Below are 57,671 nucleotides of genomic sequence, written 5' to 3'. Positions count from 1 at the left end.
GGGGTGCAAGATTCGGCAGATCTGATTGACAAAATTTAATGCCTGCATAAGCTGTATAGCATGTAATGGCGATGGCTGCAACCGCCATACATGCAAAGAGTATTCTATAAAAGGCCGTTGTTGTATTGAAATGAGATTCCTGTCCCCGTGATGCCTGTATGGTGATGTAAAGCAATTCAAAAGTGAACAGAGCAATGTTTGCCCTGTTAAAAAGGAGGATGTTAAATGAAGGCAAATAGAAACAATACCAGGCCATAGTGCTGCAATAAATACCGATTGAAACAGCAAACTTGAATGGTTTGATCCAGGCATTTACTCCAGCTACCTGTGTTTGCGAAAATATGCCAAGCAGGTAAAATAGCACTGCCAAAGCAAAACAAATTGCAGAAAAATAAAACAGAGCTTCGTTTCTTGCCTTGAGTTCAAGGACGAATTGTAACATACGATGGTCGTTAAAAATTACGATGCAAACTTATATTGACTTACCCCTGCAAACGATAACAAATGTTTAGATTTTTCTGACGTCAGTTTTTTTCAAGCGGCTTAAATGCACAGCTGTAATGCCAAGATAAGAGGCTATTTGATGTTGTGGCACACGGTTATGTATATTTGGGAACACGTCGGTAATACTGTCATAACGTTGCCTGGGTGTTCTTGCATACATATTTTTTATACGTTCATCCTGGTAAATAAAATAAAATTCTGCTATAAGCCGCCCCATTTTTTGCCCCTCAGTTAAATTCTTGTATCCCCATTCAATGGCTGAACGTGGCAAAACAACCGTTTGCGTTTCTTCTACAGTTTGCAAGGTATAAAAGGAAGGTTGCTTTTGAATAAAATTAGCATAGTCGGCAATGAATTGATTTTCCAGTGCAAAATGTATTGTGTGTTCTGCCCCTGTGTTGTCTGTTATAAGAACACGGATGAGCCCCTTGTTAATAAAAAAGATTTCATTTGGAAAAGCGCCGGGCCGGCTTATGATTTCCTGCCGCTTAAATGTTTTAATAAAAGTCTGATCCAGGAACTCACTCAGTTCGGTTTCCGAAATGTTAATCATCTGTTTCATTAACTGCCTGATCTGCTCCATTTGTTTTTGTCAATATTTTAAATCTCGGCCGGTTGTAGCATTACGTAAAAAGGAAATTGAAAAAAAACGCCGAAAAAAAATACGCACAATAGAATGGTACCACAGACCATCTCCTAATAGTTTATAAGTTTAGAAAACTTAGAGCGGTTTCCAAATTTGCTTACTGTGAAAGAAACAGAAATGTAAATATCCGTCTCATCATTTTTTTTCCACTTGTACAATAAACACTTAACACGCTTATTTGTTTGAAAGGAAGCCCATCTTAAGTTATTGAAAGTCCGCAAAGAGAATGGCATGAGTTTGTGCAATTCCCAATGCCCGGCGGCCGCAGCGAAACGATTAATGTTTGTCATGAACTGTCTCAATCGTTTGAGTGCCATAATAGCATTACTATGGAGCATAAGGCTCAAGCGCAATCAACTCACCACGCGTCTTAGGCCCACCGGTGAAGGCACCTCCATCAGTAACGACATATAATGTCGTTCGATCCCCGGCAGTTTTACCGAAGACGGCATCGGTGGCACCAACGATATGCTGTGCCTCTTTGCCGATGATTGTCCGCTCTCCGCCAGGAAAGACCCTGACAATTGTGTTGTAAGGATGTGTGGTAATGAAAAGCGAGCCATCCTGGCCGATTGCAAAGTCGTCACCCGGAATACCTGCGGCTATTATTTTGGCCGGAACGAAATGACCTTTATCATCCATAGCATAGCTCAGTACTGTCGTGCGATCGGAGGCGGTCACTATCATGTCACGCCCCCGGAAATGCAGGCCGTTGGCTCCGGGAGCAAGTGAAATAAATGGACGGGCCAGCAGAGCCGGGTCACGTATCGCTTCTTCTGCCCGGCCACTGTTAGGGTCAACCCGCCAGATTACGCCAAGCTGACTATCTGGTGAATAAAGCATGCCGTCAGGACCAATATCCAGTCCATTCGGCCACGAGCCTTTCGTAAGCTGTGCCAGTTGCAGGGCTTTGCCGTTGGTATCAATATGCCAGATGTAAGACTTATCGCCGTGACTGGTTAGATAAATAGTGTTGTCATGCGCCAGCACAGGCACGCCTGAGGTAAGCCCCCTGGGTGTTTTGAAGAGAATATGCTCCGTGCCGTCTGACTTGCGCTCAATCAGTTCGCCCTGTGCATCGTGGTAATAATCGCCCCTCGAAAAGTCCAGTCCACGGTTGCCGGACAAATAAAGCGTCCCGTCTTCACCGGCAGCAATTCCTTCAAAGCACAGGCCTTCGTCGTAGGTTTTAATAACGCGGGAAAGGACTGGGACGAAGCGTAAGACATCAGCCTTTGGGAGGGCAAGCACTTTGAGACCTAAAGGCTGAGTGATAGCTACCACCACAGAAGCGACAACCAGCAGAGTTGGTAGTAACCACATCTTCAAGATCCTAAAATGAACTGCCCGAAGTACCAGCGGAATTGATGAAGCAAAAGCGATACAGCAAGCAAAAAATGCTACGAAAGGAACGGCGATACCAAGCAGCATCGCGATTAAGGCGATCCAATGGACTGTCGCCTGTATGATTCGCCTTAATCCTGACTTAGAGAATAAGGGAAACAACGGTGCAAGCCGGTCAGGACGAAAAGTGGCTATTGTTGCAGCAAGCAAAGAGCAAAGGCTGACCAGCAATTGAAATGCGACTGTAGTTATCAGGTTCATAACCGGCACCTCCTTCTCACTAATCCGATCGGATGATTATTTATATTCTGGTCATAGGTAAGTACATTTGATTCCGTTTCCGGTTTTTCTAAAAATTTGTGCATGTTCGTAATTTATTTTGCACAAAATTACCAGCAGTCATAGCTTGATTTCTTAACAAAAGATAAGAAAATCATGATACGCAAACCGGTAAAAAATTTAGAATTTAGTCTTATTTGGAGAAGGGGTGTTTTCAAGAATTCTTTTTCTGATCCTTGAAAGTGATACCGGTGTAATGCCAATGAACTGTGCAATGTATTGCACCGGAATACGTTTTACAATGTCCTTGCCTGTTTCCAGCAGATCAAGATATCTTTCCTCAGGTGTTTTCACGATAAACGACTTTAACCTGTCCTCAAAAAGTATATTGAATTTTTCTGACACTAACCTACCGAATCGCTCTACTTTACAAGATAATAAAGGATGGAGCAGCATGGCTTGCATATTTTCCTTTGAAATGCTAACAAAGAAAGTTTCTTCCAATGCTTTAATATCATAGAGACACGGTTCTCCCGTTAGATAACTTTTTATAGAGGTAACAAAACTGTTTTCGAAACAAAAATATCCGGTGATCTCAATCCCGTCAATGGAATTGCAGAAACGAACGGCACCCTTAATGATAAAAGCTAATTCTTTACAGACTTTACCCGCTTCCACAAAACATTCATTCTTCCCAAGTTTTTTGACTTTTAGAAAACTCGCAAAAGCATACCACTCTTCATCATTAAAGGTGATCAAACTTTTAATTTGTTCTCTGTATAAAGTCAGCATAATGGTTGTGTCCATTGCAACGTCATTTAATCGAATGAAATAATTACCAACTTTCCCGGTAAAAAATACCTTGTATTTTTTACAATTTAACTGTCTGCCACATCCTATCCATTAATTTGAAGGCAATTCCAGCATAGTCTTTATTTACCACAATCACTGCAAAGCCATAGATACCTAATTGTAGTGGAATAGGAATTATTTTTAAATTCATTATCCTGAATGTAGGATGGCTATATAAATGACCATACCGGTAATTCTGTGACAAACTTCGCTATATAACAAATATACTTACAATGTGCATATACTGAAGGATATATGATCGTTGGGCAGCATTCAATGTATACAAGGATAAACGATCAAACATACTTACCACCTGGCGATCACATAGGAAACCAGCTCTCAAATAATCGTAATTGTATTCAGCGGTTATTATTACTTCGTTCGTATGAAGCGTAGCTTACTGCTAACTAAGATCCGCTGGAATTTAAGCTAATAAAATTCTACTCCTTTTTGATTAAAAATTTTCTTTCTTGTACTTTGATTCGCTTAACATTCAAGCCTGAATAATTTGCGAAAGCATGAGCGTCATTGCAGCAAAAAGTAACCTTGAACGGCTTGAATTTACAACTTCGGTATGTAATTGAAAACTATGCAGCCGTAGACTAAAATCTGGCAGCCAGGCCAATGTAAAAACTTCGCCCTATTGCTGCTATTATTCCCGGTCCCGGATATTCGTCTGTTCTTCTTGTAAAGTAAGATTTGTCAGCAAGGTTATTTACACCGGCTTTTATTGCGTAATTATTTATTTTATAAGTGGCGCTGAAGTCTACAACTGTGTAGGCTGGGATATAGCCCGCTATTGGATTTGTGCTAATTCTGACATTCGTCGCATCACCAAATGCATCACCTGTATAATTAACCTGAAAGGTAGATGAAAAACTTTTATTGTTATAAATTAGTCCAACTCTTTCAATTACTTTCGCCGCCGCTTCTACCCGATTCCCCTTAAATTCCCCACTGGTATATTTTGCATTGGTATATCCCAATGAATTAAAAATACTTAGTCCTTTTTTTGACTGCTGGTTTAAATATTTTAACAGATTAAACTCAATGTATGCTTCCATGCCTTTGTGAACACTGTTGGCAACATTTGTTCTATAGGCATAGTCAAGCCCTGTTGAAAGGTCTGTTTTTATAACCTCCCCAATTCTGTTGTTATAAGCCAGATAAAATAAACTAACATCAAGATTCAGATAATTTTTTACAGTAGCTCTGTAACCCAGATCGGCACTGAATCCGTAAGCATCTTTTAAATCAGGGTCAATCTTTGCTGCTACCCCAAAAGGTTCAAGCTGGCTGTAATCAATGGGCCGGTAAGCCTGGCTTATATTGCCATAAACACTCGTATTACCTGATGGTTTAACCTCTAACCCTATTCCTGCTAATGGATAATTTCTTGTACGGTGTTCATCCGGGGACTGTTTTACACCGTCTGTAATTTTATATCCTTTTGCTGTACTTTTTAAATATTCAAATCTTACTCCGGGTGTTATTGTAAATTTTTCACCGACTCTGAAAATATTTTCAATAAATGGCGCCATGTTGGTTGTTGTAAAATCCAAATTGTACCCCCAGTCTCCTGTTATGGCTAAATTAAAGTCACTACCCGTAGTGCCCTCGCCGCCGCCTTGCCGTTTAAACCATCCATGCGTAAACCGAACACCTCCTGCCAGTGTAGATTTATTATTTCCCAACTTATAATTTGCAGAAAATCTTCCTTCAGTAGTAATACTATGCATGTCTTCCCTTCCTACTTCTCTTGGTACGAATTCGTTGGTTGCCGGGTCTATTTCGTCTAATGCACCCGGTCCTCCATCTTCGTTACGCCATACCAAAAAACGGTTGCTGAAAATATAAGTGGTCTTTAGACTCACGTTTGTATTTTCAGAAGGGTTAAGATTAATATAATTACTTACAATATTCCAGGGGCTTTTTAACCAGTTTCTTGACCGTGTTGACGCTTTGGGATTGGCATAAAAAAGACTGTCGGTTAACCCGCCGGGCATTTGGATTCTGTTGCGGAGGAGCGAATACTCTACACCAATATTTAATTTTTCTGACGGTTTATATTGAACTTTTCCAAAGCCTGAAAGCTGCCATTGTCGGCTATTTGGGCGATAGCCATGTATGTTTCTGTATTGAACGAAACCATAGTAACTGATTTTTTTATAAGTACCCCCAATAGAATTAAAAGAATTGAACAACCCAAAACTGCCGCCTGTTTGAGATGTATTCAATTCAAATGGTTTGTTTTTTGGAGCATCTGCGGTTATATAATTTACCAGGCCGCCAAACTGTGCTCCAAACTGCAAAGCAGCTGCGCCTCTCACCAGCTCAATCTTTTTTACTGCTTCCATTGGTGGAATATAATAAGCTTCATTATACCCGTAAACATCTGCACTTACATTATACCCATTTTGTCTTGTGTTCATTTCAATACTTTGTATCGGGTTTAATCCTCTTGTTGCAATACCGTTGGCCGTAAAACCGCTGCTTTCTGTTTCAACAATGTTTAAGCCGGGTATTCTTCCAAGAATTTGTCTTGTATTATTGATTGCTTTGTTGGCATCCATACTATCCACAATAATCACTTCTGTTTTTTTCCCCGCATAAATAATCCCGTCTTTTACTTCCAGTAAATGACCTACGCCACGCACATGTATATACCCTTCAACTTTCACTTCTTTTAGCATCTTAACAGAATCTTGCTGCTGGCCTTTAACCATTATGAAAGTGAGCAAAGCAACTATTGATGTTATTATTTTTTTGCCATTTATCATTGCAGTATAATTTGTTTGCAAATGTGAGATGGGGTGGCGAAGGAGTGTTGTACAATCGGGAAAAAAGATTGCGCAAAGCGGAAACTAATTTTATAAGTCATCATGAAGAATACAAGATTGTCTGCAATGTACCGGCATACTTAACCTGCAGATTTTATAAACCAACCTTGATGAATACAGCCTATTTACGGCTTGGCAATGTGATGGAAATCGAAATCGTTTGGAGAATTGTCGCTGGTAGGTTGCTGGGAAGGTGCTTGCTGATTTTGAACCAATCCCCTGGTTAACGGAAGGGTATGTCTCAAAATATATCTACTACCAGTATTTTAAAGGTTCCTGGTATCGTAGATGGTCTGAAGGTTTTGGGAGTTGCGGGTTGAAATTTTGCGGTTGGTAAATACAACTTGCGTGTACTTTGGTCTACCGTTAAAGTCCTTGCACCTTTTTCTGTTTTTAAATTCTCTTTTACTACAAACTTATCACCCGGTAATTCATTTATTATTGTTAAGGTACCTTCACCATTTGATGAATACACTGTTTTAAGTTCCCCGTCAAAACCTACAGCGTCGCATCCATCTCCGATTGGAAGCCGGGTAATAATTTTACCATTTTCAGCATTCATTACAATTAGTAATTTATTACCACATCCAATAAATAAACGCATCGTATTTTTATCAATTGCCAGGCCTGATGGGCCTGTACCGGGAGCGACCGGCCATCTGTCTACAATTTTGAAAGTATTTGCATCAATTACATCAATTTCGCTTTTTTCGGAATTGTTAACATAAATTTTTCCCGTTCCATCACTTGTAGCTGTTTCGGGCCATCCGGTTAATTGTATGGTTGCAGCAACACTATCTGTTGAAGGATCAATGACTGTCATATTCTTACTCATTCCATTACAGCTGATAACTTTCTTTGAGAAGACATCATAAAAAATACCATCTGCAAACTTGCCTGTCGGAACATGTGATAGTACTTTATTTGTTTTTAAATCGAATACAATAACGCTGTTTAAACTTCCATTGGTAATATATCCTTTACCCAAATCATGAACGATGGCAATTCCGTGTACATCTTTTTCACCTTCAATTACTCCAATTGAATCGCCTGTTAACTTGTTTAAAATATTCACCTGCGAACCGTGGGAAATATACAGGTTATCTGATGCAGAGTCGACAGTAAGGTAATCATAACCACCACCACTTTCTATATGAAACACCTTATCGATACGGTAAGCTGTTTTGCTCTGACTGAACCCAGAATTAAAAGAAAAAAATGAAAGCACCGCTAAAATGATTATAGATTTTTTCATCTGAAAAATTAAATTATAAAGTTTTTTACACTACCAATATTACAAATCCTTTAAAGCGACTCTTGAAATCTTTTTTCATCCCCCGTTAGCGCAAGCATCTCTTCAAAATGTAAACACTTGTATTGAAACAGGTTGCAGCATTTTCAATATGCGCTGGAATTCCTTGTACCATTTGCTGATGCTGCAAAGTAATACTTTCCCAGTTCCGTTTACCTAAAAAAAAATCACAACTTCTTTTACAGAAGCTGTGATTTTTTTGTAAAGAACCAATGAAAATTATTGTTGCGGGCTTTTATCTTTCATTTTTATTTTCACCGACCCGTCTTTTTTTACTTTATATTTTTTTATATCGGCGGCATTGTTAGCCCATGGATTAATACCATCTACCATAATTTCCTGCTGTCCGGCTTTGTCTATCACAATCGTTGGTGGCAGGCTTTGGGCCTTGGTCCAGTTCTCGGCTCCCTTGTCCTGGTACCAGTAAGTATCAGTTGCCTGGTCGTAGTACACATTTTGGTCAGGATAATATACATACTTGTGACTCGTTGTGGTAGTGGTAGTAGTTATCGTCTTGCTGGTGCTGTCCTGTGCAAATGTTGTCAATGTGCCTCCACATATCAGCATGCCTAAAAGAATCTTTTTCATAATTGAATTTTTAAGTTTAAAATTATTTACATCACATCTGTTTCCAAAAACATGCCAAAAAAATTTTCAGTAGTGTATAAAAATTTCTTTTAACACACTTCTTAAAATTTGCTGTTTAAAAAAAGTGGCCTACGTACTTCGTATAATTATTCAACCCAACAATGTCAGTTACTAGTCTACGCATATCCCTGACGTTGTTTTTACCTTGCCATGATTGACATTACGCCAGGCACAGTTTACCATTTGTAGATAAGTGGAATCACAATTACAATACGACTACTATCTTTGCACAGAGTGCTTTTGCAAACCCTGACAGCCGTTACATGTTATTGAGCAAAAGCTTTTTTTAATTCGCCTGCAGCAAATTGCTGTGCGTCTTTTGCTTCCGGCACAACCGCCGCCATACCGAAAAATTCATGTGTTACGCCCTGATACAATTTATAATTAACAGCAACCCCGGCCTTTTTAAAATTGTCCCTCAGCAACTCCCCTTCACTTCTCAAAGGGTCATACTCCGCAGCAATAATGGTAGTGGGCGGTAACCCCTTTACGTTTGCCGTTACCAGCGAAATCATTGGGTTTTTACCATCATTCGGACTGTTAAGGTATTTTTGAAAAAACCATTTCATTAATCCGGAATTTAACGGTTTTGTACTGTCACTTTCTTTATAAGAGGCTGTTGCAAAATCATATCCTGCAATAGGATATACCAATATTTCATGCACTGGCAGCGGAAATTTTTTGTCCCTGGCCATCATACTTACCGCGGCCGCAAGATTGCCGCCTGCACTTTCACCTACTAAAGCGATGCGCTTTGAATCTCCTTTTATGGAGGCTGCATTTTTTACTGTCCATTCATACGCAGCATAACTGTCGTAATGCGCTGTTGGAAATTTATGTTCGGGTGCCTGCCTGTAAGCCACTGACACTACCACTGCATCCACCTGCTCTGCCATAGCCTGCGCTGAAGCATCGTAGGTATTTAAATCGGCGATAACCCATCCACCGCCGTGATAGTACACAATCACCGGGTACGTATTTTTTCCACTCTTAGGAGTGTAAATTCTTACATGGATCATTCCACTGGCAACGGCAATATCCTTACCTGTGGTATCCGTATTGTTCGCAGGTACAGCAATGTGATGGTCTTTTATAACACCCATAGCTGCGTCAGCAGGCGAAGGCTGTTTTCGGGCTTCAAGAGCTGAAAGCGATATTAACGGAGGTGCCCCGAAACTGCTTAATTTTTCAATTACAACTGTCATAGGATCGGTCATACCCTTGCCCCATGCAGGTTTAGCTCCGGCTGGTATCATTTTTTCAGCTTCATTACTCATTTTATCTGCAGTATCTTTTTCAGATCGCATACCAGTACTGTCTGTTGCATTATTTTTATCGGTAGTGGAATTATTGCCGCAGGATGTAAGCAATACCAGTAAAGAAATGCCCGCTGCCAGTGTTTTTTTAATCATTAAGCTATTTGTGCGCATTGTATTTTTTTTAGTTACAATGGTAATTCCAATATGCATGCCTCATATTTCATTCCCGGTTAATTCATTAAATCCTGTTTGCGATATTGTTTTACTTTCGTTCAGCGAAAAAGGAAATCTTACATAAAAAAAGCAGGAACCCCTTGCCGGTGTTCTGCTTTTACCACTCCTTATTATTTTAAATTATGAATTCTTCCCGGTGCCGTTTGATCCGCAGATAATTATCTTCTCTATAAGCTGATTTTAAAGCCGCCATTAAAAATAAATCCGTCTGTGGGTGTATACACTTCTCTGAATTGAGGATGTTGAATTGTTCCGGCGTACATACTTTCCCATTTAGATTGCCGGGTATCCAAAAAATTTTCAAGGTTTAAAAATAAACTGAAATGGTCAAATTTATATTCACTCGAAACGCCTGTAATCCAGTAATCCCGTACCTTTTCATTGTTACTTAAATATTGTTGCCCTACATAAAAGAGCTCATACCCTATCCGTAATTTTTCATTCCATTCATACATCATGTCAATATTAAGATGATGTTTTGCGGTTAAAGGATTTACAGAAGAAACGTTATTGAAATGCCTGTTTACATCTGTGTAAGTATAGCCAATAAAGCAGGCTATATTATCAAGCTTCAATTTAATAGAAGTTTCAAAGCCTTTGGCTTCAATATTACCATTGGCATTTTGGAACGAAAAATTATTTGTTACTGCAACTGGATAAAGTACCAAAGGATGTTTAATGCTTGTGTAAAAAAATAGTTGATTAATTGAGAAGTTGATGTCTTCAAAAATGGTTGTTTTATAATTAACATCTGCATTTAATCCATACGATTTTTCGGGATAAACTTTTGAAAAATCAGGCGCATAGATATTTTGAAAGGCTTTTTCTTCTGCATCTTCCGAAAAAATAGAAGGCGTTTTGTAACCCAATCCTCCGCCAATCCTGGAAGTGAATTTGTTGGTTATTTTGTACAGCAGTGAGAACCGTGGCAATACAAAAAAATCATTGCGTTTAGTTACGTCTAAACGCAAACCACTTTCAACAATTAATTTTTCGGAAACCCTTAAGTTGTTTTGTGCAAATAAACCGAAAGCGGAACTGAAATAATCTAATTTATTTGCAACGGCATTAACTTGCCTGAAATGGTCGGAAACAAAATTGGCTCCTACATTCCATTCTGATTTTTCTTTCGGGATCAGGTAATTGGCTTCGCTAAAAGTCGCTACCTGTTTTCCTTCAAAATTATAAACTGGCCGCTCAATTGTTCTGTTAAAATAGCCGATGCTGTTTTTAATGGTCAGTCTATTTTTGCTGGCGAATATCTTTTCAAATTTGGCTTGTGTTGAATACCGGTTGGTGTTGTTGATTTCAAAAAATGAATGAATAGTGTCTGCCATGTTGTTGATTACCTGCATGTCTCCTCCTGTGCGCTTTTCAAATCCTGTATTTATACCAATGCTAAAAGTTGTGCTGGCATTTGGGTAATAAAAAAACCTGGGGTTGATGGAATACCGTTTGTATTTTGGAATGTCTGAAAAACCGTCCTTATTGTTGTCGTACGCTTTTTGAAAATTGCCGGCGGTGTACATTGTAAGGCCTGTTTTTTTATAGCGTTCCGCATAAAAACCGCTACAATCCAACGCACCGGTTTGATTTGTGTTGGCTAAAAATGAAATTTCTCTTTTGTCGCCCGGCTCCTTTGTGATAAGGTTTATAAGCCCTGCTATTGCACCACCACCATACAAAGTAGAGGTGGCACCCTTGATAACTTCCACTCGCTTTAAATTCAAAGGTGGAATTTGCAAAACGCTTAAACCTCCTGCAAAACCTGAATAGATTGGAAAACCATCTTGCAAAAGTTGGGTATATTTTCCGTCAAGGCCTTGTATGCGTATACTTGCACTACCGGACACCTGGGATGTTTGTTGCGTTTGAACACCCGAAATTTCAGAGACCAGCATTTTGATATTCCCGGGTTGCATGACTGATTTTTCTTCCAGGTCCGCCAGTGGAATCCCTTCAATCCGGGTAGGAATATCTTGTATATTCCGGCTGCTCCTGGTGGAAGAAACTATTTTGATTTCTTCCAGCTCATCTGCTGCAGGTTCTAAAAATATGGTAACAGTGTCGCTCAGCGGAAATAAAACATTCTTTTCAACTGTTGTAAATTCAACCGATTGAATGAGGATGGTTTGTTTTCCGTTGGGGATATTGTTGAGTGCCGCAAATCCGCTATCGTTGGATGTTGCGCCGTGTTGAGTTCCTTTTAAAATAACTGAAACACCTCTCAAATGTTCATTGGTCTTGTTGTTTTTGATGATAGCTTTAAAAGTATACTGGGAAAAAACATGCGTTGTGAAACCTGAAATAAAAAACAGAAAAAGGATTTTATACATGTTGTAATTAGGTTGATAGTTGAGGCGGCAAAGGTACGCAATAGCGGGGAGTGCTTTCTGAAACATTCATAAAAATGCCTCAGTTTTTTTGCAAAAAAATTATCTTTTTCATTGAATTAAATGTGTACTTAAACAAAAAATGATTTCATTATTTCCGGCTTTTAACAACGTCATAAACAGCCCCCACCGCAACACCTATGGCTAATCCCATTGCAACACCAGAGCATGTTATCACGAAATGACCATCGCCGAATATTTACAAAGTAATCATTAATGTCCCTCTTGTAAATCGGGTTCTAATCCTGGCTGTGCTAATCATTATCATTATTATTTTGAAATGGATTTGGAGAGATTATAAATAACTAAGATTCACCGACATTTTGCTCACGTGCAGGTATTGCTGCATACCTCTCGTCGCTACCCACAGCAGGATGTTCCTGATTGTATAGGCGGACACTTTACTGTTCCGTAACTACAATAAACACAACAATCACCTTGTTTTGGTTTAATTCGTGTCTTGCAACCTGCACACTCGTAAAAATATTGGCAAGCTTCTGTTGGCATTGTTTCTTCTTGTCTGTGTCCACAAACGGGGCAAGTAATTATTGATTGAAGTATAATAGTTTTTGTCATTAGTTATTTGCTACTATTTGTGAAATCACTTTGTAACATGTGCTGTTAATTGCTGCTGCAATATTGTCAAGAGAAGGTTTGCTATTGTCAGATTTTACCGTGCTGTTTACATTTTCCCCCATTGCTCCGCTTCATACACAAACCCACTCACCCAGGATTTTGATGAATGTAAAATACAATTTCTACAAACATTTCCCGATTTATAATTTCTATTGGTTTGTTATGCTGCTGCGCCTAAAAGCCTTCGGAACCAATCAACATTATTGCTATTCTTTTTACCCGCTGTCTCCAGCATCCATATAAGCCATTTCCTCCTGCTTTCCTGCGGATGTTCTTTGCTTCCGTAGTTGGTACATATCTCATCTCAACCCGTGGTCCGGTGTCCACCGCCCTTGGAGATCGAAGCGCTTACACCAACCTCGGAAGCAGAGCATTTTTATAAGCCTGGCTTTTTTTTATGATTTGGATAAACGGGCAGGTTCCAAAGAAAATTTAACGCCAATAACCTAATCCCGAAGCAAACAACCAACGCGATGATAGAGATCCAGTCGGAGGATAACAATTTTAAATAATTTCCTGCAACTACAATTAAGGCGCCAATAAGTGCTGCGGACGCGTAAATTTCTTTTTCCAATATTACAGGTATCCGGTTCAGTAAAATATCACGCAACACCCCACCACCAACAGCTGTAGTGATTCCCAAAAGAACAGCCATCTCTGCATTATGAACACAGGAAAGTGTTTTTTCCGCACCAGTCACTGCAAATAAAGACAGGCCCAATGCATCAAAAAGTAGCACCGGCTGATTAAGCCGTTGCACAAACGAATACAAACCTACTGTCATTCCTGTGGCTACAATTGCTGCTGCCAAATATTGCCAGTCTGTTAACCCTGCGGGCGGAACGGCGCCAATACAAAGGTCCCTTATAATTCCACCACCACAAGCTACTGTAAATGCAACAGCGCATATTCCGAACAGGTCGAGTCCCCGCTGCTTTGCTGCTAATGCGCCGCTTATGGCAAAAACAAAAGTGCCTGCCAAATCAAGGAAATTATAAAGCGCATGTAATTTATTCATGTTGGTGTTGTTTTTTCATGAAGCAAATTGGTTCGGCACAATAGTATTACATCAGTTGAAACAAGAGCCTGCCTTTTTGTGCGGTGGAATCTGTAAGCGAATTTATAAGATCTTTTAACTATGCCGCAAATAGTCTTTCAGCTACTACGCCGGCAGGTTAAAAACTCCATTTTTACACTACGCTCATGGATGTATAAGGTCTTACATCAATAAAATTAAGGGTATTGTATAAACTTCCTGCCACTTTCTGCTTAGGGATTATCAGATGAAAGGTGGTTTCTTCTTGCTGGCAATTAACAGCAGCGTCCATTAAAAGAATAAGAGCTAAAAAGAATTTCATCATTTATTTTTTTTGGCTTTCTGTCCTGATCAAAAATAACCGCATTCTCCGGCTCAAAACAAATCAATCGGACGAATCCTAAAAAAACCACCAGGTGGTGCAAGCACCACTTCAAACCGGTAAACACTGACATTGGAAGGGTTAGCGTTGGCGATGTGCGCCAGATCCCGTGTGCCGTTGCCGGTTCTACAAAGTAACACCTCCTGATAATTTTATATGCTTACTATTTTTGTTTGCGAATGATGACATTATAGCAGCATTGGTGTATTATTGTTGTTAGCGCATTTGTTGTATGGCACAATTGTAGACAACGCTTCTTTTCTGCCCGACAACCCTGCGGCAATGCAGATTTCAATTTAATAGATCGCTTGCGCTAAGAGGGAATAAACCGCCCTTATTTACCTTACTAACAAAACAGTACCCCTGGCAAATTTTCTGATATTGTTGCTATCAACAAACGAGATAGTCCAGACAAAGGCACCGGTATTTTGAAGGACTCCTTTATAAGAACCATCCCAGCCATGGTTAATATTATTGGAGGCAAAAATCTTTTCCCCGAAACGACTATAAATAGAAAAATTAAACTCTCTGACGACAAACATATTTTTAACTCTAAAAAGATCATTTATGCCATCATTGTTAGGAGTAAATGCAGCAGGCATATACAAGTCGCAGGTTCCCCAATCCACATTAACCGAGCTGGTCGTGATGCCGCATTCATTGCTTGCAGTAAGTGTATAAATACCCGGATCTTTAACTCTCAGGGAAATATTTGTGCTTCCATCTTGCCATAGATAATTATCTACTGTACCACTAACGGGATTTAATATGACCTCCTGTCCCCTGCATACAAACGTATCTTTAACTAAACTGATATCCGGTTTTGATTTGTAGTTGATGTAAACAGAATCACTTGCCTTACATCCGCTTATATCAACCGTTACATAATAAAATCCTGATTTTTTTACAATGTAAGAAGGCATTGTACTTCCATCCTGCCATACATAAATTGCATTATAATTGACTGCGTCTAATTGTCTGGTTATACCATTACACAAAACAGTATCTCGGCCAAGATATACAACAGGCGAAGGTTGAAATGAAACATTCACCGTATCAATAGCGGAACAACCCTGCTGTGTAACTTTTAACCAATAGAGCCCATCATAACCTAGTGTATTACTACCTGCACTACTTCCACTATTCCACAAATATGCTGCACCGGGTAAATTAAAATTGTATGAAAGCTTTTTTCCTTCGCAAAGTATTGTATCTCTTCCGAGCGTAAAGTCCGGCAACGGATGTACAGTTAAAATCGCTAACGTGTCTTCCGATGAACATCCGTTAGCTGCGGTTGCTTTAATAAAATAACTTCCGGAATCATTTACTTTAATTGCTGCTGAAACATCCCCGGTACTCCATTTATAAAATGAAAAATTATTGCCGGCATCCAACAATAAAGATTGTCCGGCGCAAAGAGAAGTATCATTACCTAAAAATACAGTTGGTGAATGTAATACAGCTACATGAATAGAATCTTTTACAAAACATCCTGGCATTTTTTCCGCTGTAGCAGTATACCAGGTATCCACCAGGGGACTAACTACAACTGAACTATCACTTACAGCAATTAAATTATTTTGAGAAGACCACTGGTAATTATAAAACCCGGAACTGGCATTTAGCGTTATGCTGTCAGCATTACACTTTATTGTATCGTTTCCTGTATTAAAATAAAAGTTTGCAGGATTAATATTGATAGTATCGCTGTACGTATTATCGCAGTAATCTGTTACTGTTATAAAATATTTACCGGTTTGATTGACCACGAAAAAAGAATCGGAAGAGCCATCCTGCCATTTATAACTTTTAAATTGACTGCCTGCTGATAATTTTATGGTATTTCCTGTGCAAAGAATACTATCCGCCGGCATAGCTAACAAGCCGGATAAATTTACATGAACATTGACGCTGTCGATATAATCATTGCAACGATCACTTATTTTACTTTTTACTTTGTAATTACCATTGTTATTAAAGTTGACCGAAATCATACTATCATTCAGAACCGTATAATCAGCTGCAGGACTAACAGACCAGATAATTGGACTGTTACAAGTAGCATTTCTTCTGCCGGTAAAATATACAGGCTGAACATTACAAATACCAGTATCACCCATCAATTTTATTGAATTGCAAACACTTTGATAAGAACATTGAAAAGCGTCCAATGGATAATTATTGACAGTTGAATTATCTGTGCCAATGGTACAGATTTTATCTGTTAATTGTAGCGTTACAGGAGCAACTGTGAAAAAATCATACTTATTTGTGACGAGTGTAGCGTCAAATTTTGTCATGCATTCAGGAACATTGCCATCAAAATCTGCTTTACATATCGTGAAGGTTGATTTTGGTCCAATACCAACAGCATTATAATCCCAGTCGGCTGCAAAATATAACCCTTCGGAATTTTGTTTTATATCACCGGGAAAGCCTCCCATTAAATGATCTTTTACCCATTTTACCGAATCATTCTTGTCTATGTTGAACATGGTTGTAACAAATGAACCTCTTCCAATCATCCCATACAATGAATTGTTATTTTGAGGTGCGAAAGAAAACGTAGTACCAAAATAATCAGTATAACCAACAAATCTTCTGATGGCAAGTACACTAAAATCACTATTGATGCGCATATAACAATACCTGCCTTCTTCGTAAGTTTGATTAAGCAAAGTTCCCATTAAAAAATATTGCCCATTGCCTTTATATAAGCGATCAAGGCTTCCCAGGTTTAAACAACTGAAATAGTTGGCTTTAATTAAACTTCCATTATTGGAATCGAATGATGCTAAAAAACAAAATGCAGCAGGGTTAAAGGTTTCTGCGGAAAGGCCTGCAAGTACTATTTTATTGCCGTCGATGACTATATTGGTAAAGCCAATGCTATTATAGCGTATATTTTTACACCACTTAATTACAGTCATATCTTTATCTAACCTTAAAAGATATCCTCCATGTGCTCCAAAATGATCTTCATACAATATAACTTTGTCTCCATCATCTAAAATAGCTATGTCCCTGAATGATTCTGAATAAGTAACATCATAACCACCGTCGTTATCAAAATATATTTTCTTCTGGAATAACGTATTACCTGACGTGTCAATCTTAATAATATCAGACCCCATTACGCAAACAATAGTCCCGTCATAATCTGCTATGGCGTTACTCGTATTGCCTCCGTAACCAGAAAAAAGTTTGCTCCATAATACATCTCCTTTTTGGGAAATTCTTGCTATAAAACGAGAATTACATATTAACATACTACTATCGGGCAGTATAGTTAACCGGTCTCCTTGCCAGCCACCCGTTTTAAATCCATCACCTGTATAACTTCTGAAAAAAAAATCCACAGAACAATCTTGTGAAAATCCTTTGGTAAAGATTAACAGCGTTACAATAAAAATAACAAACCGCTTTTTTGAAGACATACTCGTTCTTTATATTTAAACCATGATATCCAAAATATAACACGAGTTCTCTTTTTCCTGACCAGTAAATTCGAACTGCTGTAAGTATGGAAATGATGGTCTGAAATCGCAAGATTTGCCAAGTCTCACACTTCATTCGGCATTTACTGGCGAAGAAGATAAAAGTTAATTCAGACTGTGTCAAAAATAACCACATTTCCCAGAAATAAACTTAATAAATTAATCACCTTAAAAAAACCCGCCTCAAAATAAATTGAGACGGGTGGTTGTTTTTGGATTGATTGATACTTACTGTTTAACCAGTTTAATAATTTGTTTTTGATTGCCTTGTCTTACTTCTGCAAAGTAAATACCCGCTGGTAACTTTTCGCCGATGCGAATCGTTCCGTTGGCCGTAATGTTTACTTTAGTTACGATAAGTCTGCCCGTTGCATCAGTCACTTTCACATCCAGTTTGGCGGTGTTGCTGCTGCTCGTTCTCAAAGTAAAATAATCAGTGGCCGGGTTTGGCGCTGCGGTAACTTTCAAGCTTCCCAACCCTGTTGTTGTCCTGCTTTGCATGGCGGTTGCAAATGCCTGTGCTCCGAAAACCATCCTGGCAGATGAACCTATTGGAGACAATCTACTTCCCTGTATCGGGCCTTCGAACAAGCCGCCGGGTAAGGTTACGGCAACTGAAAGATGATCGGAGCCAGTTGATTCTTTCTGCAATGTTTCTATGTAATACCGGCCGCCTTTCACCAGGTATTTTACAGCAGATTTTTGTGTTGCATATTTGTTCCATTGCCTGAAGGCTGTGGGCAATTCGGTATAGGCGATCAATATCTTATTGGCCGGGTTGTCATTGGTACTTAACCACAAACCCGCCTGCTCATCACCTGCGATGTTAAAGAAATAATTTCCGGTAACCGGTGCACAGAAATAACCCCTCACCCTGCCGCCATAGTTATCCGCCACGTTGCTGTATTCAAACGTGGTAAGGGCAGCCGTGATAGATGGACTGTTAGGATAAGCCGGATTGGCCGTAAGGTCTGCTACCTGTGTTCCTGGAATATTGGTATAGCCTTCACCGGTAATACTTCCGCTGCCGGTACAGGCTGTTACGGTTACAACAAGCGTGTCAGAAATTGTAAAGCCGCCTGCATTATCTGTGGCTTTTACGGTTACTTTATAAATGCCCGCCTCCACACCGGAAGCAGTGAAAGTATAAGGTGCTACAGAATCTGTCAATAGTAAACTACCATTTACAAATAACTCTGTTTTAGCAATGCTGCCATCTGCATCCGTTGCATTCACTTGTATAGTGACTGTACTGCCTGCATTGAAACTGGCAGGATTAACAGGGCTGCTGATGGTTACTGACGGAAGCTGGTTACCCAACTGCAGACCGATCAATACCGGGTCATGATCAGAAGAACGGAAAGCATCACCGTTGTAAAAGCTGGTTACCTGTCCTGCTGTTTTAAATTCAGTATTGTAATCCAGTACCACCGGTTCATCTGAATTGATATGCCATTTTTCTACACCCGCAACCTGGCTGGTCATGGTGGCGGTTGCCAGCGCATGATCCAGCGCACCCCACTGGCCGTTGAACTGGTAAGAGTAAGAAGTATTTGGTAACAGGTTGGTTAATCCGCCGCCTGTTAAAGTAGTGATCGGATCTTCCTTTGCGTAAGCGTTTAAATCACCCACTACTAATACGTCGCTGTCGCCGGATGTAGCCTTCACAGTATTGATAAAAGAAAGCAGCGCATTGGCTTGTGCCACACGGGTGGCGTTTGACAATGCCTGGCCATCATTCTGGTCTGTATCGCCGGGCAGGCTGTTGGCCGATCCCTTGGATTTAAAATGGTTTACGATAATGCTGAATTTGTTGCCGCTTGCAATAGTAAATGTTTGTGCGATGGGCGGCCTGCTGAAAATGGGACTGGCAGGGTTCGGCTCAAGATAAGAACTGGCAGCTCCTACCGGTGTCAACACAGCTGGTTTGTAGATGATACCCACTTTAATGGCATCGCTACCAACCGCATTGATGGCAGGGTTAGGATCGTTCACCAATGCCTGATCATTTATAAAGGCATAAGTTCCGGCTCCTGCCACGGCATTCAAACCATTTACCAGGTTTTGAATAGAAGTGTTACCATCATTTTCCATTTCACTGATACCTGCTACATCCGCATTCAATCCTGTAATGGCGGAGATAATTTTATCCCGCTGCCTTGTAAACTCAGCCGCTGTATTTGCACCCCGGGGTTCAAAGCTTACACCGTTTGGAATGCTGATCGTTGTATTCAGATCGAGATTGGTAAAGAAATTCAACACGTTTAAAAAAGCGGCTTTTACGTTTCCACCAACAGCTGGTGGCGCAGCGAGGCGTGGGTTAGCTGCTGTAAAGTTGACCGGTGTTATTGTTTGTACACGATACCCTTCAAAGCGTTGATCCATCACGCCACTGATGCTGGTAACCTGGTCACCACCACGCAGTGTGTTGGATGCACTCAAAGGATTTCCTCCTCTTGCAAAAATTTCCGGATCAGGATTCTGTGTGCTGCTGCCATCATCGAGTATGATGTAATTGTTTAGAATATTCGCAAGAAAATTGGCATAGCCGGTTACACTTGGCGCATTCACCTGTGTGTATTGGTCTAAACGGGCGCCACCTGATAAACCTACCTGGCCATAGCGGCCTATTTTAAAAGTTTCTGTAACGGTTAACGGGCCACTGGCCGAACTAACATTTACCAGCATGCCTTCATATTTTTCCAAATCGGTAACATTCGAAACTGGTAATACAACGTTGGTAATTGCCGGCAGTGGTGCCGCACCAAGGTTAACCACGCTGGTAGCGGTAAGCTCTGTAAGGCTGCTGTTGCCCGTTCCTGCAATGTTGGCCGCAGTGGTAGCAAAATCACTCACCGTACCTGTCACCTGTACTTTTGTTCCCACAATTCCTGTAAATAAACCACCTCCATCAAAAACAAAAATGCCTTCTGATGTTGCAGGATTGCCATCGCTGTCCGCATCTTCTTCCTGTACATAAAAACCATTTAATTTGGTTGCTCCCGGAAAAGTTGCTACAACAATACCTTCGATTGTTTGGGTACCTCCAAAAGCCGGATTGAAAACTGAGCCGCTTCCCTGGATATCATGAATCTTTGGCAAGTCGTTGTCCGTAATCGCAATATTTTGTATAACCGTAGTTCCAAGTTCAACACCCGCAGACGGAAAATTAATAGTTAACACGGCTGTTTCAGTTCCTTCAGCAATCACATCATCCACAACGGTAAAGGTAACGCTGCCCGTTGTTGTACCATCCGGTATAGTAATCTGTGTGTTGCTTAATGTATAATCGCCTGCTGTAACATTAGTCCCTGATACAACAAGATTTACAGACTGATTACCAGTTACGGCAAAGGCAGCCGTTGCGGTAACGGTTATAATGGAAATACCAGCTTCTGAACCACTGTTACTGCTTACAGATAAATTAACGGCAGGCACCGGTGGAACATCTTTGTCTGTTATAATAATATTTTGAGTTGTTGTACTGCCGAGGCTGATACCGGCAGTTGGATTGCTGATAGTTAAAATAGCTGTTTCATTGCCTTCAGCAAGCGCATCATCTGTTACGGTAAATGTTGCTGTGCCGGTTGTTTGTCCATCTAAAATAGTGATGGTGGTATTGCTTAAGGTATAATCACCACTGGTAATATTGGTTCCGGAAATACCCAGGTCTACAGTTTGGTTTCCACTGACAGCAGCAGATGCTGTTGCGGTAACGGTAATGGCTGTTGTACCAGCCTCTGTACCAGTGTTGCTGCTAACCGAAAGGCTAACGGCAGGTGTTGCTGAACCTGTACTGAGCGTAAAATCATCAATGGCCAGTCCATGGTCGTTGCCTGCGTCATTGCGTTCTATCCACCTAATCCAAAGTACTGAACCATTGGTCCAGTTGATCGAACTTAATACACCTCCTTTGCCACTTGCCAGGCCTGCTACATTGCCATCAACAGCAGCTGCGGTTGCGGTAGCTACAGGGCTCGCCCAGTTAAAATTTCCACCAGGTGCCGTCCATGAAGCCACCGTTGCAAAGGTTGCTCCAAATCCATATTCCATTACCATTGTTTGAGCAATTGCATTGCCACCATTTCTCCATTGTTCACCATTAAAACCAAGGGTAACAACGTTAATATCCGCACCGGTGTTATTGGTGAATGCCGCTGCGATCCATCCTGCAACAGCGCCTGATGCGGGAGCACCAAAATAGGCACCTCCAGAAGCTGTTCCACCCAATGCACGTTCTGTACTGGCGGTATTGCCGTAACTAAAAAAACTGCCGGTATTGGTACCGGCCGCATTGTCTGTTCCATAGGCTGTAATAGCCGTACCGCCCGCTGCCTGGTTGTATAAAAACCAACCTGGGATGGTAGTGTTGTTGCTCCATGCATTGGCCGAACCGGAAGTGGCGAGTGTATTAAAATTTTGCGTGTAGGCGGCACCGCTAAAACTAACCTGTGCATGCGCCGTAAAAAAAGCTGACAAGCCCACTATGGCAAGGCAGCACCTGAGGTACATTTTTTTCATGAAAGAGATTTATGAATTGTTTGGATGAGTGAAATTAGAAGGCCAATGTCATTGAATAGTTACCTGCACATTAACTATGCATTAACTAATTGTGAACTTGTCTTCAATCAACCTTTTTAAAACCACAGTATAAAAAAAACTGCCATCGCTTTTATGCGACGGCAGTTTTTAGCAATTGATTATTTTACCTGCTAAACGGTCATTGTTTCACCAATTTCAATCTTTCTTTTTGTGTTCCCTGCAGTACTTCTACAAAGTAAATACCAGCAGGTAATTTGTCGCCGATACGGATGATTCCGTTGGCTGTCATATTCAGTTTTGTTTCAACAATCCTGCCCTGCGCATCCATTACTTTTACGTCAAGTGTTTTAGCATCGCTGCTGCTTGTTCTTAATGTAAAGTAGTTGGTTGACGGGTTTGGTGTTGCGCTAACTTTTAAACTGTTGAATCCAACAATCGTTTTGCTTTCCATTGCTGCTGCAAATGCCTGCGCACCTGAAACAGTTCTGGCTGATGAGCCGATTGGGGATAACCTGCTGCCCTTGATCGGACCTTCAAACAAACCGCCGGGGAAAGTTACGGCTACTGAAAGATGATCTGATCCGACGGCTTCTTTTTGCAAGGTCTCAATATAATACCTGGCACCTTTCACCATTGGAATAACCGCTGATTTTTGTGTAGCGTATTTGTTCCATTGTCTGAAGGCTGTAGGCAATTCTGTGTAAGCGATCAGCACTTTATTGGCTGGGTTCGCATCGGTACTTAACCATAAGCCTGCCTGGTCATCGCCGGAAATATTGAAGATATAATTTCCGCTAACCGGTGCACAGAAATAACCTCGTACCCTGCCGCCATAATTGTCCGCAACATTGCTGTACTCAAATGTAGTAAGCGCCGCTGTTATAGAAGGACTGTTTGGATAGGCTGGGTTTGCTGTAAGGTCTGCAACCTGGCTGCCGGTAATATTGGTATACCCTTCACCCGTAATGGCACCGCTTCCGCTGCAACCATTTACGGTAATAACTACAGTGTCTGATACAGTGAATGCACCGGTGTTGTCGGTTGCTTTCACGTATACATTGTAAACACCAGGTTCAACATTTGATCCTCCGAACGTGTATGGCGCTATTGAATCTGTCATGAATAAAGCACCGTTTACAAACAACTCTGTTTTAGTAACAGAACCATCTGCGTCTGTTGCATTTACCTGAACAGTTATGGCGCTTCCTGCATCAAATACCGCAGGGTTGGCTGGATTGGTAATAGATACAACCGGAGGAACATTTCCTGTTACAGTTACAACTACTACCTGGTTTGTTGTGGCTGAATTACCACTTGCATCCGTTGCTGTCCATGTGACGTTGGTTGTGCCGGCAGGGAAACCTGATGGAGCATTGTTTGTTACACTTACCACGCTGCAGTTGTCTGCCGTAGCCGGTGTACCTAAACTAACCGGTGTTGAAGTTGTGCCAAATGGCACTGATACTTTTACCGTGTCTGGTGCTGTACTGGTACCCAAAGAGTAAGGGTTGTACAAAGCCAGTAACTGTCCGCCTTCCACAACTTCTGTTGTGTTTAAAGCCGGTGCGTAGTGCGCTTGTACGGTTGTCAAGAACATACCCTGGCCTAAAATGTCTGATACATCAATGATACCGGATGATTCTTCATCCCTGTTGAATGGTGCTGTCGCTGGTTTGATTACACCGGCTGTTACATTACCAAAACGGGCTGTATCATGTGATGCGATCCGGAAGAAAGAATCTGTAGCAATGTTGTACTGCCAAATTTTTCCGTTGTGGTCTGCATTGCCCACATCTTCCTGTGCTAAAATATGTCCACGGTTATCGATGGTCATATTGTCAAGCATTAAGGCGCCTTCTGTTCCGTCAATTACGGCTTCAACGGTTCCCCCTAATAATGGTTGGTTAATGTCGGTAAAACGTAAACGCCAGATGCGTGAACGGCCTATCTGTGTTCCGATGCCATCGGCTACCTGGTCTAACTGATCGGTGGTATTGAAGTATAAATCCGCAGGATGCGATGGATCCCAGGCGCCGTCTTCAGGACGGGAGAACTTGGTTACCGCTGCCGCATTGCTGAGGGTATTAAAGCTTACACCGGTGATGTTTTTTACATCGCCTAAATCTACCAGGTCAAAATGAGTACCCGGTGCTGGTGGAAGGTTGATAACAGTGCTGCTTGTGCGTTCTGCAGGGAAGCCCGTTACTTTAACGCCATAAGGTTTACCATTGGTTAATCCTGCTTTTTCTATTTCCGTTCCGGTATTGGTTTTGGTACCTACGTACACATACACCTGACCGTCTGTGCCATCATTAAATTCCGCCACAACAGTTTTGTTTCCTGTTGCAGGATTGGCTACTGAGTTTTCCCAGGCTGCTTTTCCGAAGGCCGGCAATTCCCATGATGTACCTGCATTAGCGCCGGTAACAATGTGCGCCATCTGGCGACTCTCATCATTGGTTTCTTCGCCGTTCATAAAGATGCGTTCGGTTGTTCCCAGTCCGCTTGCTGTATTATAGAAAGCTGATAATGCAGGAAGATCGGCTGAACAAAAACGACCAAACACCGCCTTGGTGGATGGGTTGCCTGCGTTGTAAGTTGTGTAGGTTTTGGTAGCGGTATCATACAGGTTTACATTCTGCATTAAATCACTTCCGCTTACTACTGAAAGGTCTGCTTTGTTTACAATCCATTTGGATACAAAAGATCCTTTTGATCCGTGCGCTCTTGCGATACCTAATGTGTTGCCAATTTCATGGTTTACCAATAAAGTAAAGGTTCCGTTGCCATTGTCAAAAGCACCCAAACCATCTGGTATACCCGCCATTTTATAACCACCTACAGCATCATTCACTGATAAGAATGATTTAAACTGTACACCTGGTTTTAATGAAGTAAGGTAAGGTGATTGTGTGGTAGACGGACCGGTAAGGCCTGCAGGTATGATACTGCTTTGCAATGCAATTGCAGGTTTAAGTGTATCCTGTACGGTTACTACTTGTGTTGCTGTTGCACTGTTGCCGCTGCTGTCAGTTACTGTCCAGGTTACTGTTGTTGCGCCTAATGCGAAAACAGATGGGGCATTGTTGGTAACACTGGCCACTGCGCAATTGTCTGCGGTTACAGGTGTACCTAAATTAATACCGGCTGCTGTACAGGCGGCATTGGTGCCGATCGTTAAAGCTGCGGGTGCAGTAATGGTGGGTTTAACTGAATCAGTTACAATTACCACCTGTGTTGCAGTAGCAGTATTGCCGCTTGCATCCGTTACTGTATACGTTACCGTTGTTGTTCCCAATGGGAAAGAAGCTGGTGCATTGCTGGTTACACTTGCTACACTGCAGTTATCTGCTGTGGCTGGTGTACCCAATAGTATGGGTCCGCTGCAACCTGCGCTGCTGCGTACTGTATCCATGGCCGTGCTTGTACCCAAGGAATAAGGGTTGTACAAAGCAAGCAACTGTCCGCCTTCCACAACTTCTGCTGTGTTCAAAGCCGGCGCATAGTGTGCCTGTACGGTAGTAAGGAACATACCCTGACCCAAGATGTCCGATACATCCAGCAGACCGGATGATTCTTCATCTTTGTTGAAAGGTACTGTTGCTGGCTTAATTACGCCTGCTTTCACATCACCAAAACGGGCAGTGTCGTGAGAAGCGATGATAAAGAAAGAATCCGTAGCAATATTATATTGCCAGATTTTTCCGTTGTGGTCTGCATTTCCTACATCTTCCTGTGCTAAAATATGCCCATGGTTATCGATGGTCATATTGTCGAGCATTAAGGCACCTTCTGTCCCGTCAATAACGGCTTCAACGGTTCCACCCAATAATGGTTGGTTAATGTCTGTAAAACGTAAACGCCAGATGCGGCTGCGGCCAACTTGTGTTCCGATGCCTTCATTTACCTGGTCTAACTGATCGGTAGTATTAAAATATAAATCAGCAGGATGCGATGGATCCCATGCCCCATCTTCAGGACGGGAGAATTTGGTTACCGCTGCTGCGTTGCTGATGGTATTAAAGCTTACACCGGTGATGTTTTTTACATCGCCTAAATCTACCAGGTCAAAATGAGTACCCGGTGCTGGTGGAAGGTTGATAACAGTGCTGCTTGTGCGTTCTGCAGGGAAGCCTGTTACTTTAACGCCATAAGGTTTACCATTGGTTAATCCTGCTTTTTCTATTTCCGTTCCGGTATTGGTTTTGGTACCTACGTACACATACACCTGACCGTCTGTGCCATCATTAAATTCCGCCACAACAGTTTTGTTTCCTGTTGCAGGGTTGGCTACTGAGTTTTCCCAGGCTGCTTTTCCGAAGGCCGGCAATTCCCACGATGTACCTGCATTAGCGCCGGTTACAATGTGCGCCATCTGGCGGCTCTCATCATTGGTTTCTTCGCCATTCATGAAGATGCGTTCGGTTGTTCCCAGTCCACTTGCTGTGTTATAGAAAGCAGATAATGCAGGAAGATCGGCTGAACAAAAACGGCCAAACACTGCTTTGGTGGATGGATTGCCTGCGTTGTAAGTTGTGTAGGTTTTGGTAGTGGTATCATACAGGTTTACATTCTGCATTAAATCACTGCCCCTTACCACTGAAAGGTCTGCTTTGTTTACAATCCATTTGGATACAAAAGAACCTTTTGAACCATGCGCTCTTGTTATGCCCAGGGTGTTACCAATTTCATGGTTTACCAGTAAAGTAAATGTTCCGTTGCCATTGTCAAAAGCACCCAGACCATCTGGTATACCTGCCATTTTATAACCACCTACCGCATCATTCACTGATAAGAATGATTTAAACTGAACACCTTTTTTCAAGGCTGTCAGGTACGGTGTTTGTGTGGTAGACGGGCCGGTGATGCCTGCAAGAATATTGCTGCTTTGGAAAGCAATAGCAGGCTTAAGTGTATCCTGTACGGTTACAACCTGTGTAGCAGTAGCACTGTTGCCGCTGCTATCGGTTACCGTCCAGGTTACCGTTGTTGCGCCCAGCGGGAAAGCTGCAGGGGCATTGTTGGTTACGCTGGCTACTGCGCAGTTGTCTGCGGTTACCGGTGTACCTAAGTTAATACCGGCTGCTGTACAGGCCGCATCGGTGCTGATGGTTAACGCTGCTGGTGCAGTAATAGAAGGAAGGATTGCATCGGAGCCTGGTGCAACGGTGATGCTTGCTGTAGTTATACAACCAAGTGAATCCGTTACGGTATAATTATAGGTTCCGGCTCCAACGGTTAAAGGACTTCCTGTAACTGTATAGGGAGCTTTACCACCCGTGGTATTCACAGTAACAAATGTTGTACTGCCGGGGCATGTAAGCGCCGGGGCTGTTGCAACGACAGTCATTGCTGAAGGAATTGCAATGGTTACCATTTTTGTATCCGTACATCCGCCTGCAGCTACACTTACTGTATAAGTGCCAGAAGTGGATGCAGTATAAGGAGAAGTTGCTGCAACACCATTTACGGTAAAGCTGGCAATACCGGTAGCACCGGTGGCGCTAAAACTGATAGTTGCCGATTGTCCGGAACAGGCAGGATTGTTGCCTGTTGCTGCAAGGCTAAGTGCACAGTTGGATGTTGGTGCAAAAGCCAGTCCACGGAAAATATTGTTGGCCGCTGAGGTAGCCAATGTTGTTGCCGTAGAAGCAACACCATTATCTGTAATACTGATAATTCTGTCGAGCGTAGCCTCCGCTGTCACGGCGTATATTACAGGTTGTGTTCCTGAAAAATCAACGGCCAGGCCGCGTGCGCCAACGGTAGAACCGGTACCTGTACCCAATGAATAAGCAAATGACCATGTAGTGCCGTTATTGGTCCATTTTTGAATTCCACCACCGGTAGCAATGCTTCTGTCATCTGCAATATATATAATGTTGTTTGCCGCATTGATTGCAAAGGCATAAGAACTTAAGCTAGTAGTCGGAAAGCCTGGTAAAATAGTAGTTGTGTTACCCAAAGTAGCAGGTAATCCTGTGCCTACGGCACTTACTGCCTGAAATGCACCTGATGCAGCACTGATGTACAATTGGTTATTAAAAATTTGTACTGTGCGTGTGTTGGCTACTGAAGCGCTCACCTGAACACTACCAGTAACAGATCCGTAAATATTGGAACGGGTACCACCGCCGGTACCAGTGCCTGAAGCCCAGTAACGGCTGCCATCGTCGCTGAAAACAGCGCCGCGGATATTGTTACTTGTGTAACCTTCCGTGTTGGGAATAACGGAAGAAGTGTTTACAATACCGTCATTTGCTACACGGGCAATTACCCTGTCTGTAGCACTGCTGTTGGTGCCTGTTCTGTAACCTGCAAAAGCAAGGTATTGTCCGTTTTGAGAACGGGACAATGCGCCTTCCGAGGTAGCTGTATAGCTCATCGTAAGGGCCGCCGTTCCGGTAGACGGAAGGGAAATTGTCTGAACTGCTGCTCCGGCAGTAGTGTATTCCTGTAAGCTTGCCGTATTGGTGCTGGACACATTTACGACAACCAGGTTACCGGCTCCGAAAGGGTTTTGCGCCCGCACCCCAAGTGCAGCAACAAAAAACCCGAAGAGCAACAGCAAGACCCGGGTATAGGCCGGACCTTTTTTTAAAACAAAGAAACTTTGCTTCATAAACGTTGTTTTGATTTTTGTGAATTGAATGAATAATGTATGTCTGGATGGATGGTTTTACACGTTGGCGGAGAGGACAATAATGGCCGTTAAGGCGGAAGGTTAATGTCTGTTCATAATTTTTTTTGGTTTAAAAATGAGCGATGATTTGTGCCAAAAGAGCGAAGGCAAGATAGAGTTAAAATTGCCCTGCGCGGGTTAACAAATAGTGATAATACTGTTACCGAAAAGTCAACAAATTGTTAACGCGGTTAAAAAATAAACCGCTCAATAGTTCGTCAAAAAACATCTCCTTTAATGTTTAATAAAAGGCCGCAGTACCAGAAAAGATAAAGCTGGTACAATATTCAGCTGGTATGAGACCTTAACAATAAAGTAATACGAGGAGGCTTCTGTTTGATTTTCCCCTGGCTATTTTTGACCATTATCTTATTGAATTTATTTATGAAGCAGGTATCGGCCTCTTTGCTCTTAATTACCATCATCATACTGGTCGCTTCCGGGTTTAAAAAAGGCAATTCCCCAACGGCTTATTCCCGCTGCTATTTCAATAAACTTGACAAGTTCAGGGAACAAGCCAGTGCGCTGGTAGCATTGATTCAGGCCAGCGATCTGCAGCAGCCAGCTGATGTAAAAAGCATCACGTCCAGGCTTGACGCAACCAGGCGGAGTATGAAGCAGATGGATTTCTGGATGCGTTACCTGGACCCTTCCCGGTATAAACAAATCAACGGCCCCCTGCCGGTAGAGTGGGAAACGGAAGTATTTGAAAAATTTGAAAAGCCTTACCGTAAAGAAGGGGCAGGTCTTACGCTCGCTGCCTTGTACCTGCAGGAAGATCATATTGAGAAGGATAGTCTGCAACAACTTGTCCAGAAAGCAGTGGACGCAACCGCTACTTACCAGACAGATTCAGTCACCCGTAACCTCGGTACCTGCTCACCATTCTTTCTCAACAACCGGCTTTACCTGCTTAACCTGGCAGCTATCTACACAACCGGCTTCGAATGTCCCGACACCAGCAGGATCATTCCCGAACTGCGTGATATGCTGAAAGACGTGACGGAAATTTATGATGCTTTCAATGAAGGCTTTGCAGCAACACCATTGACCCGTGAATACCTGGCGCTGTACACAGACGCCATTGAATTTGTTAACAAACAACCGGATCAATACAGCGCATTTGACCACTACCTGTTTATAAAAAATTATATCAATCCCCTCTTCCGGCTTAACCAGCAAATGATAAGAGCATACAAAGTGGTGAGCAAAAGTTTTGTGGATTACACCCTTAATAAGACGGTCAATTCCATTTTTTCAAAAGCAATCTACAATGGCCAGAATGCAAAAGGTATTTTTTTAAGAGTAGATGATACTACTGTACTGGCCGAAATTGAAAAGGTTGGGAAACTGCTTTTTTACGATCCCATTTTATCCGGCAATAACCAGCGCAGTTGTGCTTCCTGTCACCAACCCAATGGCTATTTTACTGACTCTGTAGCAGCCACTGCCATACAGTTTAACGGAAGGGACGTTTTAAAAAGAAACACCCCTTCACTGATCAATGTAGTGTACAATCACCTGATGATGCTGGATGGAAAACACATTTCATTGCAGGACCAGACCAAAGCGGTAATGACCAACCCAATCGAGATGGGCGGTACCGAAAAAGACATCCTTAAAAAAGTGCTGAGCTGCCCTGATTATAAAAAGGTATTTAAAAAACTGCTGGCCGAAACGCCGGGCGAAACAGAAATTACCATTGATCACATCACTTCCGCCATCACATTGTACTACGGCAAATTCAGCAGCTATTCAGCTCCTTTCGATGATGCCATCAACAACGTTACACCCCTTGCCGCAGATGCAAAAAAAGGGTTTAATCTTTTTATGAGCAAGGCCCAGTGCGCCACCTGTCACTTTGTACCACAGTTTAATGGGGTGAAGCCTCCGTATGTTGGCATTGAGTTTGAAGTATTGGGTGTGCCGCAGGATACGGGCTACCACAAACTAAGTGAAGATAAAGGAAGGTATGAGGTGAACCCCGCGGTTGAAACCCTGCATGCATTTCGCACCGGCTCGCTGAGAAATATGCAGCACACAGCGCCGTACATGCACAACGGCATTTTTAAAACAATGGAGCAGGTAATTGATTTTTATGATGCCGGTGGCGGAACAGGTAAAGGTCTGACCGTCCCCAACCAAACTTTATCGGCAGATTCATTGCACTTAACACCGCCGGAAAAAAAATGCCTCATAGAATTTATGCAGACGCTGAATGAAAATATTGTTTTTGAAAAGCCGCCGGTTACATTGCCGTCATCCACCATCACTAAAGTAAACACCAGGAAAGTAGGTGGTATTTATTAAAAAAGAAAAGATGAAAATAGTATTGTTCGTTGTTGTTCTATTGTTGGTTGGCAAAGCCAGTACGGCGCAAAAAAAATTGCCCTATGATTTTCCCGACGAAGCGAATACAGACTCTGCCAAAAAAGCGTTTGATAAACAGTTTCACAATGGCCAGGCTATTTACAAAATAACCTGCGCCAAATGCCACAACAAACTGGTTGACGGAAAAGAAACAATCCCCGATTTTTCCTTGCCGCAACTGATGGATTATGAGATCAGAATTTTTCCGGAGCATTCCGAAAAAATACCCGAAACCCGTATAACAGAAAAGGAGCTGGCGAATGTTGTTTCGTTTTTGCGGTTTCGGAAAAAGAGTGGGGTTAAATAATTTTGGAGGAAACTTATTTCAGGACTGGGCCCGTTTTTTTGTCCTTCCAATTCCACCATTTTAATTTTTCCTTTTCGTGTTCGTCTGTTGGTGTGTCTGCAAAGTAAACAGCACATTTGAAAACATATAAAACACATCTGTCTTGAATTGCTCCTGCATAAGCGTTTGAGAGGTTGTAAAGTTTATCAGGATTTTGTCCTTTCAAGTCGGCAATGGACGTAATGCCAATATTCCAAAGGTCGGTAGCCAATGACTTTCCAACCCCTGGAATAATTGTTAACTCTTTTATCGTTTGCTCTTTCGTCATTTACCTTTTTGAATATCTTTTTCCATCTGACGTAGATGAACTCTCCTTCCCTTCTTGTTACTAACCTTCCATTCGGCAACGTTACATTAGCAAATATAAGTAACGTGCTGACACAGTAAACACGCACTGCAAAACCACTGCCTTATTCCTGCCTCTACTATCATTTCGTCAGGCTGATACTCTTCTGTGCCTATCGATGACAAAGACTTTTGAGGACTTAAGGCAAAGCAAACTACTGAATGCGCCGATAATATGCACTACCACCATCCTGGTAGCAATTGGGTGTACTTAACAACAATCTTCCATCAGTGATTTCAATATATTGATATGTTCCCGATGAATTTTCATCAGTTGAGAAAATAATATCAGTACTTCTTTGATAGCAATCTTTTTTTGTTCGAAGTAAATAGTTGCCATGAAAAACTATGGTGTCGTGTTGCTTTCTTTCATAAAGTCCATCTTCTCCAAGTACCACAATCTGTCCATTTCCTGAAGGCAGCGCTGGCTGATTAAACGGATAACCTACAAACTTTTCAAACTCCCAGGTTCCGGCAACGTCTCTTTTTAGTGCCCCTACTCCGTTATCTTTTTTACAGGAATAAAAACTAACAAGCAAAACACATAGGATAATTTTTTCCATACAAATGATTTTATTACTTGACAAGTCAGGTAGGTTTTTGATTGCATTGGATTAACAAATAGTAAATTGCCTGTACCCGACATTCAAGTAAGCGCAATCCTGTGGAATATGAAAAAACCCATCTGGCGCGGGGGGGCGTGCCACATAGTTTCTTGCTACTGCCCCCCCAATGCTGTAACGTTACAAAATATTAATAACGTGCTGTCACACGAAATCTAACCTGCAAAACCACTGCCTCATTCTTGCTCCTGTTATCATTTTTTTCGGCTGATGCACTCTTGCGCCTTTTTTGGTAAGGCAAGCTCTTTTACAAGTATGGCTTCTCGGTGCATGGCAAATGTGCATGACTTGATGCGTGGGCTAAATACTGAAGGATGGAAACTTTTAGGGTTCACCGCAAACTTTTCATGGTTTACATCATTTGCAAAATTTGCCGGACTCTTCCGAATAAGTTTGTGTTGTAAAAACTACAACATGAAAAAGTTACCAATAATTTTTATAACATTTATCCTTGCTATTAAAAGTATAGGGCAAACAAATGAAACCTCTGTCTCCGGCAGTACTTTGGATACAAAGAATATACCTGTTGAATCCGCAACCGCATCTCTACTGAAGTCTAAGGATTCTTCGATAATAAAAATTGCTGTTTCAGATAAGGAGGGAAAGTTTTCGTTTACTGGAATTCCTTTCGGAAGCTACTTTATTACGATAACTACAGTAAGTTTTGCAAAAACCAATTCACCTGCATTTATGATTTCAGAAAATAATTCAACGGTAAGACTTGGAACGTTGATTTTACAGGAACTACCAAAAAAGCTTGCCGCCGTAGTTATTACCGGCAAGAAACAACTTATTGAACAAAAAATTGACCGCATGATAGTAAATGTGGATGCTTCTGTCACCAATGTTGGGTCAACCGCTTTGGAAGTACTTGAAAAATCACCCGGTGTAACTGTTGATAAAGATGGTAACATCAGCTTAAAAGGTAAGTCGTCAGTAATGGTAATGATTGATGGCAAACCTTCCTATCTCAGCAGCGCTGAACTGGCAAACCTTTTGGGAAATATGAATTCAAACCAATTAAGCCAGATTGAAATAATGACAAACCCATCAGCAAAATATGATGCTGCCGGTAATGCCGGCGTAATTAATATTAAAACAAAGAAAAGTCTAACACAAGGATTTAACGGTAGTGTTACCCTTAGTTACGGCCAGGGTGTTTATACAAAATCCAATAACAGTATTGCGCTTAACTATAGAACCAGTAAGATAAATAGTTTTTTGAATTATGGCTATAGCATCAATAAAGGCTTTATGGATTTTGATATTCAAAGAAATTTTTTGGGAACTACCGGAACAAAGATTTCTGAACTTGACCAGCAAGCTAACAGAATAAATCAGAGCCAGAACAATAACCTGAAACTAGGGTTAGATTATTTTATCAATAAGCAAACAACTGTTGGGATTGCAACTACCGGATTTATAGCCCCTCAAAAGCAGGATGGGTTTACGACGAGTTACCTTAAAGACGGCAATGAGAATATTAATTCTATCGAAAAAACTACCAGAACAGTTGACAATACATGGAAGAACGGGACTATTAATATCAACTTTCATTCTTCGTTTGATAGCAGCAAAAAAGATTTAACAGCCAATTTTGATTATCTCCATTATGATTTTTCAGGCAATCAAAATATTACGGGTCTAAATTATGCTCCAAATCAAATATTACAGACCTCAAATTATTTAAAGAATCTACTTCCTTTAACAATTGACATTTATTCAGGTCGCCTTGATTATGCTCAGCCTTTGAATATTGGTGTTAAACTCGAAGCAGGCATTAAATCAAGTCTTGTGAAAACAAATAACGTTTCCGACTTTTTTAATTTATCAAACAACTATTGGCTTACTGATAGTGTATTCAGCAACGCATTTAACTATTCAGAAAATATAAATGCAGCATACCTTAACCTTAATAAAAAAATGGATAAATGGATAGTGCAGGCTGGCCTAAGGCTTGAAAACACTAACTATAAAGGCTTGCAATCTTCCCTTTCACAAAAATCAGATTCGAGTTTCACCCGCAGTTACACCAGCCTTTTCCCAACAGCTTTTATAAGCTATGAAATGAATGACAATAACCAGTTTGCAGTGTCTATTGGGCGCCGGATAGACAGACCTGCTTACCAGGAATTGAATCCCTTTATCGGCTTTATTGATAAATACACTTACTCAACGGGCAATCCTTTTTTACAGCCGCAGTTCAGCACCAATATTGAGTTGAGCCATTCCTATAAAAATCTTTTGACGACTACCGTTAATTACAGTGTTGTGCATGATATGATTAATGAAACGCTTGTTCACAAAGATTCTGTAATTATCAGGAGTGTTGGTAATATTGGTACAAGATATAATTATGGTGTTACAGAGAGTGCCACTATCCCGGTTAGCAAATGGTACAGTGCTACGCTTTTTGCAAACCTTTATCAAAACAAATACATTGGGGAAATTAATGGCTATCCTTTTAATGCAAAACAACTTACACTTTCATTGAATCTAAACAACCAGTTCAGCTTTGCAAAAGGCTGGTCTGCGGAGTTATCCGGCAACTATACAAGCCGTAACCGGGATGAAGGTCAAGCCATTGTGTTACCAGCCGGACAATTATCAGCAGGCATTTCAAAACAACTATTAAATAATAAAGCAAGCATCAAGTTTAATGTGAGGGATATTTTTTATACCCAAAATCCCAAAGAAATTCAGAATTTTCAGGACGTGCAATCAACACTAAAAATCAGCAGGGACACCAGGGTATTTAATATTGCATTTGTGTACAGGTTTGGAGCTTCCCTAAGATCTAAACCAGCAAGTTCGTCGCCAACTGATGAGCAGCAAAGGGTAAAACTGAATTAATAAAAGCTCTTTGTAAATACAATTCAAATCATTTGCATTCAATTTATTTATTACTAACACCAATTAAACAAAGTGATTATGGAACAAGCATTAACCAACACAAAAAAGCCAGCCAGAAACATGCGTTACTATATGCGTTTACTGCACAACAACATTGGCTTTTTTATAGCAGGCCTGGTTGTTATTTACAGCTTAAGTGGAATTCTTCAAATTTACCGGGATACCGACTTTCTAAAACATGATGTTGTAAACACAAAGAAGCTGGATTTAAATCTAGCGGCTGATAAACTAAAAGATGCGTTAAGAGTAAGGGAACTTGTTATAGAGAAAACAGAAGGAACGGTAGTTTATTTCAAAGATGGTAATTATAATACTGCAACGGGTATGGCATCCTACACTACTAAAGAATGGTACAGCTGGGTAATGCCTTTTACTGAATTGCATAAAATAAGAAGTAAAGATTCAGCGCATTCTTTGGCGCACTATTTTACCACAATATTTGGTATTTTGTTGCTGTTTATGTCTGTATCCGCCTTCTGGATGTTCAAGCCAGGAACTAAATTATTCAGCAGGGGCGTTTATATGACCATTGCCGGCATTGCAGCTTCAATTATTTTATTGTTTTTATAAAGTTTGAAAATTTGAAAAGCGTTAAGCAAATAAAGAAAAATCAAACGCTGCTCCTGCACATTATTGCATGGGCAGTTATTTTCTTATTACCTTACATATTCACTTCTGCCTATTATGATGGTAGAGAAAATGAATTGCATGGGAATACCACTTTCCTTTATGTAGATACTGTAACAAAAATATTTTGGGTTGGGTTATTTTACCTTAATACAGAAAGGCTGGTTCCAGCATTTGTTTATAAAAGAAAGTATATTTTATTTGTTTTTACACAGGTAATCCTGTTTTCTTTAATTATGTTGATTCATGGCGGATTTTTCAAATTGATGATAACTGGAAAAACTTTCAGTTTCATTAATTCATCTTCACATAACATTATTACTTTTCTATTTACCGTAATTGCAAGCATCGCTTACAAAACAATCAGCGACAGGGCAAAATCTCAACAAGAATCCAATGAAAGAATTAATGAGCATTTAAAGACAGAACTATCTTTTTTGCGTTCCCAGATAAGTCCGCACTTTTTATTTAATGTCATGAATAATATCGCTGCATTGGCACGGCTAAAAAGCGATGAACTCGAGCCAACTGTTCATAAATTATCATCTTTGATGCAGTATATGCTGTACGAAACTGATGAAGAAAAAGTACTGTTGCAAAGCGAAATCGAAAACTTACAAAGTTACATTGACTTACAGCGGCAACGTTTCAGTGAAAAACTCATTTTACATGTTTCATTGGATGCAAAAGAGAACTGGCATACGATCGAACCGATGCTGCTGATACCTTTTGTAGAAAACGCCTTTAAACATGGAACTGGTTTAGTTCAAAATCCTGCAATAGAAATTGAACTAAAGGCAGAGCATGACAAACTTTGTTTTATTGTTAAAAACAAATTTATTCAAACCGAAACGGTTAAAGACAAAACTTCCGGTATCGGGTTGGCCAATGTAAAACGGCGGCTGGAATTATTATATAGCCACCGGCATCTTCTTACAATAAACAAAACCAATGACAGGTTTATCGTTTCTTTAGAATTAACTTTTAAATCATGATAAATTGTATTGCCGTTGATGACGAACCACTGGCTTTAAAATTATTGCAGGATAATATCAGCAAAGTCCCTTTTTTAAAATTAGTAGCTGCCTGTAACGATGCTTTTGAAGCAATGAAAACCTTGCAGGAAAACAAAATTGATTTAGTGTTCATTGATATTCAAATGCCGGGATTAACGGGATTACAGTTTATAGGGAGTCTTGAAAATAAGCCGTTGGTAATTTTTATTACTGCATATAAACAATATGCCCTTGAAAGTTATGATTTATCCGTTGTGGATTATTTGGTAAAGCCTGTGGCATTGGATAGATTTATTAAAGCCTGTAACAGGGCCAAAGAGCTTCAGGAACTTAAAGCGATAAAACAGCAGTATGCGCTGCAACCTTCCGCAGAATATTTCTTTTTGAATATTGATTATAGCCAGGTAAAAGTAATGTTTGATGACATCATTTGGATTGAAGGTTTAAGAGATTATATCAAAGTAAATTTAAAAAGCACAACAAAGCCTTTGATAGTAAGAACCAGTCTAAAAGCAATAGAGCCTGAGTTGCCACAAAATAAATTTATAAGAATTCATAAGTCCTGGTTAGTTGCCATTTCTGAAATAAGAGCGGTTCGTAAAAACAGTATTTTTATAAAAGAAATTGAATTACCTGTTGGTGAAACATTTCGTGATGCAGTGGAAAAACTTATTCGCAAAGAGTTGTAAAATATTATCGGGCTACTTTTTCCTACGCAAAAGCCTAAGTTCACTTTTAATTTTTTCCATCTGTCGCAGCAGCCCTCTCCCGTGCCTTCCTATTACTGATCTTCCATGCGGCAACTGTACATTACCGGATATTAGTAAAATGCTGACACAGGAAAGCAGCGCTGCAAACCTACTGCCGCATTCCTGCACCTATTATCATTTCGTTCGGCTGATGCACTCCTGCGCCTACTGAATTATCAAGACGTTGAACTTAAAAAGTTTGCTATTGAGTCGGGCCGTTGGGCTGAAATTGTCCACCAATAATTGCATCACAAAAACCAATCAATTTGTCAGCACTATGTGGGTAATGTTGTTTAATAAAAATGTCTCTGTTTCCTTTTTGCGATATGCCAGGAAATTGTTGCAGGGTCGCATGTATTGGAAATTGTATCAGTTCTTCTACCATTACAAGCAGGTCTTTGTTTGCTTCCATGAAATTATCATTCATAGCTTTAGTAATGCGTTCGCCCATTGCTTTTGCTTCTTTTTCAAAATATCGGGTCATTTCAAGTTTTTGGGTCTCCAAATGCAGTTCACGGTTCTTCTTAAACTCATCAACGTCAAGCATTTTTCTAAATTTTTCAATATCGTCCAAAAGACTGCTTTGCGATTTGATGGTCTTTTCAAGAATATCAATCTTTTTCGCCTGATAGCGAAATGTCAAATAGTAAATAGCCGATGCTATAAGTGTCGTACCGATGTAGATGTAGGTTGTAGTTTGTTCTGTCATTTTGGGTGGTCTGTTAATATGGATACCAACACATAAATATATGTAATAAGCCGAAAGTAAATGGAAATTTTTGCAATCGAAAACCAATTGATTAATATTATACAGTTTCAAATATAGTCAGGACAATCCCGTCACAGCCATTCTAAATTTTGTTTGCCCATCCACATAAAAAAGCCGCCCCAAATTAATTGAGGCGGCTGATGGTTGTTTGATTGAAAAGTGCAATAATTGTTCCCGCTATTATTACTTTTTAACCAGTTTTAAAATTTGTTTTTCTGTGCCCTGCATTACTTCAGCAAAGTATACACCAGCGCTTAATCTGCTGCCGATTTGCACTGTACCATTGGCTGCTATATTTACTTTTCTTTCCACTACCCTGCCCTGTACATCCGTAATATTGATGGAGAGTGTTTTTTCACTGTTGCTGCTTGTGATGAGTGTAAAGGCAGTTGGTGACGGGTTTGGAAGAACCGTAACTTTTAACCCCTTAACAGCATCCGCTGCAACTGACCTGCTTTGCATTGCTGCAACAAAGTTACTGGTGCGTGCAGGTATGGCTGTAATAAATGGAGACAACCTGCTTCCTGCAATCGGTCCTTCGAATGCTCCGTTGGGTAACTTCCAGGCTACTGATAAATGATCCTGTCCGGTAGCTTCCTTGTGCAATGTTTCTATGTAATACCTGCCACCTTTTACCAGTCTGATGGTGACAGATTTTTGCGTTGGATACGTATACCATGCCCTTGGATTAACATGTGTTTCGTTGTAAGCGATCAGTATTTTGTTGGCCGGGTTTTCATCGGTACTTAAATACAATCCCGCCTGGTCATCACCCGCAACATAGAAGGTATAGTTACCTGTTTGTGGTGCACAAATATAACCTCTCACCCTTGCGCCGTAATTGTCTCCCAGGTTATTGCCGTACTCAAAAGTAGTCAGTGAGGCAGTCACATCCGGATTGTTTGGATACATTGAACTGGCTATAAGATCAGCCACCTGCGATCCCGGTATGTTGGTGAATCCTTCTGCTGAAATACTGCCGCTGCCGCTGCATCCTGTAACGGTAACCCTTACCGTATCTGAAACAGTTGAAGCACCGCTGTTATCAGTTGCTTTGGCGGTGATCACGTAATTACCGGGTTCAATTTCATTACCTGTAAATGAGTAAGGAGCTGTACTGTCTTCTCCAAACTTAACGCCGTTGTTATAGAATTCAACTTTGGTGATGGTACCATCTGCATCCGTTGCTGTTGCGTTCAGCAATATGGTGTTGCTGGTATTAACAGTACTGCTGTTTGACGGACTGGTAATGGTAACAACCGGTGGTTGATTCACCATTACAATCTGTAAAATTAATTTGGCGATGGAATCACATCCTGCTGCATTCACCAAGGTTTTTGTGTACGTTCCTGAAGCGGTATAAGTAACCCCGTTCCATGTGTAACTGTTGTTGGCGGTTATGCTGGTACTGGAGTTAGTAGTTAAACAAATATTGAAAGTGTTTCTAACCGTTGTTGGGTTCGCATCTTCATTAACGGGGTAAGGAGTTCCGCCCGCCGTTGTTGACTGGCCTGTGTTTCTGCCAAGGCCCATCACGTTTACTTTTTTATCTGTGTACAAATTCACCAGGGTATAACCATAGTATTGTTTTCCTGCTCCCACCCAAACCGGTTCAACACGTGAGCCGCCGTTGCCTGCAATAACCTGCCATGTTTTTCCTGTGTGCGGATGTATGCTGTCCCATAAATGTTCGTGGGCTGAGAACATCGCTTCGCAATTATTGTCTTCGAGATATTTCCAGAGGCTGTCTCTTTGTGGCAGGGTTGCATCCGCATCCAGTCCACCCTTCGGAGTTAACGGAGATGAATACGCTGGCTTGTGTCCAAAGGCGAAAATGTGCCGTGCATTGTTTGCTCTTGCTGTCTGTATATCAGCTGCCAGCCATTTGTACGGCACCTGGTTATCTTTCCCAACCGGGTCGGTGTTTAAGACTATAAAGTGATCGCCGTTAAAATTGAATGAATAGGTTAGTTTACTTTGGTCAGTTGTGAGACTGTCAGGTCCGCCAATACCAGGGCCATTGTTGCCCCTGATATAAGGCGCCATCACTCTTGTGAATATTTGTTCTGCCGACAGGAATGATTTTTTACCGGCTGCCTTATCCTGCGTTTCATGATTGCCTGGAATCGCAACCAGCTGGATGCCCATGGAAGACAAAGGATGACTTTCATAGATGGCTTTCCAGGCAGTTAATTGTTTAGCCAGTTCTGCCGTATCAGGTGTAGAAGGAGTTTTGTAACCCATTACAATATCACCCGTAAGGATCAGGTATTTTGGCAATGGATTCAGGTGAGCGATTTCAGTAAACAAACGTTTTAACTGGTACACGTTAGCCGTGCTTGCTCCGGTGCTGTAATCAATATCATTACTTGTAAAGGCGGTATCTAAATAATCAACCCTGTTACAACCTACCGTTACAAAAGAGTAGTCATAGTTGGTTGTTGGTACAGTGATCGGGGTGTTGAGTGCAATTGCCAGCGTGCGTGATACACTATCGTTACAGGCATTTTTTGCAGTAACACTTAAATTACCGCTGGTTGCTGCTGCAGAATAATCAACCGTAACGCTGTTACCCGTGCCATTGATTGTTGCACCTGTGCCGTTGAATGCCCATGCATAAGTTTGACCAGCAACATTCGGAACCGTATAATTAACTGCTGTTTGCCCTTTATAAACAAAAGTTGTTTTGCCTGTAAAGGCACTTAATTGTGGTACAACAGGACTTGCATTAACGGTAAGCTGTAAAGTAGCTATTGAATCACACCCTGCCGCATTGTTAGTTGTATAAGTGTAAGTACCCGACGCATTGTAGGTGTTATTATTCCATACATAACTACCACAGGCGATAACTTTTGTTGTAGAAGTTGTAGTTAAACAAATATTGAAATCGTTTCTAACCGTTGTCGGGTTGGCATCTTCATTAACCGGGTAAGGCGTTCCGCCTGCGGTTGTTGACTGGCCTGTGTTTCTGCCAAGGCCCATCACATTTACTTTTTTATCTGTGTACAAATTCACCAGGGTATAACCATAGTATTGTTTGCCTGCTCCAACCCAAACCGGTTCAACACGGGATCCGCCGTTGCCAGCAATTACCTGCCATGTTTTTCCTGTGTGCGGATGAATGCTGTCCCACAAATGTTCGTGGGCGGAGAACATCGCCTCGCAATTATTGTCTTCCAGGTATTTCCAGAGGCTATCCCTTTGTGGCAGGGTTACATCTGCATCCAGTCCACCCTTTGGTGTTAAGGAAGATGAATAGGCAGGCTTGTGTCCGAAGGCGAAAATGTGACGAGCATTGTTTGCTCTTGCAGCCTGTATATCACCAGCCAGCCATTTGTACGGCACCTGGTTATCTTTCCCAACCGGGTCTGTATTCAATACAATAAAGTGATCGCCATTAAAATTAAATGAGTAGGTCAGTTTACTCTGGTCAGTTGTGAGACTGTCAGGTCCGCCAATACCGGGGCCGTTGTTGCCCCTGATGTATGGCGCCATCACCCTTGTGAAAATTTGTTCTGCCGACAGGAATGATTTTTTACCGGCTGCCTTATCCTGCGTTTCATGATTGCCCGGAATGGCAACCAGTTGAATACCCATAGAAGAAAGTGGATGACTTTCATAAATAGATTTCCATGCCGTTAATTGTTTGGCTAGCTCTGCCGTATCAGGTGTAGAAGGGGTTTTATATCCCATTACAATATCACCCGTAAGGATCAGGTATTTTGGCAATGGATTCAGGTGAGCAATTTCAGTAAACAAACGTTTTAACTGGTACACGTTGGCCGTACTTGCTCCGGTGCTATAGTCGATATCATTGCTTGTAAAGGCGGTGTCTAAATAATCCACCCTGTTACAACCAACTGTAACAAATGAGTAATCATAGTTGGTTGTGTTTACGATGATGGGGGAGTTAAGTGTCACAGGCAAGGTACGGGCAGGGCTTGCACCACACACATTGTTTGACACAACACTTAATATGCCACTGGTAGCAGTTGCGCCATAGTCTACAGATACACTGTTACCAGTTCCGTTGATGGTTGCGCCGGTGCCGCTGTACGACCAGTTGTATGTTTCGCCTGAAACATTGGGCACAGTATAAGCGACTGCATTTTCACCTTTATAAACGAAAGTAGATTTTGATGTAAAGCTGGCTGGCTGAGGGTTCTGGCAAAGATTTAAGTCAAGACCGGTCAGGTTATCCGATCTGAATTTTCTCAGTATCAGGTCACCAAATTCTTTTGCTTCAGTGCCGTCATTGTATAAAACCACTGTTCCGCCATCACTAATCACCTGTAGTTTTGATAAGGATAAACTTCCATTTTCATTTATCGGCAAGGCCCCTTCCATATTCAACGATGCAGCTACAGAACTGTTTACCAATACCGGGGCGTCAGTCGCCTTACCTGTCCATTTGTAAATGGCACCGGCACTTGCTGAACCCGGATCTCCCGCGAGGATAATGTAGGTTCCGTTTGAAAGCCGCATCAAATCACGGATACCTCTCAGGCCAAGATCCAGTTCAATAGGTGAACCATAAGTTGGATCACCGGATGGTGCTCCATTATTGAACCAGGTTTCAAAATTAAGAATAGGAGCAATAACAGCTTTTGTTCTGTTGGCAGTTGGAACCAGCGGAGCCCTTAAGCCGATATACATCGTAGTGCTGTCGGGGCCAAATACCATTCCCTCTGCGGCAAAACCGCCTGGTGTTTTTGAATCAACACCATCCGCAGCGCTTGCAGTAAAGTTGTATCCTTTGGCATCGCCCCAGGCCAGCAAACTGTTTTTTATTGCACCATAACCCAACACTGAAAATGTAGTAGCTGTGCCAGTTCCGGCAACTGTTGTTGCAAACAGCCGGTCACGGTTTGGCCTGCTTAAAAAATCACTGCCTGTACTCATACTGCCCAGCCAGTAAACCCGGTTAACATTCACAACGCTTTTTGTTGCCGCTTCCAGATCTACCTCAGGTTTTCCCGGATTAGGCAGATTCAGTGTTGACGCAAAATCAAATGAAGCGACTTTCAAACCGGACGCTGATCTTGAATATACATTCAGTACATCCAGTTCATCATCGCCGGTAATATAATAATTATCATCTAGTGCGATCGCATCAGAAGCGTCTGATATGCCGGTATGCCATAGCGTTGCAGCAGTCGATGCCGAGGCCACAGAAGCAGCATAGCTGATAATATAAGAAGCCGAATCTGTTCCGTCTCTTACGCTTACAGTTATACTAGTATATCCTACACCCGTCGCAGTAATTTTTACTGTTCGTGTCGCTCCGGTTCCGCTTACAACAATATTCGCATTTGGAACAACAATAGTATTGCTACTTGTGGCAGTTACTGTTAAATTCGCCGCAGGCGTTTCTGCATCATTTATCGTGAAATCTATCCCATAAATACTAACAGGATCCGTAGGATCGCTGATAACACCGCTCGCTTTAAACGGGCTTACAGGGGGTATTGTAACACCATCATCTATGAAATTGGAAGTACTAACACTCATTGAAATAGAAGGCGGATTATTTAGAAGATCGTTATCTGCGATCACAACATTTTGACTTGTACCAGATCCTAAAATAATACCTGACGAAGGCGCACTCATAGTCAATACGGCTGTTTCTGTGCCTTCAAAGATGGCGTCATCCACAACCGCAAAAGTTACAGAGCCTGTGGTAGCGCCGTCAGGAATAGTAATGGTTGTATTGGAAAGCGTGTAATCGCCATTGGTAATTCCGGTACCAGATACGCCAAGCGCAACAGTCTGATCACCCGAAACGGCAGACGATGCATTTGCAGTAACGGTAATAACCGTTGCGCCTGCTTCAGAAGCTGTGTTGGTACTGACCGTGAGGTTTACTTCAGGCGTTCCGGAAGCTACCGGAGCAAAGGCAATGCCCTTGTAAAATACATTACTCACTGCAGGCACAATGGTGGTGGCAGATGCACCTGCTCCCGTATCACTGATCTTAATTACCCGGTTACCCGCTGCATCAAAAGTAGTGGCATATAAAACAGGATTGGCACCTGAATAATCTACCAGCAAACCATAAGCGCCAATGTTTGCAACTCCGGTTCCCAGTGTGTATGCAAGTGACCATACGTTGCTGCTCTTTGTCCATTTTTGAATACCGCCAGCTGCTGTATTTAAGTTCACGGCTACGTAACAGATATCCATTGAAGGGTTAAATGAAAAATCTTCCGGGATAGTGGTGCCCATATCTATGACCTGGGTGATAGTTGCAGGATTGGAAACAGGTGAACTTCCCAATGTAAAGATTCCCAGATGCGACGCAGTAAAAGCCAGCGCAGCCTTTTGTGTTGAATAAAATATTTGTCCGTTAAAAATTCTGAGGCCATATGCCTTGGGCGGTGCCGCGGCAGTACCAATTCCGGTTTGTACACCGGATCCAAAATAATCAATGCCATCTATGTTAGCCGCTGATGCACCAGATGCCCAATAGTTGGTACCATCTGAAACAGCGCCCCTGATATCGTTGCCTGAATAAAATGTATTGCTTATGCCCCGTTGTAAATAAAAACCGGATGGAGCAATAGTACCCACCACACGGGGAACTGCAGAGGCAGCAGTTGCGGTAATGTCAGCAATTACAGACGTTGTTGCGTAACCCCCAATCACCAGATATTTATTGTCTGTAGATGTGGTAAGAAAACCTTCTGAGCCACCGAAAACACCTGAAGTCTGCACCGGAGTTGTTCCGGTAACCGGTAAGACAACTGATATGCCGGGCGTACCCGCCGTTGAAAATTCTTTCAGTGTGATAGCAGACGAGGCTTTGCTTACAGTGCCGGAGGTTTGCACCACAACGAGATTTCCAGGTGTAAAGGATGTTTGTGCAAAACTGCAGTATCCGGCACACATTGTAAAAAACAAAGTAAAAATCTTTTTCATTTTCGGTTTAAAAATTGTTTGTAAGTGTTGAATAGTTTTTTATTTACGGCAAGCCGCAGCCTGTTTATTAAGGCTTTTTCAGAGAGGCGAATTATTCAATAACAGTGAAGAATGATTTTAAAAGCGGATTACTTTATCAATCGTTATAGAAAGAATAAAGAAAGGAAATAAAAACAGGTTTAATTGTGTGTACAGGTTAATAAAACAACAACAAATTGCTAAATATAACAAGTGGGATTTTAATAATGATTTGGTAACAATTTGATCAAAATGAATATATATAGTAAGGATGGAGTCAGCTCAGTTAATTTTTAATACTTTCATCATAACGGGCGGAACAAAATCCCGGAGGCGATACCCCCTGGAAGGAACAACCTGCTTCGCTGTTCCATTCAACCGCTGCTTGTGTGTAACAAATTCGGTGTGATACCTGTATCCGAGGTAATGGTCATACTGATCAATGAGTTCATTCATTTTTTTTATTTGCTCCTGCTCATTTAGCTGCGACCACTGCCCGTTTTTATGTATCCTGTAAACAGAAAGATATTCATTTAAAATTGCCACAACGCCGAATTCAGATAATACCATTCCAATCATCCAGTCGGCTACCGGCAGATCAAATAAATCCGGTTTGATTTTCTGCACGGCACTCGTTCTGAAGACACAGGCAGACATGTTGCCCAACTGGTTTTCAATGGCCATTTGCGGTCCGCTTACATATTCAAAGGTATCCGGCGAGGAGAAGCCCGGGGTGCAGTAAATGCTAAAAAATTCATTGCGCATGATATACCGGTTCATGGCCATTACACATTCCGGATGCGCATCAAAAAAAAGGAGGTGCTTTTGCAGGCGTTTGGAATCCGTCCAGTAGTCATCTCCTTCCATCACTGCTATATAATCGCCTGAGCAGGCGGCAAAGGCCCGGTGGTAATTTTTTACAAGCCCGAGATTTACCGACGTGGGTAAAAAGATAAAGTTAAAGGCTGATTGCTCAGCAAAGGAACGGATCAGCATGACTGTATTATCCGTGGAAAAATCATCTGCAACCACCACTTCAATTTCACCGTCTACCTGCTGTGTGACAATACTGGCAAGGCATTGCGGGATATATGCTGACTGATTGTAAGTAATCAGGAGAACGCTGATTTTCATAAAAAGAATTTGACTTAATACTTATTGTTTGTAATGAAATGCTCATTGACACTTTTTATTTCCGGTCGCTTTTTGAAATAGCCGGTCAGCAGGTATTTAAAAAAATGCAGAAAATGTTTCCAGTAAAAATATTTCCCGAAAGCATAGGCAAAATAGTACCGCACAATTTCCGGGAGGCTGTATTCCAGCGAAAGCATCTTGTCTATAAAGCCCTGCATAGCTGTCCAATGCTGGCGCAACAATGTTTCATGCGATATGGCATCCACCGAGAACGGAAGCGTAGCTCCCCATTTTCTACTAACTGCCATTGCGTTGATTAACCATGTTTTGTCAAAGCTGCCTTCCGAAAAATGATGGGCTATAATATCAAACACCACCCCTACCTTATAGGCTGTAAATACCTGTAGAGAGAAATCAATATCATAGCCATGGAAGCCGCGGAATATTTTTTCATCAAACTGATACCTGCCAAATACTTCCCTGGTTGTGCACATCCAGAACCCATCAATACAAACCACTTTTTTAATAATACCCACATCCTGCGGCGAATGCGTCCTCACCATTTTTATCTCCCGTTTTGGATTTTTAAAATGCTGTATATAACTGACCTCACTTGGATAGATCAGGGAGGCCCATGATGAAGGAACCCTGCTTTTGATACTCCCTCCTGCAAGGCCGATCAAACCGAACTCTTTTGATGACAAATGTGCCGCTACCTTTTGGCCCCAGCCTGCTGTTTCAAAATAGATATCTTCATGGATAAAACAAAATACATCAAATTTTGCTCTGGCGGCGGCAATATTATACACTGCACATATCCCCAAACCTGTTGCAGCATTGTCAATAGCGATAATTTCAAAATCTACACCAATGGTGCGGGCAATGTTTTGGCTTACCTTATCAAGCGCATACTTATTGACAGAACAAATTATTATCGAAATCATTTTCTACATTAAATTAGATAGCACCGGCAAATGGCCGCCTGATATTTCATGAATACTTTTTTCAGGCGAATTAAATTGTTCAATAGTTGAAACAAAGGCCGGCATGGCAATTTTCCTGGCATGTTTTACCTGTAGTTTTTCCTGCGCACACTTCCCCATTCTATTTCTTACTTCGGTCTTGGTGATTAACATTTGCAATGCAGCGACCATGCTTAATAAATTACCATAAGGAACACTGATACCTGCATCAGTTTCAATAAATTCAGTGCTACCGCCGGCACCGCAAAAGCTAACTGTCGGGATACCAAAAGAAGCAGCTTCCAACACCACCAACGGATAAGGGTCTTCTCTTGATATCAGTAAATGAATGTCAAAACTCGCCATTGTGTCTATACTGTCATTACCATGCGGCAACAGCAGGCAATTGGGTTGAGAAAATTTTTCAACATCATATAAATTAAAAAAGCTGTTGAAAGAACGGTGATTACATCCCTTCCAAACAAAGAATACATTACTTGCCGGGTACAGGTTAGTGTACAATGAAATCAGGGGCAGGAACAAATCATAACCTTTCCGCCATTCATCTCCCCCCACTACACCTACTACTATGGCACCGGCAGGAATTGCATTACCATCCTTAAAGACCTGAACAAAAGCGGTATAGTCTTTCTTATTCCTGTAAACTGTTGCCAAAGGTGCAGGAAGTACCCGGATATTTTTTTCTGGTACAGCGTGCCTTTCGGAAAGGTTGTTTTTTACAGCTTGGGAACAGGCAATAAACAAATTTGTATTCTGCAAAACAGCCTGTAAACTTTCCTTGTTGGTTGTCATGTGTATGGCAGCTTCAAGTTCATGCACGTAACAAATATGTTTAGCTTTTAAAAACAATAACTTTTTTAAAATATGCCCGTTTGAAATGGTATTAAAAAAAATCAGGGAGGTTCCGCGGAGGCGGAATAATATTTCTGCACCTCTTGTTATAGTGTTAACCCTGTATTTTAACTTTTTCAACAAGCTTTGTTCGACGACGGAAATATGTTGGCTGTTTTTTTGCCATATGAGTGTTTCTCCCAGCAGCCGGAATTCATTGGCGAGGTTCCCATCCTCCATCATCAGTACCTGGAACGGAACTGCAGATTGTTTTTTAAATTCCCTCACAATATCAAGCAAGAGTAATGGTGCACCACTCATATTGGCTTTGTGGCTGACAAATAATACTTTTTTGACTGCTTTTTTTGGCATGTTATTGAAGGAATAAAATTTCTCTGACAAAAAGCTATATTTAATAATATAGGGTATTACTGACAACGTCAGCGGGTTGACGCTCAATAAAAAATTCCGTATCGGGGTTAATTACACCCGCGTATAAATGAGTATCAAAATTATTCAGCACAGTTAATTTGGTAGAGGGAATCCATGAATCCATTTTTTTTGATAAGCACATACACGTCACTTCCACATCTAGTTTCGCGTCCCTTACCGGGAAATCTACTTTAAAATTAAACCGGTATTTTCCTGCCTCTACCGAAAACCTGGTTCCGCTGCTTACATTCATTATGAGTAAACCGTCATACCTGACAGCAAAGATGATTTCACAATTTTTTAAACTTTCGGTGGCAGTAAAGCCGAAAGAAAAAATACAGGTGTCGCCGGTATAGCAGGCATGTTTGTTGGGCAGCTTTGACTCCTGCAATTGCCAGTCTGTAAAATAACCGGGCAGGCTGGCTGGTATATTTCCCCTTATTCCTGCAGCCATGTCGGCAGCTTCCTGCTGGTAAAGAGCGAGTATATCACTCATATCTCCTACCGCTTTTTGCAGTCCGTGTTCCAGTAACAGCGCTCTATTGCAAAGCTGCTTAATGGCAGGTATACTGTGGCTAACAAATAACACTGTTCTTCCCTGATTGCGGGATACGTCCTTCATTTTACCAAGGCATTTTGCCTGGAAGGCTGCATCACCTACTGCAAGTACTTCGTCAATGATTAAAATGTCGGGTTCAAGATGTGCTGCTACTGCAAAGGCAAGGCGTACATACATACCCGAACTATACTTTTTAACAGGCGTATCAATATATCGGCCAATGCCGGAAAATTCTACGATTTCATCAAACCGGTCTTTGATTTCCTGCCGCCGCATGCCCAGTACAGCCCCATTGAGAAAAACATTTTCACGCCCGGTTAACTCAGGATGAAAACCTGTTCCTACTTCCAGTAAAGAGGCAACTCTACCATCCAGCCTGATGGTACCATCCGTGGGCTTTGTTATTTTGGAAAGCAGCTTTAGCAAGGTTGATTTGCCTGCACCGTTGCTGCCGATGATACCAAATATTTCTCCCTGCTTTACTTCGAAATTAATGTCCTTTAAAGACCAAACATATCCTGAGCCTCCGGATAAATTGCGGTCATTTTTTTCTGCGGTAAGATGATAAGGATCTTCTTTTTTTCTTACCTGGTTCCACCATCGGTTTAAATCGTGGGAAATAGTACCACTGCCCAGACTGCCCAGTTTATAAAGTTTGGAAAGACCCTCCGCTTCGATAATATTTTGAGACATGCCGTGCTTATTTTATATTCGGTTGCTAGCTGCCGGCAACCGTTTTTTTAGCGTAAAAATTTGTTTCAAACAAGGATTGCCCGTACTGTACAAACTTCAATACAATCAATATCAATACAGGCAGCAACAGGAAATTAAAAAAGAGTTGTTTGTTAACTATGTAAAATCCATCCCTGAAAAACTGGAAGGGTAATATGCCGCAAACCATGATATAGTACACTGCCCAAAAGCGGTTGTTTTCTGAAAGATGACGAAGAAAATTCATCATGAAACCTGTGATAAACAGAAAGAAAAAAGAACCCACAGAACCAAAATTGATTACAAAGGTGCTCCACACACTATCGGCTCCCAGCGGGTTCTGGTATACATAGCCCATCCCCTGCGTTGACACAACATACGATTTGAAACTTATAATTGTGTTTGGCACCAGGTTTAAAAAAGAGGTCAGGAAATTTGCCGGAAAATTGACAACGGGAATATTATTGGCTATCAGAAAAGTGCTTGTACTAAACCATGTAAACACAGGCTCTGCCATCAGTGAATAAAGGCCCCTGTTTAAGTTAAAGGCCGTGCCCATCCTGAAAGTCCCTACCCAGCTGCCGACGAAAAGCGCCAACACGGCAAACAGCACAATCTGTATTAAAGTCCAGCGCCCGGTGGCAAAAGAAGTTTTATATACAAGGTAAATAATAAAGGTTTGTATTACGTACATACGGCCACCCATTGATAACAACAGCACTGCGGTAATTAGCGTTCCGGCAATTAAAACGTATGAAACTTTTTGTTTGCTGACTAACTGGTACAGTAAAAAAAAGTTAAAAATAACCAGCAGTGTTGACATCTTGCCCCGGGCGCCGGAATCATACAACTGGTAATTTCCCAGCAGAGAATTTTTACTGATATAAGTAAACAGGATTAAAACACCTGTCAGCAATACGGCAACGTGAGACGTACCCTGGCTTGTGTAGGATGCCGGAAAAAGCTGCAGCGATCTTTTATAGGGTGCAAATAATTTGTAAGCAAAATGCCCCGCATAAAATGCAGGTAACCAGGAAAGGGTGATTAAGATGTATGCCTGTAGCTTGTCTTGCGGTATCAGGCTAAAAAACCCCTGGTACATATCCATGCCCGGAAACCCTTTAAACGCATGGCTTACACCCACGATGTAAGGCGTAAACAGATAAAAGATATACCCGAAAAGGAACAGTATTTTATGGTCAATAAGATAATACCTGCGCATGTAAAAATTTAAGAAGGCTGGATACACAGTGAAGCCACAGACCCACAAATTCAAAGGAATTACTTTTTTTGCTGACTGCTTTCGCTTTTGCAAAAGTTAATATTAAGGTAATCTCCAAGCTTACCCATATCTTATACTTTTGCTTTTTTACACCAGCATCAGCTTTTTATTATATGAGGAATATTGTATTGTCCTTTAAAAAAAAAATATTGAAAAAATCAGGCATCCCTAAACGGCTTCCATTTATTTCAGGATATATCATATTCTTTCTCCTGCTGCTTTCGGCACAGCTGGTTACCAAAGCGCAGAATGTGGGAGATTTAACCAATATAAGAACGGAAGAATTGACTGATGACCAGGTAAGAAAATTTATGATTGAATCTGACCGCATGGGCTTGACGGATGACCAGATTGTACAGCTGGCGCTGCAACGCGGAATGAACCCCGAAGAAGTAGTAAAACTGAGAGAACGTGTAAAGGCAACACGCAAAACTTTAACGGCCGGTTACAAGGCCGACATTGATCATTCCAGTGCTTCATTACCCTCCAGTTACCAGCGGGATTCCGTGAGTTCACTTGAACAAAAGCCACTGGATAATTTTAATAGCGTTTTCTCCCAGTTGAAATCAAAAAATTTTGGCTTTGATGTTTTTAATAACAGGCGGCTGACGTTTGAACCCAACCTTAAACTACCCACTCCTTTTAACTACCGGCTGGCAGCAGATGATGAGCTGCTCATTGATGTATCGGGTTATTCAGAAATGAGTTACCGATTGAAGGTTTCCAATGAAGGCCTGATCAGGATACCCGTGGCGGGTGCGGTAGCAGTAAGTGGCTTAACAATTGAGGAAGCAAAGAGAGCCATCGTAAAAAAACTGGCGGGTACCATCTATGCCAATATCAGGTCAGGTAAAACAATAGTGGATGTAAATCTCGGCACAATACGCAGCATGAAAGTGACTGTAATCGGCGAAGCGACCCTGCCTGGCACTTATACACTGCCATCGCTTGCTTCTGCATATAATGCCCTGTATGCATGTGGAGGCCCCAACCTGAACGGATCCTACAGAAACATACAGGTGATCAGGAACAACACGACAATCGCTACAATTGATGTATATCAGTACCTGATTAGCGGGAGTAAAAAAAATGATATCCGCTTAATGGATGAAGATGTTATTAAGATCAACTCCTATGATACCAGGATAGAATTGAAAGGCGAAGTAAAAAAGCCGGGGCTGTATGATGTGGCCCCCGGAGAAAAACTGGCGCAACTTTTTAAATATGCTGGCGGATTTACAGACAACGCTTATACTGACCGGATACAGGTTTTCAGAAATACATCCAAAGACAGGAAAGTAACTACCATGCCGGAAGCGCAGATAGCATCGGCCGTTCCTGTAAAAGGTGACAGCTACGTGGTGGGAAAAATATTGAACCGGTTTACCAACAGGATAAGTATTGAAGGTGCTGTTTACCGGCCTGGGGAGTATGAATTAAGTGAAGGGCTGAGCCTGGTGCAACTGATAAATGAAGCCGATGGAATTCGGGATGACGCATTTACCGGCAGGGCAACACTGCACCGCCTCAAGGCAGATTTAAGCCCGGAAATTATTGCCTTTGATGTAGAGAAATTATTAAGCGGTGAATTAAAAGATATCAAACTGAAACCGGAAGACAGGATTAAAATATTTTCCAAATTTGATTTAAAGGAAGGCTATTTCGTCAGTATTGAAGGACAGGTATCGGCGCCGGGTATTTTTTTATATGAAGAAGGCATTACCGTACAGGATCTCATCTTGATGGCCGGAGGATTGAAAGAGGCCGCGTCACTACAACGCGTGGAAATTTCCCGGAGGGTCAAAGATGCCAATAAAGATTCGGCGAATATCAAATTAGCTGATTCAACCAACATCGCTACAGCTACAATTTTCCAGCAGGATATTACGCTGGATTTAAAGGACAGCGCAGTGATTCCGAAAATTGTGCTGATGCCTTTTGACGAAGTTACCATCCGCCCCGCACCCGGATATTTTGTTCAGAAGAATGCAGTAATAGAAGGCGAAATTATTTACTCCGGCAAGTATACTTTGCAGGCAAAAAACGATCGTATATCTGACTTGGTAAAACGTTCAGGCGGCCTTACAGCCCTCGCCTATCCAAAAGGTGCAGTATTGGTAAGAACAAAAAACTTAACCAGAACAGAACAGAATAACAGCGAACAGGGTCTTTCCAATTTATTAAAGCAAAATTATGAAGCTGGTGTATCTCCTGTTTTACTGCAAAACCAAATTGATTTGATGACAAGGAGGAAATCGGAAAATGTGGGCATTGACCTGCAGAAAATTTTAGAAAATCCGCAATCTGAATATGACCTGTTTTTAAATGATGGTGACACTTTACGCATTCCAAAACAATTGCAAACAGTAAGGGTAAACGGCGAAGTACTCTACCCTGCTTTGGTACGATACGACGAAAGCTTCAGGTTCAGGGATTACATCAACAAGGCCGGCGGTTTTGCAGACAGGTCATCTAAAAAAAGGCCTTATGTAGTGTATGCCAATGGTTCGGTAAAAGGAACCAAGTCCTTTCTGTTTATCAAAAAATATCCGAGGCTCAGTCCTGGTGCTGAAATCTTCGTTCCCTCCAAAAGAGAAAAAGAAAGACTTAGAACATCCGAAGTTGTCTCTTTAAGCGTATCGGTGGCGACCATGCTTGCTATACTTTATAATGTACTAAAAAAATGATGGAAAATACTTCAACACAGCAACAGGATAACCGTGTATTTGATGAATTTTCGCCGCAGAAATTAATTCTGCAAATCCAAAGTACAGCAGGTTATGTTGTTTCCAAATGGAAAATTATTCTATTGGTAGCATTTATTTTTGGCATCACAGGATACATACTCAGTTCTTTCAGAAATCCAACCTACTCGGCAGAGATTACCTTTGCTTTGGATGAAGGGGCCGGCCAGAGCGCCAGGAGTGATTTTGCACAATTAAGTGAACAACTGGGCATGGGGCCTGTACTGGAAGCTGGTGGTGTCTTCAGCAGCATGACGAATATTGTTGAACTGATTCAGTCCAGGTTGCTGATTGAAAAAACACTGAGGAGTTCAGTCAAAATAAATGGCAGGTCGCTGTTGTTTGCTGATTTTTTTCTTGATTCACTCAACTACAGGGAAAAGTGGATGGAAGATACTTCGTTGAATAAACTGCATTTGCTTGCCACAAAAAAAACAACGCAGGACAGTTTGTTTGAAAACAGAATTATCCGGAATATTTATGATGTGCTGCTGGCAAAAAATATTAAAGTTGACAATAAAGGGAAGGGAACCAGTATTATTTCAGTAAGCTGTATTTCAGAAAATGAATTATTTTCCAAATATTTTCTGGAGGCGCTGATTGAAAAAGTAATTACTTTTTATATAGACAACAAAACACAACGGGCGAGGCTTGACGTAGATTTTCTGCAGCGCAGAACGGACTCCATCAACCATATTTTTACCGGTTCACTTTACGGCAAGGCTGCCTTTACTGATGCCAACATCAATGCCGTGAGACAGGTGGGCACGGTTGCGGGCGAACGGCAGGCGGCTGATATCCAGATACAAAAGAACACCTACTCAGATTTGTTCAGGAGCCTTGAAATAGCGAAGACGAAACTCATGAAAGAAACGCCCCTTATTCAATATATAGATTTGCCTATCCTTCCACTTAAAATGAATACTACGGGTGTGTTCAAGTATGCCGTTATCTTTTTTATACTGGGCGCTTTTTTAACCATTGTATGGTTGCTGCTGTACAAAACATACAGGCATTTTATACCAAAAGTGGTGGAACCTGATATCTATGAAACCTACTATGCTGCGCCTTCTGAATAGATTTCCGGAATTATTCACTTACCATTTTCCTGTTGTTGAAACGTTGGGTTGATGATTATTTTACGTGGCGATTATACAACCTCCTTAGCATTGAAATCTTAGGAGCCACCGGTGGTTGAGTAATTTCCCGCGGGGGTATATGCCGGTCAATTTCATAGGCAACACCTTTTCGTATAGCTTCATGAAATTTATAATTGGTATGAATATCAAACGAAGCATAGATATATACCATCGCCATAATTTTGTCGTAGGCTTTGTGAGCTGCAGTTGCACCGCTGTCGTGAATGCGGTAAACACCCATCACTTCATCCAGGTATTTAAAATTCCCCCGCAGGCTCAGCAATAACATAAAGGGTAGGTCTCCAAAAGGGGAATTATGAAACCATCCGGGCAATTCAAAGTCTGGATAGTTTACAAACACTACAGAAAGGGAAGGGATAAACCAGGGACCGAGTAAATCATTTGTATCAAAACTGTCTTTTGGAAGTGACTTGTGCAATACCCAGTTATCACTTTCTGAAGTCCTTTCCGCACCAAGCGTACCCGTTCTTTCTTCCTTCATTTGCACATTGTGAAAACAGGCACAATAATCTGGATTGGCTTCTAAAAATTCGATCTGCTTCTGCAATTTGTGTACGTCAGTCCAGTAATCATCACCTTCGCAAAAAGCAATGTATTTGCCTTCGCAGGCTTTATAGGTTCGGAAAAAATTCTTACTCATTCCTACATTGATGGCGGAAGTAATCAATTTTATTTTGTCAGGATATCTTTCTGCAAATTCAAGGCAAATTTCTTTGGTACAGTCCGTACTGTTGTCCTCCCCTATGACCAGCTGAAAATCAAAATTTGTAACCTGGCTTAAAACAGCTTCAATTGACTGACGGATGTATTGTTGATGATTGTAGGTAATCATACAAATATTGACTAACATGCTGAATTATTTTTAATGGGGGATAAATGAGTTTCCCGGAGAGCTTCCTGAATTTGTTTTGTGAAAAAAGTGACGGCATCAGCGGGGTGCTTCTGTTCAATTGTGTTTCTTGCATTGATTCCCATCTGCTCCCATTCTTCTTTCCGGGTCCAGGCCCTTTCCATGGCTTCATCGATACAAGCGGGCTCCGGAAAGGCGGCCATAAAACCATTAAAGTTGTCTTCAACCAATTCTGCCGTTCCTCCTACATCCGTCACAATCGCTGCCCGCCCAAAACGCATGGCTTCAATCAGGCTGAGGGACTGCCCTTCCATCCGGGATGGCATCAGGAGTATATGATGCTCCTTCCATATTTGTGCAATATCATCTACGTGGTCATGCAAATGAATATTATGTATAGCATGCATTTCCATCATTCGTTGCAACAGTGCAACATGAGGACCGTTGCCAAAAACAGTAAATTCTACAGGCCGCCTTTTCCATTTGTCAGCCTTAAGCACTTCAATCAATAGATCATACCCTTTGTGATAACATTCGATACGGCCAACAAGCGCTATTTTATAAACAGTCCCGACTACGGGAGGAAAGGTTAACCCCGCAGGTATGCGGGCCACAAATGGATTATACACCACACTGCCATTGGTAAGTTGTTCACCAAGCAGCTTTTCGTGCAGGTGTAATGTATTGTGGGATACAAAGTAATTGCGTACAGCCTGTTGATACATACGTCTCAAATCATTGATGAAGTTATCATTGAGTGCAGGCCATATATCGAATTTAACCAGGTGTGTAAGCGTTACGTAGGGAATATTTAGCTTAAGGCAATCTCCTATTAAATGTCTTCCCTCAAAATTGTTGCCTTGCGAAATAATGACCAGGTCCGGTCTTTTTTTCTGCAGGGTTTCATGAAAAAGATCCCTCTCTGAAAATGTGCGCAGACCTGCTTTTTGGATAATTCTTTGTGCAATGGAAAGCGGCCTGGTACGGCTCCGGAGATCAATATAATCATCAGCTGCGGGAATAAATGCTTCCACCAATTGATGATCATAACGCAGCCCGGCTTTCACCTCGTATCCCAGTTCAGCTAGCTGGCGGGCAGTGATTGTCCATAGCACTTCGCTACCACCCCAGATAATATTTGTTGATAAAAAGAGAATGTATTTTTTGGACATAATTTCGTTCGTCCGCAAAGATAATTACTAATG

The 57,671-nt window shown here is 41.5% G+C and carries 34 protein-coding genes (1 of these 34 running past the window's edge); 8 read left to right on the top strand and 26 right to left on the bottom strand.

From position 1 onward, the window contains the following. The 15 genes from QWZ08_RS14010 to QWZ08_RS13940 all read right to left on the bottom strand — a co-directional run. Positions 1-442: the 5' portion of a hypothetical protein gene (locus QWZ08_RS14010; RefSeq protein ID WP_290338069.1), read on the bottom strand. 350 nt of this gene lie to the left of the window's left edge; only the first 442 of its 792 coding nucleotides appear in the window; its start codon is at positions 440-442; the stop codon falls past the left edge of the window. 66 nt (positions 443-508) lie between these two features. Beyond that, positions 509-1,087, bottom strand: a complete 579-nt coding sequence (locus QWZ08_RS14005; RefSeq protein WP_290338068.1) for a Crp/Fnr family transcriptional regulator — start codon at positions 1,085-1,087, stop codon at positions 509-511. 390 nt (positions 1,088-1,477) lie between these two features. Next, positions 1,478-2,755: an SMP-30/gluconolactonase/LRE family protein gene (locus QWZ08_RS14000; RefSeq protein WP_290338067.1), complete on the bottom strand. Its 1,278-nt coding sequence runs from the start codon at positions 2,753-2,755 to the stop codon at positions 1,478-1,480. Positions 2,756-2,953: 198 nt separating this feature from the next. Continuing rightward, entirely contained in the window at positions 2,954-3,580 is a 627-nt protein-coding gene (locus QWZ08_RS13995) for a Crp/Fnr family transcriptional regulator (RefSeq protein ID WP_290338066.1), read from the bottom strand. Between the two features lie 647 nt (positions 3,581-4,227). Further along, positions 4,228-6,405: a TonB-dependent receptor family protein gene (locus QWZ08_RS13990; protein ID WP_290338065.1), complete on the bottom strand. Its 2,178-nt coding sequence runs from the start codon at positions 6,403-6,405 to the stop codon at positions 4,228-4,230. A gap of 301 nt (positions 6,406-6,706) precedes the next feature. Continuing rightward, the gene (locus QWZ08_RS13985; protein ID WP_290338064.1) at positions 6,707-7,720 is read right to left on the bottom strand and encodes a YncE family protein; all 1,014 of its coding nucleotides are present in this window, start codon (positions 7,718-7,720) and stop codon (positions 6,707-6,709) included. A gap of 276 nt (positions 7,721-7,996) precedes the next feature. Next, a complete protein-coding gene (locus tag QWZ08_RS13980) occupies positions 7,997-8,365 on the bottom strand; it encodes a hypothetical protein (protein ID WP_290338063.1) in 369 nt (122 codons plus the stop codon). Between the two features lie 326 nt (positions 8,366-8,691). Continuing rightward, entirely contained in the window at positions 8,692-9,855 is a 1,164-nt protein-coding gene (locus QWZ08_RS13975) for an alpha/beta hydrolase (RefSeq protein WP_290338062.1), read from the bottom strand. Positions 9,856-10,085: 230 nt separating this feature from the next. Further along, on the bottom strand, positions 10,086-12,254 hold the full coding sequence (locus QWZ08_RS13970) for a TonB-dependent receptor (protein WP_290338061.1): 2,169 nt from the start codon (positions 12,252-12,254) through the stop codon (positions 10,086-10,088). Positions 12,255-12,671: 417 nt separating this feature from the next. Beyond that, a complete protein-coding gene (locus QWZ08_RS13965) occupies positions 12,672-12,887 on the bottom strand; it encodes a GDCCVxC domain-containing (seleno)protein (protein ID WP_290338060.1) in 216 nt (71 codons plus the stop codon). A 436-nt stretch (positions 12,888-13,323) separates the two neighbouring features. After that, positions 13,324-13,965: a trimeric intracellular cation channel family protein gene (locus tag QWZ08_RS13960; RefSeq protein WP_290338059.1), complete on the bottom strand. Its 642-nt coding sequence runs from the start codon at positions 13,963-13,965 to the stop codon at positions 13,324-13,326. 393 nt (positions 13,966-14,358) lie between these two features. Beyond that, the gene (locus tag QWZ08_RS13955; RefSeq protein ID WP_290338058.1) at positions 14,359-14,505 is read right to left on the bottom strand and encodes a hypothetical protein; all 147 of its coding nucleotides are present in this window, start codon (positions 14,503-14,505) and stop codon (positions 14,359-14,361) included. A 198-nt stretch (positions 14,506-14,703) separates the two neighbouring features. Continuing rightward, on the bottom strand, positions 14,704-17,802 hold the full coding sequence (locus QWZ08_RS13950; RefSeq protein ID WP_290338057.1) for a T9SS type B sorting domain-containing protein: 3,099 nt from the start codon (positions 17,800-17,802) through the stop codon (positions 14,704-14,706). Between the two features lie 288 nt (positions 17,803-18,090). Next, complete coding sequence (locus QWZ08_RS13945; protein WP_290338056.1) at positions 18,091-22,383, bottom strand: ExeM/NucH family extracellular endonuclease; 4,293 nt, start codon at positions 22,381-22,383, stop codon at positions 18,091-18,093. A 199-nt stretch (positions 22,384-22,582) separates the two neighbouring features. Continuing rightward, positions 22,583-29,026, bottom strand: a complete 6,444-nt coding sequence (locus QWZ08_RS13940) for an HYR domain-containing protein (RefSeq protein WP_290338055.1) — start codon at positions 29,024-29,026, stop codon at positions 22,583-22,585. A gap of 444 nt (positions 29,027-29,470) precedes the next feature. On the opposite strand from QWZ08_RS13940, the gene QWZ08_RS13935 reads away from it, so the two are divergent. Then, complete coding sequence (locus QWZ08_RS13935; RefSeq protein WP_290338054.1) at positions 29,471-31,396, top strand: cytochrome-c peroxidase; 1,926 nt, start codon at positions 29,471-29,473, stop codon at positions 31,394-31,396. A 10-nt stretch (positions 31,397-31,406) separates the two neighbouring features. Further along, complete coding sequence (locus tag QWZ08_RS13930; protein WP_290338053.1) at positions 31,407-31,763, top strand: hypothetical protein; 357 nt, start codon at positions 31,407-31,409, stop codon at positions 31,761-31,763. 13 nt (positions 31,764-31,776) lie between these two features. Here the strand turns inward: QWZ08_RS13930 and QWZ08_RS13925 are convergent, their stop codons facing one another. Both QWZ08_RS13925 and QWZ08_RS13920 read right to left on the bottom strand, forming a co-directional pair. Next, complete coding sequence (locus QWZ08_RS13925; protein ID WP_290338052.1) at positions 31,777-32,070, bottom strand: helix-hairpin-helix domain-containing protein; 294 nt, start codon at positions 32,068-32,070, stop codon at positions 31,777-31,779. A 232-nt stretch (positions 32,071-32,302) separates the two neighbouring features. After that, positions 32,303-32,710, bottom strand: coding sequence for a hypothetical protein (locus QWZ08_RS13920; protein WP_290338051.1), 408 nt, complete (start codon positions 32,708-32,710; stop codon positions 32,303-32,305). A gap of 474 nt (positions 32,711-33,184) precedes the next feature. Between QWZ08_RS13920 and QWZ08_RS13915 the strand changes: the two genes are divergently transcribed. The 4 genes from QWZ08_RS13915 to QWZ08_RS13900 all read left to right on the top strand — a co-directional run bounded on the left by QWZ08_RS13915 (position 33,185) and on the right by QWZ08_RS13900 (position 38,015). Continuing rightward, on the top strand, positions 33,185-35,623 hold the full coding sequence (locus QWZ08_RS13915) for a TonB-dependent receptor domain-containing protein (protein WP_290338050.1): 2,439 nt from the start codon (positions 33,185-33,187) through the stop codon (positions 35,621-35,623). A 78-nt stretch (positions 35,624-35,701) separates the two neighbouring features. Further along, positions 35,702-36,253 carry a hypothetical protein gene (locus tag QWZ08_RS13910; protein ID WP_290338049.1) on the top strand — a complete coding sequence of 184 codons (552 nt, stop codon included), beginning with the start codon at positions 35,702-35,704 and terminating at the stop codon, positions 36,251-36,253. 11 nt (positions 36,254-36,264) lie between these two features. After that, positions 36,265-37,305, top strand: coding sequence for a sensor histidine kinase (locus tag QWZ08_RS13905; protein WP_290338048.1), 1,041 nt, complete (start codon positions 36,265-36,267; stop codon positions 37,303-37,305). Then, positions 37,302-38,015: a LytR/AlgR family response regulator transcription factor gene (locus QWZ08_RS13900; RefSeq protein WP_290338047.1), complete on the top strand. Its 714-nt coding sequence runs from the start codon at positions 37,302-37,304 to the stop codon at positions 38,013-38,015. Before QWZ08_RS13905 ends, QWZ08_RS13900 begins: the two co-directional genes overlap by 4 nt. A gap of 262 nt (positions 38,016-38,277) precedes the next feature. On the opposite strand, the gene QWZ08_RS13895 is transcribed toward QWZ08_RS13900, so the two are convergent. From QWZ08_RS13895 to QWZ08_RS13865, 7 genes are all read right to left on the bottom strand, one after another. Continuing rightward, entirely contained in the window at positions 38,278-38,784 is a 507-nt protein-coding gene (locus QWZ08_RS13895) for a hypothetical protein (protein WP_290338046.1), read from the bottom strand. A 243-nt stretch (positions 38,785-39,027) separates the two neighbouring features. Next, complete coding sequence (locus QWZ08_RS13890; RefSeq protein WP_290338045.1) at positions 39,028-45,762, bottom strand: metallophosphoesterase; 6,735 nt, start codon at positions 45,760-45,762, stop codon at positions 39,028-39,030. A 300-nt stretch (positions 45,763-46,062) separates the two neighbouring features. Then, on the bottom strand, positions 46,063-46,914 hold the full coding sequence (locus QWZ08_RS13885) for a glycosyltransferase (protein WP_290338044.1): 852 nt from the start codon (positions 46,912-46,914) through the stop codon (positions 46,063-46,065). A gap of 14 nt (positions 46,915-46,928) precedes the next feature. Further along, positions 46,929-47,858 (bottom strand): glycosyltransferase, encoded by a 930-nt coding sequence (locus QWZ08_RS13880; RefSeq protein ID WP_290338043.1) that lies wholly within the window; start codon positions 47,856-47,858, stop codon positions 46,929-46,931. Between the two features lie 3 nt (positions 47,859-47,861). Continuing rightward, complete coding sequence (locus tag QWZ08_RS13875) at positions 47,862-49,130, bottom strand: glycosyltransferase (RefSeq protein WP_290338042.1); 1,269 nt, start codon at positions 49,128-49,130, stop codon at positions 47,862-47,864. Positions 49,131-49,140: 10 nt separating this feature from the next. Then, positions 49,141-50,412: an ABC transporter ATP-binding protein gene (locus tag QWZ08_RS13870; RefSeq protein WP_290338041.1), complete on the bottom strand. Its 1,272-nt coding sequence runs from the start codon at positions 50,410-50,412 to the stop codon at positions 49,141-49,143. Positions 50,413-50,437: 25 nt separating this feature from the next. Next, a complete protein-coding gene (locus QWZ08_RS13865) occupies positions 50,438-51,652 on the bottom strand; it encodes an O-antigen polymerase (protein ID WP_290338040.1) in 1,215 nt (404 codons plus the stop codon). Between the two features lie 209 nt (positions 51,653-51,861). On the opposite strand from QWZ08_RS13865, the gene QWZ08_RS13860 reads away from it, so the two are divergent. Next, entirely contained in the window at positions 51,862-54,399 is a 2,538-nt protein-coding gene (locus QWZ08_RS13860; protein ID WP_290338039.1) for an SLBB domain-containing protein, read from the top strand. Beyond that, a complete protein-coding gene (locus QWZ08_RS13855) occupies positions 54,396-55,535 on the top strand; it encodes a Wzz/FepE/Etk N-terminal domain-containing protein (protein ID WP_290338038.1) in 1,140 nt (379 codons plus the stop codon). The genes QWZ08_RS13860 and QWZ08_RS13855 overlap by 4 nt, the downstream gene beginning before the upstream one ends. A gap of 55 nt (positions 55,536-55,590) precedes the next feature. Here the strand turns inward: QWZ08_RS13855 and QWZ08_RS13850 are convergent, their stop codons facing one another. Both QWZ08_RS13850 and QWZ08_RS13845 read right to left on the bottom strand, forming a co-directional pair. Beyond that, positions 55,591-56,466 carry a glycosyltransferase gene (locus QWZ08_RS13850; protein WP_290338037.1) on the bottom strand — a complete coding sequence of 292 codons (876 nt, stop codon included), beginning with the start codon at positions 56,464-56,466 and terminating at the stop codon, positions 55,591-55,593. Then, positions 56,460-57,638 carry a glycosyltransferase family 4 protein gene (locus tag QWZ08_RS13845; protein WP_290338036.1) on the bottom strand — a complete coding sequence of 393 codons (1,179 nt, stop codon included), beginning with the start codon at positions 57,636-57,638 and terminating at the stop codon, positions 56,460-56,462. Before QWZ08_RS13845 ends, QWZ08_RS13850 begins: the two co-directional genes overlap by 7 nt. Positions 57,639-57,671 lie beyond the last annotated feature (33 nt).

The sequence above is a fragment of the Ferruginibacter paludis genome (assembly GCF_030409685.1).
In the GTDB taxonomy this organism is placed as follows: domain Bacteria; phylum Bacteroidota; class Bacteroidia; order Chitinophagales; family Chitinophagaceae; genus Ferruginibacter; species Ferruginibacter paludis.
This window is presented reverse-complemented; position numbering and strand designations above follow the sequence as displayed.

What these genes read in the sequence shown, in the direction of transcription:
- QWZ08_RS14005 (WP_290338068.1), bottom strand. Translation starts at nt 1,087, where the DNA reads ATGGAGCAGATCAGGCAGTTAATGAAACAGATGATTAACATTTCGGAA.
- QWZ08_RS14000 (WP_290338067.1), bottom strand. Translation starts at nt 2,755, where the DNA reads ATGAACCTGATAACTACAGTCGCATTTCAATTGCTGGTCAGCCTTTGC.
- QWZ08_RS13995 (WP_290338066.1), bottom strand. Translation starts at nt 3,580, where the DNA reads ATGGACACAACCATTATGCTGACTTTATACAGAGAACAAATTAAAAGT.
- QWZ08_RS13990 (WP_290338065.1), bottom strand. Translation starts at nt 6,405, where the DNA reads ATGATAAATGGCAAAAAAATAATAACATCAATAGTTGCTTTGCTCACT.
- QWZ08_RS13985 (WP_290338064.1), bottom strand. Translation starts at nt 7,720, where the DNA reads ATGAAAAAATCTATAATCATTTTAGCGGTGCTTTCATTTTTTTCTTTT.
- QWZ08_RS13980 (WP_290338063.1), bottom strand. Translation starts at nt 8,365, where the DNA reads ATGAAAAAGATTCTTTTAGGCATGCTGATATGTGGAGGCACATTGACA.
- QWZ08_RS13975 (WP_290338062.1), bottom strand. Translation starts at nt 9,855, where the DNA reads ATGCGCACAAATAGCTTAATGATTAAAAAAACACTGGCAGCGGGCATT.
- QWZ08_RS13970 (WP_290338061.1), bottom strand. Translation starts at nt 12,254, where the DNA reads ATGTATAAAATCCTTTTTCTGTTTTTTATTTCAGGTTTCACAACGCAT.
- QWZ08_RS13965 (WP_290338060.1), bottom strand. Translation starts at nt 12,887, where the DNA reads ATGACAAAAACTATTATACTTCAATCAATAATTACTTGCCCCGTTTGT.
- QWZ08_RS13960 (WP_290338059.1), bottom strand. Translation starts at nt 13,965, where the DNA reads ATGAATAAATTACATGCGCTTTATAATTTCCTTGATTTGGCAGGCACT.
- QWZ08_RS13950 (WP_290338057.1), bottom strand. Translation starts at nt 17,802, where the DNA reads ATGTCTTCAAAAAAGCGGTTTGTTATTTTTATTGTAACGCTGTTAATC.
- QWZ08_RS13945 (WP_290338056.1), bottom strand. Translation starts at nt 22,383, where the DNA reads ATGAAAAAAATGTACCTCAGGTGCTGCCTTGCCATAGTGGGCTTGTCA.
- QWZ08_RS13940 (WP_290338055.1), bottom strand. Translation starts at nt 29,026, where the DNA reads ATGAAGCAAAGTTTCTTTGTTTTAAAAAAAGGTCCGGCCTATACCCGG.
- QWZ08_RS13935 (WP_290338054.1), top strand. Translation starts at nt 29,471, where the DNA reads ATGAAGCAGGTATCGGCCTCTTTGCTCTTAATTACCATCATCATACTG.
- QWZ08_RS13930 (WP_290338053.1), top strand. Translation starts at nt 31,407, where the DNA reads ATGAAAATAGTATTGTTCGTTGTTGTTCTATTGTTGGTTGGCAAAGCC.
- QWZ08_RS13925 (WP_290338052.1), bottom strand. Translation starts at nt 32,070, where the DNA reads ATGACGAAAGAGCAAACGATAAAAGAGTTAACAATTATTCCAGGGGTT.
- QWZ08_RS13920 (WP_290338051.1), bottom strand. Translation starts at nt 32,710, where the DNA reads ATGGAAAAAATTATCCTATGTGTTTTGCTTGTTAGTTTTTATTCCTGT.
- QWZ08_RS13915 (WP_290338050.1), top strand. Translation starts at nt 33,185, where the DNA reads ATGAAAAAGTTACCAATAATTTTTATAACATTTATCCTTGCTATTAAA.
- QWZ08_RS13910 (WP_290338049.1), top strand. Translation starts at nt 35,702, where the DNA reads ATGGAACAAGCATTAACCAACACAAAAAAGCCAGCCAGAAACATGCGT.
- QWZ08_RS13900 (WP_290338047.1), top strand. Translation starts at nt 37,302, where the DNA reads ATGATAAATTGTATTGCCGTTGATGACGAACCACTGGCTTTAAAATTA.
- QWZ08_RS13895 (WP_290338046.1), bottom strand. Translation starts at nt 38,784, where the DNA reads ATGACAGAACAAACTACAACCTACATCTACATCGGTACGACACTTATA.
- QWZ08_RS13890 (WP_290338045.1), bottom strand. Translation starts at nt 45,762, where the DNA reads ATGAAAAAGATTTTTACTTTGTTTTTTACAATGTGTGCCGGATACTGC.
- QWZ08_RS13885 (WP_290338044.1), bottom strand. Translation starts at nt 46,914, where the DNA reads ATGAAAATCAGCGTTCTCCTGATTACTTACAATCAGTCAGCATATATC.
- QWZ08_RS13880 (WP_290338043.1), bottom strand. Translation starts at nt 47,858, where the DNA reads ATGATTTCGATAATAATTTGTTCTGTCAATAAGTATGCGCTTGATAAG.
- QWZ08_RS13870 (WP_290338041.1), bottom strand. Translation starts at nt 50,412, where the DNA reads ATGTCTCAAAATATTATCGAAGCGGAGGGTCTTTCCAAACTTTATAAA.
- QWZ08_RS13865 (WP_290338040.1), bottom strand. Translation starts at nt 51,652, where the DNA reads ATGCGCAGGTATTATCTTATTGACCATAAAATACTGTTCCTTTTCGGG.
- QWZ08_RS13855 (WP_290338038.1), top strand. Translation starts at nt 54,396, where the DNA reads ATGATGGAAAATACTTCAACACAGCAACAGGATAACCGTGTATTTGAT.
- QWZ08_RS13850 (WP_290338037.1), bottom strand. Translation starts at nt 56,466, where the DNA reads ATGTTAGTCAATATTTGTATGATTACCTACAATCATCAACAATACATC.
- QWZ08_RS13845 (WP_290338036.1), bottom strand. Translation starts at nt 57,638, where the DNA reads ATGTCCAAAAAATACATTCTCTTTTTATCAACAAATATTATCTGGGGT.